Origin of the sequence: Bradyrhizobium sp. LB14.3, from assembly GCF_040547985.1 — a bacterium.
GTDB lineage: Bacteria > Pseudomonadota > Alphaproteobacteria > Rhizobiales > Xanthobacteraceae > Bradyrhizobium.
The window spans coordinates 1-56,079 of record NZ_JBEPQT010000005.1 but is presented as its reverse complement, the minus strand read 5'-3'; the positions used below and the strand labels follow the sequence as shown (position 1 = coordinate 56,079).

Genomic DNA, 56,079 nt, shown 5'->3' with positions numbered 1-56,079 from the left:
TTGCCGAGCTCCACAACACCGGCTTGGTATTGCCGAGGCCCTGGAACATGCTCGAGCAGGTGAAGATCAGGCCCTGCGCCACCATGTTGAGCGAGATGATCCGCAGGAACAGGAAAGCGACCTCCATGGTCTCGCGATCGTTCGAGAAGCCGGCGAGCAGGAGCTGCGGCTTCGACTGAGCAAGGCACATGAAGCCGAGCATCACGGCACTGGTGATCAGCGCCGCCTTGACGAAGGTTTCGCGCACGCGCTCGCCTTTTCCGGCGCCCATGTTCTGGCCGGCGATCGGCCCGGCGGCGAGCGCAATCGCAAGCGCCGGCATCTGGATCAGGCCCAGCACACGTTGTCCGATCCCGAAACCCGCCTGCGCCGCCGCGCCGAAATCGCGCAGCACGAAATAGACTACCGCCATGAGGATGAACATCATCGCGAACTCGCCGCCGGCGGGCAGACCGACATTGACAATGCGCTTCAGATGGTGCGCCTGCGGACGCCACTGCGCCGGATTGAAGGCGACATAGCGCTCGACTTTGCGGAAATACGCAAGCAGCATCACGACGCCGATCAACACCGCGATCGAACTCGCCAGCCCCGCCCCGGCAACGCCGAGCGCATGGCCCGTGCCCCAGCCCAAAATAAGGACCGGCGCCAGCGCGATATTGATGACCACCGCAAGCGCCTGCACCAGCATGGCGGGACGTACGATGCCGGTGGCCCGCAGCGCGGATCCCATCACCTGGGTCGCGAACTGCAGCGCGAGCGCCGGCATGAACCACAACAGATATTTGGTCCCCGCCTCGATCGTGGCTTGATCCGCCGCAACCGAGCGCATGTAGGCGCGCGACAGCGCGGCGCCCGCGACCAGGGTCAACAGGCCGAACAGCACCGACAGCACGATCGCCTGGTTGAAGATCAAATTGGCATCCGGCCGATCCTTGCGTCCCACCGCATGCGCGATCAGCGCCACCGAGCCGACGCCGAGCACCTGCATCAGCGCGTTGACGAGAAAGCCGGCATTGCCGGCCGCCGCTACGCCCGCAACCGCGGCATCGCCCAAGCCCGAGACGAAGTACAGATCGACCAGCTGGCAGAGCATGATCGTGATCATGCCCACCATGATCGGCGGTGCCATGGCCAGGATGTGCTTCGCGACGGAGCCGTTGGTCAGGTCTTTCATGTCATCCCACCCTTGACGACGCAGCCTCCGGATCTTCGTCCGCCGGCCGCGCGTCACTCATTCAGCTGCTGCGAGATGTCCGAGCTCCACCACCTGGCGCTCGAACAGTCCGCGATAAATGCCGTCTGGCTTGGCCGCGAGCTTGGCATGCGTGCCTTGCTCGACGATCTCGCCGCGGTCGAACACCAGGATCCGATCCATGCTCCGCACCGTCGACAGCCGGTGCGCGATCACGATCGAAGTCCGGCCCCTCATCAGCCGCTCCATCGCTTGCTGGATCAGCGCCTCCGATTCCGAATCGAGGCTCGATGTCGCCTCGTCCAGGATCAGCACCGGCGCGTCCGCCAGGAAGGCGCGCGCCAGCGCCACGCGCTGCCGCTCGCCGCCCGAGAGTTTGACGCCGCGCTCGCCGACAAGCGTGCCGTAGCCCTTCGGCAGGCGCAGGATGAAGTCGTGCGCATTCGCCAGCCTCGCCGCCTGCTCGATCGCCTCCACGCTGGCCCCGGGCCGGCCATAGGCGATGTTCTCGGCGAGCGAGCGGTGAAACAGGATCGGGTCCTGCTGCACGATCGCGATCTGGCTGCGCAGCGATTGTTGCGTGGCCAGCGCGATGTCCTGCCCGTCGATCAGCACGCGACCATCGGTGACGTCGTAGAGCCGCTGCACCAGCTTGACGAAGGTGGTCTTGCCGGAGCCGGAGCGGCCGACGAGACCGACGCGTTCGCCGGCGCGGATCGTAACCGACAGTCCGTCGTACAGCGGCGCGCTATGGCCGCCATAGTGGAACGTGACGCCGTCGAACACGATCTCGCCGCTCTCGATCGCAATCGGCCGCGCGTCCGTCGCATCCGCAATCCCGATCGGCTCGTCATGGATCGCCACCAGCTCCTCCATGTCGTTGACCGAGCGCTGGAGGTTGTTGATGTGCATTCCGACGTCGCGCAAATAGGCGTGGATGACGTAGTAGCTCGTCAGCACATAGGTGACGTCGCCGGGCGAGGCATGCCCGGACATCCACAGCAGCACCGCGCCGCCGATCACGGAGGCGCGCAAGACCAGCAGCAGCGAGAGCTGCGCCACGGCGGTGGTGTTGTAGCGAAGCCAGGTCCGCCGCACGCGTACGCGCCAGCGGTTGATGACGCGGGCGAGCCGCGCATCCTCGCGCGCTTCGGCGCCGAAGGATTTCACCACGGCGTTGCAGGTCAGCGCATCCGCCAGCGTGCCGCCGACCTTGGTGTCCCAGGCGTTGGAGGCGCGCGCGGCCGGCGCGATGTAGCGCGTCGAGAACAGCACCGTCATCGTGACATAGACCAGCGCGCCGAGCGCGATCACCCCGCCGAGCGAGACCCAGTGCACGCCGAGCAGGACCATCGACCCGATCAGCACGACCAGCGAGGGCAGCAGTGCCAGCAGGACGGTGTCGTTCAACAGGTCGAGCGCCCACATGCCGCGCGTGATCTTGCGCACGGTCGAGCCGGCGAACGAGTTGGCGTGCCAGTCGGTCGAGAAGCGCTGCACGCGCATGAACGCGTCCTGCGCGACCTCGGACATGATCTTCAGCGTGAACGGCACGATCACCTGCAGTCCTGCGAGCCGCAGCACCATCGAGGCCGCGCCGAGCGCCACGATGGCGCCGAACGCGACCAGCGCCGCGTGACGCGCATCGGAATCCGACGGACCGCGCGTCAGGGCATCGATCAGGTGCCCCGAGAATACCGGCATGAACAAGTCGGCGGCGGTCGCGCCCAGCAGGCTGCCAACGACGACAAGCGTACGCCCCGGCTGCTTCAGCCAGTGCCGGAACACGAAGGGCAGCACGACGCGTATCGCTGCGGGCTTTTTTGACAGAGCGGTCATGGCATCATCCGGCCGCTTTTGGCGCAGGCCGGCTCCATTGATGGACGCAGGCCGGCCGCGAGGGCCGAGACGGCGTCACTTGAACTTGGCTTTGACTTGGGGAGCGGAGCGATCGGAACTGGAAGCCCAATCGAAGCTGGCGGAAGAGGCCTCTAGAAGGCCGAGCACATACCGAGCCAGAACATCATCGAGCGCGGGCGTACGATCTGCGAATGCGACGAAATCATGCAAATCCTCCCGGTTCGATTGAATGAGGTGCGCTTTATAGATGTGCCATTGGTGATTTGCAACGGGGCTCGCGCGAGATCACGCACGAGTGTTGCAAATTAGTGCGCGTCGCCGCTAGCGCCGAACGGCGAGGCAGGCCTCTTCAGCAGCGTGACCGTGAGGGTGAGGCCGAGATAGAACAGCGTCAGGATGAAGAAAGCATCGCCGAAGCTCATCACCACGGCCTGGCGATGCACGATCTGGCTGAGCTGCTTCATCGCCATCAGCGTGGAGTCGCCGAGCCCCTGAAACTTCTGCATGAACATGGTCAGGGTTTCGGTCGCGGTGGCATTGCCCCAGGTCACGCGCTCCTGCAGGCGGGTGATGTGCAGGTCCGTGCGGTCGTTGAGCACGGTATTGATGACCGCAAGCCCGACCGCGCCGCCGAGGTTGCGCATCAGGTTGAACAGGCCCGAGGCATTCTTCACCCGGTCCGGCGCCAGCGTGCCGAGCGCGATGTTGTTGGTCGGCACCATCGCGAACATCATGCCGATGCCGCGCAGGATCTGCGGCACGAGAAGCTCGTAGAAATCGTAGTCGCGCGTGATCCAGGTCATCTGGTAGGAGCCGATCGCGAACACGACGAGGCCGAACGCGATCATGTACCGCATGTCGTACTTCGCCATGAGACGGCCGACCAGCGGCGCGACCAGGAACATGGTGATGCCCGAGACGAACATGGTCTCGCCGATCATCAGCGCGCTGTAGCCGCGCACCTCGGCAAGATAGCGCGGATAGATATAGGTCAGGCCGTAGAGGCCGATGCCGATGCAGAACTGAAGTACGCAGCCGATTGCGAAATTGCGGTTCGAGAACGTACGCAGATTGACGATCGGCTCGGCCGCCGTGAACACGCGCCAGAAGAAGGCGATCGCCGAGATGCCGCAGATCCAGGCGCAGATCGCAACCGAGGGGTCCTGCAGCCATTCATATTGCGGGCCTTCCTCCAGTACGTATTCCAGCGTGCCGAGGAAGCCGGCCATGAACAGCAGGCCCCACCAGTCGAAGCGGTCGAGCAATTCGAAATGCGGCTCGTCGAAATCGACCAGCGCCAGCACGCCCAGGGTGATGCCGATGCCGGGCACGATGTTGATGAAGAACAGCCAGTTCCACGACATCAGGTCGGTGATGTAGCCGCCGACGGTCGGCCCAATGGTCGGGGCCAGCGTCGCGACCAAGCCGATGATGGGACCGACGATGTGGAATTTGGAGCGCGGGAAGACAGTGTAAGCCGAGGCGAACACGGTCGGGATCATGCCGGCGCCCAGAAAGCCCTGGAGCGCACGCCAGAGGATCATCTCCTCGATGGTGGTGGCGAAGCCGCAGAGCAGACTCGAAGCGGTGAAGCCGGCGGCAGAAATCGCGAACAACAGCCGCGTGCCGAAGGCGCGCGACAAAAATCCCGACAGCGGGATCGCGATCACTTCGGCGATCAGATAGGCGGTCTGGACCCAGGAGACCTCACTGGAGCTTGCCGACAGGCCGGCCTGGATCTCGCTCAGGGACGCCGAGACGATCTGGATGTCCAGGATCGACATGAACATCCCGAACACCATGATGATGAAAGCGAACAGCCGCTTCGGCGCGATGCGCTCCGAAGCGGGGTCCGCCATCATGGCAGGTGAAGCGGTGGTGGCGTTCGCCATGGCCTGACCTCGAAGCGCCGGCGCGCTACTGCGGATGGACCGTGGTGGGATCGTCGAGATCGATTTCGCTGTCGGCGTCGACCGCGCCCTTGTTGGTGTCGACGGTCGCATAGACCGACATGCCGGCGCGGAGCAGGTTTTGCCTCGCGACCGACTTCGGCACCCGGATGCGGACCGGCACGCGCTGCACGATCTTGGTGAAGTTGCCGGTGGCGTTGTCAGGCGGGAGCAGCGTGAACACCGAGCCCGAACCCGCCGCGATGCTGTCGACGACGCCGGAGAACTTGCGCATGCCGTAGGCATCGACCTTGATCGTCACCGGCTGGCCGGGACGGATGCGCTTGAGCTGGGTTTCCTTGAAATTGGCGTCGATATAGACGTTGTCGAGCGGCACGACGTTGCCGAGCCGCTGGCCGACCGCGACGAAGTCGCCGGCACTGACGAGGCGATTCGAGAACGTGCCGTCGACCGGCGCGCGCACCGCAGTGAAGCTGAGATCACGCTCGGCCTTGGCGAGCGTGGTCTTGAGCTCGGCGAGTTGCGCCTGCGCTTCGGCTTGCTGCGCCTTGGCGACGTCGACATTGCTGACCGCGACATCATAGGCGGCCTGCGCGGCCTTGACCGCGGCGGCGCCCTGGTCACGTCCGGCTTCCGAAGTTTCGAAGGTGGCGCGTGAGGCAAAGCCCTTGCTGTTCAGCGCCTGCTGGCGCTCGTAATCAAGGTCGGCGCGCTTGAGGCCGGCTTCGGCGGACACGAACTGCGCCTTGGCCTGCGCGACCTGGCTGTCTAGCGCCGCAACCTGGCGGCCGATGCGATCGATGGTGGCCTGCTGGGTCGCGATCCTGGTCGCGGCGGCGTCGACTGCGATCTTGTAGTCGCCGTCGTCGATGCGGAAGACGATGTCGCCGGCACGCACCGTGGCGTTGTCGCCAGCAAGGATCGAGGAGATGTGACCGGCAACGCGCGCGCCCAGCATGGTGTTGTTGGCGCGGACATAGGCGTCGTCAGTGGAAACGTAGAAGCGCCCGACCAGCGTATAATAGCCGGCATAGCTCGCGGCCGCGAGCGCCAGCACCAGGCCTACTCCCATCATCACGAATTTGCGCTTGCCCGACTTCGGAGCGGCGGCGGCAGCGGTCGCCTCTGGGGCTGCGGCCGGCTTGTCGGTCACGGGTTTCTCCGGCGCATCGCTGGTGCGGCGCTTGGTTTCCTCGGTCACATGAGAGCGCAACTGCTCGGCGAGAACTGCGGACGTCTCGGTGGCGGCGTCACCGCCCGCGGGCGCCGGCGTCGCCACCGTGTCCTGGCGAAGAACGCGCGCAGACTGGTCTCTCAATACGGCCATAAAGGCTTCCCCAAAAGCGCGATGAGGGACGGCCGCCGTGCGGCCGGTTCCCTCTCGCCCATTTCGAATACCATTGACCGAACGGTTCGGTCAATATAGATAATATTCCCGGGCAGACGCTACTGGCCCGAATCCTTTATTTCGGTTTCATGGCCCTGGACCGATCCAAAAACCTTCCGAGACCCTAAACCAATGGTTGTAACCGGCCGCGAACAACTACACGTCGTCCAAGAAGAGGACAGCTCCAAGCGGCGCCAGATCCTGGACGGGGCGCGTAAGGTGTTCATGGATCTCGGTTTCGACGGTGCCAGCATGGGCGAGATCGCCCGCGCGGCGCAGGTCTCCAAGGGCACGCTTTACGTCTACTTCGCCGACAAATCCGCGCTGTTCGAAGCCATCCTCGAGCAGGAGGCGCTGCAGCACGGCCAGGTCGTGTTCAATTTCGATCCCGCCCGCGACGCCGAGACGACGCTGAAGGATTTCGGCCAGGCCTACATCCATCTGCTGTGCCGGCCCGGCGGCGGATCCGCAATCCGCACCGTGATGGCGATCGCCGAACGCATGCCCGATGTCGGCCGCCGCTATTATGCGCGGGTGCTGGACAAGACCATCAACCGCCTCTCCGACTATCTCAAAGCCCATGTCGTCCCTGGCGATCTCGATATCGACGATTGCGACCTTGCGGCGTCGCAGTTCATGGAGTTGTGCAAGGCCTCGCTCTTCCTGCCCTTCGTCTTCCAGGCCGCACCCGCACCGTCGGAAGAGCGCATGACCGAAGTCGTCGACAGCGCGACGCGGATGTTCCTGGCGGCTTATCGGGCCAAGTAGCGGCAAGCCGGGCATGCGTTGCAGGCCGTTCCGGCGGTCCTATATTCGGGCTCATGTCCCGTGATCTTCGGCCGCCGGTCGATATCCTCCATTACGAGATCGTTCAGGAACAAGCCTCCGCGCTTGGACGGATGGGCCACACGCTCGAACAGGCGCTGGCGCGCTTGCGCGAGTTCGACGCCGCCCATGCCCTCCCCGAGGGGCCGGCCTCGATGCAACCGGCCAGGCGCAAGCTGGTGATGGAAGCCGGCCACGCGCTCTGGATGTTCGTGGTGCAGCGTGAGGCATCCGGCTTGCGCGACAGCCGCCACATCATGCGGACCTACAATGTCCCGGCCGAGGTGCAGCGCTGCATGGGGCTGGTCCCAGTACCGTCGAAGTCGGCCTGAAAATGATTTTCTACGGCACCAGCCGCGAGGGCGTGCACTCATTGAGCGGCCGGCCGCCTGATGTCCGGTTTAACGCCAACACCGGCCGAAGAGCGGATGGCCTCCGAGGTCGCAGATGGGCCAATAGGCGACACTCAAGATGTAAGAGGCCGTCGACGTCAGCAAGCGAATAGCCTTGCTTCTTATTGCTCCCGGACCCCTCCCTTCCTCAGCCCATCGAGAATGTCGTCGATCTCGCGGCGAAACTGCGGATTGGTTGACATTGAGTAAACAAGATCACGGTACCAATGGATCGTGAAGTCTGGTCGCAGCTTGTTCAATTCAGTCAAGCTCCGCTGTGCCTGTTCCAATTGCCCCGTGGCTCCATAAGCCGAAGTCAGATCTACATAAGCGTACATGTGCGAGTTGTTCAGATTGACCGAGCGCCCGCATTCCTCGATGGCTTCTCCATATTGGTGCAGGTGCAAGTGTGCATGGCAGAGCCAGAAGCGCCATTGGAAAGCAAAAGGATCTCTGGGACTGAGACGGAGAGCCAACTGGACCGGCGAGAAGGCTTCGCGCGCGCGCCCGGAGGCGATGAGTGCAATGGCTTTAGTAGCGTAGGCAGCTGGATTATTTGGATCAATTTCAAGCGCCGTATCGTATTCAGCCAATGCCTCCTCAGGACGTCCAAATAGAAGAATGGTTTCCTTAGTCGTATGAGCACTCGCGCTTGCCGAGCTTTTGGACAGAACTCTGTCGATCAGGCCGATCGCTTGCTTTTTGTCTTCGACAACGGATGTAGACCATCGGTTGTTCACACCAGCCGCTAGACACCGCGCTTTGCCAATCATGGCTTCAACGTTGTCCGGATCGAGGCGCAGCGCGTCATCGAATAGGTCCTTTGCCTGACCATTTTGGATCTTCGACTGCGGCCCATAGAGCTTTGCCCAGCCGCGCATCGTGAAGTCCGTAGCGTCTGGATTTCTCGATCGGTCTACTTCGCTGCGACGGCTTTCCGCCTGGATCAATTCAATGTTAAGCGAGCGAGCCGCGCTGTGATCTGGTCCTGCAAGGCGGCGAGGTTCGTACGATCGCCGTCGAAACGATCGGACCAGACGTCCCGACCGCTCGCGATATCCGTAAGTGATACGTTGACCCGAACCTGATCCCCGTTGCGCCGCACCGCGCCCTGGACCGCCCAGCGGATGCCAAGGTCCTTGCCGAGTGTCCTGAAGTCGATCTGCTTGTTCTTGTATGTAAACGCCGTTCCGCGTCCGATAACGAACGCGCCGGGCATTTGCGCGAGGTCGGTCGTTAGGTCGGTTGTGATGCCGTCGGCGAAATAGTCCTGCTCCAGATCGTTGCTGACGTTTGCGAACGGCAGAATGACAAGTGACAAGCGGGGAGCAATGTCGGGCCGGGCCATAGCCTCCCTCTGCGTCTGTTGCTTGTCCGGAAACACGTCGGTGCGGAGCGTCTTCCACACAGTCCAATAGCCGACGAGGCCACCCGCGATCGCACCGATAGCCGCGATCGAAGCGAGCGCCCCGCCGATCAATTGCATTCGCACCCGGAAGCGGCCCTTAAAGTTGCGAGTCGATGCCGGTTGGTCCGGAGGCTCGTCATCAGATGGCGTTTTGTTCAGTGGGTCACTATCGGATGCCGGTTTATTCGGTCGGTCGCTGGAGGCTTCTGAGTCTGTCACCATTGCCTCCCCGCAGGGGCCAAACGCCCGGATGCTCGAACCTACCAGAGTTTTGTGGCTTTGCGTTGGTCAGGGTTGCTGACTAGGTTCACGGCTCTTACAAGTTGTTGCGGTGATGTTGAATGGACGTGCGGTTCGGGTCAAAAGCGTCGGTTTGGTGCTCGGACGAAAACTACCGGCCTTCCCTATGACCCGACATTTGGCGCTGGCGCGCTAACGGAAGCGATGGGCCAAACTCAGACCTGAGTTAGACACTCGTGCCGAATGAATTAGTCAACACGACCGACCTTAAATTAGTCACCAATCGCCACTCTTGCACGATCGATTGTGCAAGCTTTCCCATATAGCTTAGGTGTACGTTGCGGACGGAATCCTAGAGGTGGTGCTGGTTCTGCATATTTTGACGAAGCAATGTAAGCTGTTGACGAAAGCGACGATTTTCTTCAGTCCGCAAGGGGAAACTCATCCATGGTCCAGCAGAGCGCAATTTCCCGTCGCCGATTTGTCCAAACAACCGCCGCGAGTTCGCTGGCGCTCGCGGGAATAGGCCGAATCTGTCCCGCCGCGGCTCAATCGCGACAGCCGAACATCGTCTTCATCCTGGCGGATGACCTCGGCTACGCTGACGTAAGCTGCTATGGTCAGCGGGACTATACGACGCCGAACATAGACCGGTTGGCTGCCGAGGGGTTGAAATTCACACAGGCATACTCCAATTCGCCTGATTGCTCTTCGACGCGCACGGGGCTGATCACTGGGCGCTATCAGGCTCGCTTGCCGCTTGGGCTCGAAGAGCCACTTTCTCCTTTAAGCCCGAAAGGGATTGGCTTGGCGCCGAGCCATCCCACCTTACCATCACTGCTGAAGAAGGTGGGATATGGCACGACTCTAGTCGGAAAATGGCATCTTGGTGATCTGCCGGATTTCAGTCCGCTGAAAAGCGGCTATGACCAGTTTTTTGGGATACTCGGCTGCTGTGCCGATTATTTCAATCATGGGGCGGAGGCCTCGCAAACGTACATATTGCCGTTCCCCGGACTTGCGCATCAACTCTACGAGCAGGAGGTACCGGTTGAGCGTCACGGTTACATGACAAACCTCCTCGGCGATCGAGCGGTGCAGACTCTTGAAGGCTACGCCAAATCGAAGGAGCCGTTCCTGCTAAGTCTGCATTTCACGGCGCCGCATTGGCCATGGGAGGGGCCGGACGACGAGGCTGAGTCAAAGCGGATCAGGAACATTATTGACCGCGACGGCGGCTCCCAGAAGACATACGCGGCGATGGTGCAAAGTCTAGATGCCAATATCGGTCGGGTACTACACGCGCTTGACGCGAGCGGTCTCGCCAGCAACACCATTGTCATATTCACCAGTGACAACGGCGGCGAACGATTCTCTGATGTGTGGCCGTTCATCGGCATGAAACATGAGCTCCTCGAAGGTGGCATTCGCATTCCAGCGATCGTTCGCTGGTCCGGACGGATCGCGCCTGGAGCGGTGTCCGAACAGGTCACGATTACGATGGACTGGATGCCGACCTTGCTGGCTGCCGCCGGCACGTCGCCGGACGCGGCATATCCATCCGATGGTGAGGACCTCGGACAGATCTTGGCCGGCGGTGCGGGATCGCATCCCCGGAAGTTGTGCTGGCGCTATAAAGCGGGATCGCAGCGCGCCATCCGCGACGGCGATCGGAAATATCTGCGGATAGGGGGAAACGAATTTCTCTTCGATGTCGTGCGAGACCCGCGGGAGCGAGCGAACCTCATGGACCGGGAGAAAGACGTATTCGAACGGCTGAAAAGCGAATGGGCGGTTTGGGACGCTTCGATGCTGCCAGAACGGTCGCGACCCGCGTCTTATGTCCACCCGGGTAACTTCCTGGCTGACCACTACGGCGTCACCAACCCGCCGCCGGCGACCGCGACAATCAATGCTCCCACGAAGTGACTGTTGAGTTGGAAAAGACCTACCGCATTTGCCACTGTCGTCGAGGCGCTTCTCGTCGGTGTCGGCCTAGGACACTGATGTCTGCTTTGGGTCAAAGGACTAAGCCGCTCGCGCGGTAGGGCGCCGCGGCCGGCGGCACAGCAAACAGGATAGCGCTGTGGGGCGTCCTGTCTTGAAGATGAGGAGTTGGCAAACCTCACTCAAGACAGGAGCATCCCCATGACCGACGAGGCAATGAGCCCGTTGCGCCGGCGCATGATCGAAGACATGACGATCCGGACGTTATCGCCGAAGACCCAGCAAGGCTACATCCGCACGATCAAGAACTCGGCAGCTTTCCTTTGCCGGTCGCCGGACAAGGCGAGCTTCGAGGACGTCCGACGCTTTCAGCTGCATGTGGCCCAGAGCGGCGTCGGCACGGGAGCCCTCAATGCGACCGTGGCGGCGTTGCGTTTCTTCTTCAGGGTCACGCTTAAGCGATCCGCCATCAGGCTTGTCAACAAATCGCCGCTCAACGCCGGTTCTGCCCATCCGATCAAACCCGCCAACCTTCCCGATCGCGTCCGCAAAACGCGTTCAACGAACCTGGCACACACACCGCCAGCGACGAAATCCCCATAGCACCTGACGTGCCACCTCGCCCGACGTCCCGCGGTTTCCTCCTTTGGAGGTTTTCGTACGCCGGCCCCAGAGCGCGTGGCGCCATCATCGTGGGCCGGCATCCGAAAACCTTCACCAGGCTTTGCTGCGGCCATTGAAACCACGCTACTGACTTGGTAGTCCGTCGCAGCTATTGGACGGGTTCGACCTGGGGCAGCTCATATTTTCCCGACAGCACTTCGTCCGTGGGTTGATAGAGTCTCAGGATCACATAGAACGGGCCCTTAGGGGTCGGCAACCAGTTGGCGGCGTCGCCTGACGGCGGCGCGTTCTGCATTCGCACCTCGACGGAGCCATCTGCGCGAACGTTCAGGCCCTTGGTGCCTGAGCCGAGTTTGTAGCGGTGGATTGGATTTTCGACCAACAGCTTGTCGGTTGCGTCGTAGACGGTGAGCGACCAGAACGCATTGACTGGCGGCGCTTTGACGAAACGTATCATGTAGTTCTTCCCTCCGGCCAACTGATTGCCCTGGGCATCGGTCGACCGGAGCGGGTACATCGCTTCCTTCTCGCCGTTACCGCCGAGGTATGGCCCTGCTACCAGCGCCCTCAATGGGTAGTCATAGCCGAAGTTGTCGAGCCCTGTGGACCAACTCCAGCCGTTGCGGTCGACAGTCGAAGTGGCAAGGGCTGAGACGGCGACCTTCGGGCCGTCTGCCAGTGCCCGCAACAAACCCTTCCGCTGCGGTGGCGTCAGCTTCGACCTGTCGAAGCCGTTCTTTGTCAGGCCGATCCGGGCGAACTGACCGAAAAGAGCGGCGTCTTGGGCTGGCACTGCATTGGACTTGAGGGCAGCGGCCAAGTGCGTGAAGAAGCCGAATTCGTCACCTTCAATTGCGGGGAGAGGCGGGAGAGCTGCCGCAACCGGCGCATAGTTGGTATCCTTCCAGTGACTTAGCGGGCGCAGCGTGAACTGCTTCTGCAAGGCGTGCATCGGCGCAAGATCCTCGCCCTCTATCGCGCGCATTCGCCCCCAGAGCCATACCTTGTTGGTGGACACATCGAGTCGCTTGACGCCTTCGGGCAATTGACCATTCCATTCCGGCGGCACCAGCGCGTAGTCGCCTGGCTTGGTGCCGGTGGCGCGACGGCCCACGTAATGCTGCAGATTCTGCCACATATCGAAAACGTCGACCACGTAGTAGCGGTCATTTGTATCAGGTACGTGCAGGATAAACGGCTCGTCCAGCTTCACCACCGCGCTCATGTAGGCCGTGTCGTTGTTCGGTGTCGGCATGTCCTTGGCGTCCGCCGTCGCCACCGTCGCCGCCCAGCCGATCTGGTTGAGTGGCGCACGATAACTGGTGGGGGACTGCGGCCCCGACACATCGCTGTACTCCCGCGCAACGCGTTCCATCCTGACCAGCGGGTATCCCCAGATGTAGGCTAATAGACCTGTTTGATAGGCGTCGAGTTCCAGACCAGCGTTAATGTTTTCGGTGGTGGTCGGTATCGTCTCGAGCGCGTCGGGATAATGAGGCGTGGCGGCCCGGATATGGCTGACCAGTAGCGAGGCCGCGCATGCAATTGCAATTTTCTTGTACACGTCGATCTCCTTTCAAAGTGCCGCCAACCCTCTCTCTACTTGTGCAGTGCACAGCTTGCGCGCCAAGGTCGCTCGCTTCCGCCGGTCTGAGCCGCCGCGCCGGGCATCGACGCTTTCGGGCAACAAAGTTGCGACTGAAACGAGGAATCCTAAAGCCAAAATTGATGCTCGAGTGGTTTGATTGCATCCTCCGAGGCTCAGCTCAGTACCCCTAATAGTCCAGGTTGCAAGTGACTTCCTAATCACGCGACTGCGGTTTAGTTCCGCAAGCGCCGCCGCTATCGTGGCTACCTCGCTACGGTTTGGGTAAGACACACTTGATCAGCCATGGCGGATGACAACGGACGGTTCCAAGGTTGGCGGCCGCGCCGAAAACCTTCACGCAAGCCGCCCATCATGCTCAAGGCGGGAGACTTCCGTTTGCGTCGGTAAGCTGACCTTTATGAGTACACGCCTAGTCGGTAACCTGCCTCCTCAGCGCGGCGAGATCGTTGACGACCATCTTGGTCGGGCCGGTCGAGATGATGCCGTCGTCCTGGAGGCGGCTGAGGATCAGGCTGATCGACTGGCGCGTCGCGCCGATCATGCGCGCCAGATTGGCCTGCGTGATGCGGCCGAGCGAGATCGGGCCGCTCTCGTCCTGGGCTGCGTTCTCGCACAGCTTGACCAGGAGCAGGACCAACCGTTCCGCCGCCTTCTGTCCCGCCAGCGTCTGCGCCAGCATCGAATAGGTCTCGCCCTTGAAGCCGAGGCACTCGATCAGCGCGACTGCGAATGACGGCGACTGCACGATCAACCGGCGGACCGCATCCTGGTCGAGATGCAGTGCTTCGACCCGCCCAAGCGCGCGGGCTGACCAGCTGTGGCGATGATCGCCGAGGATATAGGGCGCGCCGACGAAGTCACCTGCCTCCCAGGTCGACAGCATCAGTTCGCGCCCTTGCGTGCCGGCATGGGTGCTTTCGACGATCCCGGTCAGGATGATGTGGATGCCATTCGCGGGCTCGCCCTCCCGCAGCAGATATTCGCGGTTCTGGTAGGTCGCGAGCCTGCCGGTTCGCATCACCAGGTCCAGATCGGGCTTGTCCAACGCCTTCAGCACATAACGTCCGGTCCCGGGCCGTGACAGTTCAGCGCGCGGCTCAGCTGGATCGGCCACCTCATGCGCATCGCTGCGCTCCACGATCAGTCTCCCTTCGAGTGACGGCTCGAAGGCTAGGAGGTCTCCGCTCCGATTGCAACGCGGCGCAGATGTTGAGGTTCGGCTGCCGCCTCCATGAAGGCGCAAGCCAGATCGGTGAGCAGGCGCTCCCGGCCGGCCGGCGCCAGAAACGTGACGCCATAGGGCACGCCCGCTGCGGTGACGGCGTTCGGAACGGCGATGGCGGTCAGGCCCAGCGGGTTGGCGTAATTGGTGTAATAGCCGTTGTTGAAGTTGGCCGTCAGCGGATCGCGCGCGACGTCGTCGATGCTCAGCACGGTACCGACCGTCGGCACGACCAGCGCATCGTGAACTTGCCAGAAATCGCGCAGCGATCGCTGGACCTCCTTGACCTTGTAGAGCGCACGATAGGTGTCGGCCGCCGTGAACTTCCGGCTGCCGATGACGAGGTCGCGCACGATCTTCACCCCCGCGTCCGGGTTGGCGTCGAGGAATGCGCCGACCGAGACGTCCCGCTCGGCGAGGAAAGGCCCGAAAAACATCAGGTCGTTGACCGAAATGAACGGCGAGAAATCGATCGATGCGACCGACAGATCGAGCTGCCGCAGCTTGCGGATCCCATCGCCGAACAGCGCCTCCGTCTCTGAATTGCCGAAGAACCTGAGCTGATCCGGACGCGGCGTTGCGATGTTGAGCGGCCGCGCTGGGGATGCCTGCTCCGTCCATCCGGCGAAATCTACCGGTGAAAAGCAGTCCTCGGCATCGCGCCTCGCCAAGACGCGATAGACGTCGTGGCCATCGCGGGGATCGCGCGTGTAGAGCGAGATGGTATCAAAACTTCGGCACGCGTAGACCATGCCGCGCTGACTGAGGGCGCCGGGCGCCGGCTTGAAGCCGGTAACGCCACAATAGGACGCCGGCACCCTGCCCGATCCGCCGGTATCGGTGCCGAAGGCAAAGGACGAGGTGCCTGTCGCGACCGATACCGCGGCGCCCGAGCTGGAGCCGCCCGGGATGTAGTCGGGGTTATGCGGGTTGCGAGCGATGCCATAGGGCGAACGCACGCCGACCAGGCCGGTCGCGAACTGATCCATATTGGTTTTGCCGAGATAGATCGCGCCGGCGGCGATGGCGTCGGCGACAACCGGGCTCGAGTCTTTCGCGGTGTAGGCGAATTCCGGGCAGGCCGAGGTGGTCTGCTCGCCGGCCACATCGATACAATCCTTGACCGAGAACACGAGGCCGTAGAGCGGCAGTTCGCCGATCTCGCCTATGCGAGCATCGAGCGCGCGCGCCTTTGCCATGACGCTTTCGGGATTTGCCGTCGAGATCCAGACGCCGCTCTGGTCGGCGTCGTCAAGGCGCGAAAGCGCATGCGCGGCGACATCGGACGGCTTGAGCTCACCGCTGCGATAGGCGGCACGGAGGTGGCGAGGTGCGAGATTCATGTCGGCCACGTGCTTGCAGGAATGGGCAATGCGCCGGCGAGACAAGCCCGCCGGCACCGACCTTAGCGGCCGATCACCTTCTCCAGATATGCGGGCTGGATGAAGGCTTCGAAGTCGGCGCGCGGCAGCAGCTTCGGCAGGCGCTCCTGCTTCACCAGGAAGTCGGCGGTCGAGACCAGCGTGTCGACGAACTTGCCCTTTTTCGCGGATGTGCCGAGATACTCCTCCGTGAGCTGCCTGTTGCAGGGGACCATCCCGGTGCCCTCCATCATCCGCTGCGCGTCCTCGATGGGCAGCGAAAGCTCTTCCGCGATGATCTCCGCGGTCTTTTCCGGGTTCTTCAGCCAGAATTCGATTCCTTCGCATTCGGCCCTGATGAACTTATCGACGTAGGACGGATACTTCTCCGCGAACGCGTTCATGACGACGCCGATGTCCCAGGTCGGGTAACCGCGCTTGGCCATGTCGCCCGAGGTGACGAGGATCTTGCCGCCGTTCTTCACGGCCTTGCCGAGATTCGGCTCCCAGAACCAGGCAGCGTCGATGTCGCCGCGAAGCCAGGCCGCCGCGATATCCGACGGCGCGAGGTCCAAGATCTTCATCGAGGCGGGATCGACACCCTCGTCCTTGAGCGCCTGGAGCAGGAGGTAGTGTGTCGTGGAGCCGAACGGCGCCGCCACCGTCTTGCCCTTGAGATCCTTGAGCGAGGTGATGTTCTTGTCGGTGCGAACCACCATCGACTCGACGTAGTCGAGCATGTTGATCACCAGGATGCCCTTGATTGGCAGGGCGCGCGTCGCGCCGATCGCGGTCGGCGGGTTGCCGAGACCGCCGAAGTCGACGTCGTTGCCGGCGATCGCGCGCAGCATGTCGCCGCCGCCGCCGATCTTGACGTACTTGATGTCGACGCCCGGCATCTCCTTGGCGAGCAGGCCAAGATGCTTGGTGACCAGCTGCGCGTTCACGGGGTTCAGATAGCCGACGGTCACCTTCGCCGGCTTGTCCTCGGCGCGTACCGCGGCCGTGAGCGCCAACGTGGCAACTGCGAGCGTCGCAATCAGTCTCTTCATCATGGAGGTCTCCCCTTCGATCAGGATTGGATTCAGGCCCACGGCATCAGCAGTTTCGCGATGCCGCGCATAATGAGGTCGAGCACGACGCCGGTGAGACCGAGCACGATCAGCCCCATGATCACGATGTCGGAGAGCAGAAATTTTGCGGCGTCCCAGATCATCCAGCCGATGCCGGCGGATGCCGCGACGATTTCGGCGGCGACGAGAACGGTGTAGGTAAATCCGAGCGAGATGCGCATGCCGGCGAGAATCAGCGGTCCCGCCGCCGGCAGGTAGACGTGAAAGAGCAGGTGGCGCCGGGTCGCACCGAGCGACTGTGCGGCGCGCACATAGACCGGGTCCACGCTGGTGACGGCCTGGATCGTCGAGATGACGGTGCCCGGCAAGCCGGCAAGAAACAGCAGCGACAGCTTCGAGCTCTCACCGATGCCGAGCCACATCACCAGTAGCGTATAAAGACCGAGCGGCGGCAGTGGCCGGTAGAACTCGATCAACGGATTGAGCAGCGCGCGTGCGTTGCGCGACACACCCATGATGACACCGAGCGGAATGCCGATCAGGCAGGCCAGTGTGAACGCCGTGAGGATACGATAGAGGCTTGCGCCGAGATGCTGAAGCAGTGTCGCGCCCTGATATCCCTTCGTCATCGTCTTGACGAACGCGGCCCAAACCGCCTGCGGCTTCGGCAGGAACAGCTCGTTGGCCCAGCCCATCTCCGTGACGATGGCCCAGCCAGCCAGCAGCACCGCGACGGTAAGCGTCGAGAGCAGCACCGATCGCGAGACCTTCGGAAGCCGCAGCCGCAGGCTGCCGCGTCGCGTGCGATCGGCCGAGATCGGAATGGCCATGGGGCTCGCCTCGACGCTCATGTCCGCACTCCCAGGATCTGCATGATGGTCAGCGCGTAGATCCGCGTCGCCATCACCGACTTGGTGATCGAGATGTTCTCGTTGTCGACGGCCCAGCCGTCTTCTCCGGGACCGAACGTCACTGCATTGATGCCGGCTTCGCGGAAGCGGATCGTGTCGTTGAAGGCATTCTTGCGGTTGACCCCGGGCTCGCGGCCCATCAGACGCCGGTAAACCGTGCGCAAGGAGCGGCAGGGCTCCTCCTCGACCGGCACCGGTTCGGTCGCGTTGACGAGTAGCGATCCAGGCACCTGGCGCACCTCCACCTTGACGTCGTTCACGCCCGCAAAAGTGTCCCGTCCGAGACGCTCGATGTCCGAGATCACGCTCGACAGCGTCATGCCGGGCACGATGCCGACCACGGCGAGCGTAATGGTGCAGGCATCCGGCGAGAACTGCATCTCGCCAGGCAGGCCGGCCCGAATGCGCACCACGGCGCAGCAGGGCGGCGTATGGCCCATGAACTTGCTCGGCACATGCGTGAACGCCATGTCCTTCAACTTCGGCAACAGCTTTGCCGCTTCCATGATGGCGTTGACGCTGATGTCCGGCCGCCAGATGTGCGACTTGATCCCGTGAACGGTGAGCTCGATCAGGCAGTGGCCGGAATTGGCCACCGACAGGTTCATGCCCCAGTCCTTGTTGACGTCACCCCACGCTGTCGGCTCGGCGGTGATCTCGTAGTCGGCGGTAAGGCCGACCTTGTTCAGCATGTAGATGGAGCCCTCGGTGCCGTTCCGCTCCTCATCGACGGTGTAGCAGCACATCAAGGTGCCATCGAACTTCACACCCGCTTCGATCAGGGCCTGCACTGCGAGCAGCGATGCTGCGAGGTTCCCGCGCGTGTCGGACGTGCCGCGTGCATAAAGCAGATCGCCGTGGCGCGTCGCCTTGAACGGATCGAAATCCGTCATGTGCCATTTCTCGGGCTCGACGACCGGATAGGTGTCGAGGTGATCGTTGAGAATGAGCGAGGGCGCGCCGGCCCGTCCCTTGAGCACGCCGAGCACGTTCGGCCGGTGCGGCTGCGCGCTGTGCTTGGTGACCTCCATGCCGAGCGCTTCGAGCTTGCCCGCGACCAGCATCGAGATCGCCTCTTCCTCGGCAGGCGGCAAATCGGGATCCAGCGGATTGCCGGAACGGGGCTGGCCGGTGCGGATCAGTTCGGATGCGAGTTCAAGCCAGCGCTCCTCCGTGATGTGCGACAGCACGCGCCGTTCGATATCCGAGTAAGGAGGGGCGACAGGCATCTGCATGACGGGGTCCGCTGGCTCACGGCGCCGGCAGCGCCGTTTCGTGGCAGCCTCCCCATTGCAGCGATTGTGCCAACTTCCGGCAAAGCTCGCCGCGACACAATTGTCGTTTTGATTTCAACGATTTAGACAAGAATTGCGAGTGCGCAAATTTTTGCGCCCGAGATGTGCTCTGCCGAAGACGCGGCGTCGGCTGAGCAGGCAGGGCTCAGCGCGAGGCCGGCCGGTCCAGATATTCCATGCGGCGCCACGCGTGCAGGACTCGGCGCTCGTTGCGCGAATGCAAAACAATGACCGCCGCCGGCGGAGCGGCCTGCAATGATCTCGGCGGTCTCGATCGCCTTGCGCTCGCCGCTGGAGACGATCTGCGTGGTGCTTGAGAGCCAGCTCGCATTCGCAAGCCCCTCGGTGCGCGTTCGGCCGAGCGGACTGAGGCTTCATTGCGGCACCGGCACCGCGGGGTCAATTTGCACCTGCGGGTGGGTGAGATAGCGGACGATATCAGCGGACATTTTAATCGTCTGCGTACTCGTCTTCTTCGCGCTTGTGCGCGGCGCTCTTGCGCGCACCGAGCGAGCCGGTCACGGAGGGATCGCGCGCATTCGCATAGGGATTGCGCCCGCCCGCTCGCGCGGCAACCTCTTCGCCGGAGACGGCGGCGGGCTGGCAGATCAGGCGACGGCTGGCACGGCGCATCAGATCGACGTGGATGTGATCGTAGTGATAGACGTTCGATCCCGGCGCCAACACCGTGGTGAAATGCGCGCACGCGCCGGACTGCACGTCACGCAAAAATCCCTGCTCTTCCGGCATCCCGCGCCAACCATCCTTCACGGTGACGCGGCGGCCGTCGGCGAGCACGAACGCTGCGATGTCGAGCGCATTGCCGAACGCGTGCTCGGAGATGTGGGCGTGCGAATTGCCGTTCATGCCGCGGCAGGAATAGGCGGAGATCTGCTTGATCTCGGCGACGCGAGCGCCAAACCAGCGCATTGCCGAGGGCTGCACGGTATCGGCAAGCCAACGGTCGAGCTCGGAGACGATCGGACAGGCCAGCGTCGCGGTCGGCTTCACGGCGACGGGGCCGACGGCGGTGACGGGATTGCCCTGCGCCGGACCAAGACGCGGCAGCGGCTGCTGCGCGGGCGCCTGCGAATACGGCGCCGGCCGCGCCGGATAGCTTGGTGCATTCATGTAGCGCGCGGCGCCCGATGCATCGGTGCCCTCGGGCGGCAGGTCGATCTCGTCCTCCTGCTGCGCCACGCCGGGTGCATTCAGAGGCATTGGACCAGGCGAGGCGCCATAGCCGGAAGGCTGCCGCGCCGCGCTCTCGGGATAGTTTGAGCGTTGCGGATAGTTCTGGCCTTGCGGGTAATTCGATCGCGGCTGCGTCACCGGCCAGCGCGGCTGGTTGCCGACGCTCCCGGGCGGACGCAGTTCCTCATCGGCAAAGCCGTAGCTGCTCGAGCCTTCGCCGAGGGCGGCGACCTTGAGCGGAAACTCCGCGCCGCACATCCCCGGCCCGGAGATCGGGTCGATGCGGACGAGATCCGGCCCCTCTTTCACCGCGCCTGATTTCAGGCATGCGGCTTCGGCCTCGGCCCGCCACGGTTCACGTTCGGCCTGGAAGAAGCCGCGTCCGCAACCCGCTAGCGAAACAAGGACGATGGAGCCGACGAGATACAAACGAACTCCGCGCGTCATGCACGCACGTTCGGTGAATTTACTTAAAGACTCTTCAACGTGTTGATTTCAGTCTTCTTTAACCATGCCGGCCCGCGCTCGCAGGCGCGCCTGCCGGTGACGAGCGACAGCAAGGCTGGCTTTTTCGGAAAGAGACTCTCTGTTAACCATGACGCTCTCGCGCAGGGCGGCGCGACAGCGGGAGCGACCTCATGACGTTCGCCGGGAGACTGAGCGTTATCACCGCGTACCTCGCCATCGCCTTCGTCGGCGCCATCGTGCTCGGCATGATCTAGCGGCTCATCAAGACGCTCCCACGCCATACTACGACCGCGCACTCCACTGCCGCGATGTCGTGATCAGCTTCTCCGACTGCTCTTCGGCTCGCGTCCAGTCGTTTCCGGAACACCAGAAGTGGCCGAGTGCGCAGGCTTCGACGTGGAGCTTGCCGGAGTTCTTCACCGTCATCGTCGCATAATAGGTGCTGCCGCTGGAGCGGTGTCCCGAGACGTTACGCAGATGGAATCGCGGCTGAATGTGCGCTGCCTCACCCAGCGGCGGCGAGCCGTTGTGACATCTATCACAGAACGCGCGATCGGCCCGGCGTAGGGTCGAACCACGCTTCATCCACGGGTGACTTCAGTCCTGTCGGGACCACACATTTTTCGGAGGTTGTCATGAACAAGCTCACCATCGCCGCCGCTGCCCTCTTCCTCGCTTCGACCGCCGCCGCGCATGCCGGCAATTCGCTCTCGTTCCAGATCGAAGGCCAGCACATCCGCATCGAGACGCCGCGCAACTGCGCCTCGCTCAACTGCGTGACCATAGTCGCACCGGGCCTGTCGGACAAGCCGATCAAGCTGAACAACATCAATCTCAAGGGCCTTGGCTCCAAAGACTTTGGCTCCAAGGACGATGACATCGACACCACGCCGGCTCCGGCCACGACCGCGCAGCCCGCGCCGGCTCCAGTGCAGCAACAGGCCCCGGTGCAGTCGACCGCGCCGGCAGCGCCCGCTATCGCGGCTCCGGCAACGACGGTTGCCGCTGCCCCGGCCGCCGGCTACGACACCACGACGCAGACTGCGCCCGTTGCGACTCCTGCTCCCGCTGCCGCCCCCGCGCCGGTCGCGGTTGCGCCGGCTCCGGTTGCCGCCGCGCCTGCGCTTGCCGCCAACACGCCGATCGGCGTCTGGGCCACCGAAGAGAACAAGGGCAATGTCCGCGTCGAACAGTGCGGCGCCAATCTCTGCGGCTACGCCGCGAAGACCAACGAGCGCATCCTGATCAACATGAAGCCCGAGGGCGCGAAGTGGAGCGGCCGCATCCACGACCCCGACTCCGGCAAGAACTACGATTCGACCATCGCGATGAAGGGCCCGAATGCAATGCGCGTGCAGGGTTGCGCCTTCGGCGGCATGTTCTGCGGCGGCCAGACCTGGAAGCGCGTGAGCTGACGCACCACCGTCGTCCTATACTATCGTCATCCCGGGCGATGCAAAGCATCGACCCGGGATCTCGCGCGACAGCTTCACTTTATCCCCTCACCCTGAGGAGCCTGCGAAGCAGGCGTCTCGAAGGGCGAGGCCCGGGATCGAGAGCCGGGCCGGCATGGTTCGAGACGCGCGCAAGAGCGCGCTCCTCACCATGAGGGGAAAGAGTTGCATTTGAACGTTCACCGCTCCCGTGCGATAGACATTCATCCGCCGTTCAGCTGTATCAGGCTGATATCGGTCGATCTCGCCTCGCGTTTCTCACCGGGACCTCTTCGTGACTTTTATCGTGGCTTGGCGCCGCCTCGTGTTCGCGCTTGTGCTGCTGGCGTTGCCACCGGCCTGTGCAAGTGTTGCGTTCGCATCCGATGCGATCGAGCTTGCGCAGGCGCAGCCGCAAGCACAACCGACGCCCGCCCCCTCTCCGACGCCCTCAGCTTCACCCGCTCCCGCGACGGATGCGCAGTCCGCCGCCGTCGAGCCGATCGGCAACGTCGCGACGGTGACAGGCATCGCGACCGTGATCCGCGACAGGAATTCCTACCCGCTGCGGGTGCGAGACGACATCTATCTCAACGACGTCGTGCAGACTTCGTCCAACTCCTCGCTCGGCATTACCTTCAACGACGCGACCACATTCAATCTGTCGGCCAGCGCCAAGATCACCATCGACACTTACGTCTATGAGGACGGCGGCAAGCAGAACGCAGGCGCCTTCGACATCGGCAAGGGCACCGTCGCGTTCGTCGCTGCGGCGGTGGCAAAGACCGGCGACATGAAGATCACGACGCCGACGGCGACGCTCGGCATCCGCGGCACCACCGGCGTCATCGACGTGCCGGAAGGCGCGGCCGCGAACAACGCCAACAATGTCAACATCAAGCTCTATCCCGACGCCGACGGCCGGGTCGGACACATCGATGTCGACGACCGCACGAGCGGGACGCGGCTCGGCGCACTGACGCAAGGATCGAGCGGTTTTGCGATCCGACCGGGCACAGCCGCTGCTGGCGTCATGCGCTTTGCCGCGGTGCCGATCACGATCGCGCCACAGCAGATCGCGCGCGACCGCGGCTTCGTCAGCCAGGTGCATCTGGCGCAGACCACGGGCCGGCAGATCGTCATCGAGCAGCGCGACTTCCGCCGCGCCAATCCGACCGCGAGCCCGCGCATCCCGCGTCCGTTCCAGCCGCCGCAACAGCAGCAATTGCGGCCGAACACGGCGCCCGGACAACAGCCGCAGCGGCCGAACGGCCAGCCCGGTCAGAACAACCGTCCAGGCCAGCAGCAGCCGGGCGCACCGAACCGTCAAGGCGCCCAGCCACCGCAGCGGCAGGGCCAAGGGCAAGGCCAAGGGCAAGGCCAAGGTGGCGCCGTGCAGCCGGGCACGCCGCGCGCGGGTCAGGGTCAGCAACAGCAAGGCCAGAAGCAAGGCGCGGGACGTCCGGTAGGTGCGCCACGCAGCGGGCAAGGCACGCAGCCTAACGGCGCGCCGCAAACCCAGCCGCAGCGCGGTGGACAAATTCAAACTCAGCCCGGAGGAGTCGCGCCGCCGCCGGGCGGGACACAGCAGCAGCCCGGCCAGCAGCTGCAACTGCCACGCACCGGCATGCAGCCGGGGCAGCCGCCCGCCGGTCAACAGCCAGGCCTGCAGCGCCCGGGCGGATTCCAGCAACGCCTGCCGGGCGCACAACGACCCGGAGCGCCACGCAAACCGGCGCCCGCTCCGAAGGAGAAGGAGCGGCGGTGATTGTGCCGCCCCTCACCCTGAGGTGCTTGCGAAGCAAGCGTCTCGAAGGGCGAGGCCACAGTTGGGCCTCGTGGTTCGAGACGCGCGCGATGCGCGCTCCTCACCATGAGGATTGACGTCGAGCGCAATCAGCCTCCCTCCTCTCCGTCAGAGAGCTGGTGCGCTCTCCCCAACCGTATCAGCCCGCGGATGCTTACGCGCCCGCAAGCGCGGCACGATGAGAACTCATGCCTCGCCGCGCAACCACGCTCGTACCTTCTGCAACAGGCCATGACGCAGTCCGGCGATGGAGGCGGCTTCTACCGGTGTCCGGGTCTGCATCGCGGCGTCGACATCGCCGTTTGCCAACGGCGGCGTCGGCTCCGCATCGGCCGGCGCAAGCCCGGCCGATGCGAGTGCGATCGGGCCGACTTGTACCAGGAACGCGCGCTCATATTCGCGCGACAGGCGCGCAAGCGCGTCTTCCAGCGTCAGCCAATCGATCGCCTTGATGTCGTTCATCAGCTTGCGGACGGGACCGCCCTCGACCTCCATGCGCCAGAAATGCACGACCTTGGAGCGACCACCGGACTGGTAGACGAGCGTGCCCAAAAACTCGCGGATAGCGACGTCGTGGCCGGTCTCTTCCAGGACCTCGCGATGCGCGGCTTGCTTCGGCGTCTCGCCGTCGTCGAGCTTGCCCTTGGGCAGAACCCATTCGTTGCGCTTGCGCTGGCGCACGACGGCAATCAGCGGCGGCGCACCACGCCGCAGCACAATACCCCCCGCCGCCATGACCGGCGCCCGTGCCATCACCGAATCCGTAGTCGTAGAAACCTCCCCGCGAACGATATAGGCGGCCGACGCGGCGGATTGAAGGCTAGTTTTTTCTCAGCAGCGCTTGACCCGCCCGGATGCGCGTACCTTCGGCGATGTCGTCGCAGAACGTGAAATCGCCGGGCGCAAGCATGATGATGGTCGAACCGTGTTCGAACCAGCCGAGTTCCTCGCCCTTGCTCACGTTGACGTCGCAGGGAAAATTGACCGGCCCTCTGGTCTGCGCATTCAGCACCATGTCGAGGAAATGCAGACGGATGCTCGCGACCAGGATCGCGGCAACCGGCACCAGCGTCACGGCTTCGCCGGTTGGCAAATGCGTGCGGATCACCGCGCGCTCATTCTTGCAGAACAGGCGCTCGACGCGCTTGAGCGCGATCGGGTTGACGTTCCAGACGTCGCCATGGATCAGCGTGACGCGCTCGATATATGCGTCACAAGGCGCGTGGAAGCGGTGATACATGCTCGAGGTCAGCCGCAGCGTGACGAACGAGCCGTTGCGGTGCTGGTCCACCAGCGCGGAATCGCCGAGCAGATCGAGCAGCGAGTAAGGCGCGCCCTTGACCTGGAACAGCTCGGTGTCGGCGATCCGGCCATGGGCGCCGACGATGCCGTCGGACGGGCTGGCGACGATCGCAGGATCGGGATCGAACGGCCGCAAGCCGGGCTTGAGCTCCCGGGTAAAGCAATCGTGCAGGCTCCTGAAATGGGTCTTGCGCGCCTCCGACAGATCGAGGTCGGAGAACAGCTTCCACAGTGCGATCGAGAAGTCCCGGACAAGCGGACTCTCGATCTTGGAGAACCAGCCCATGAAGCGGGTCAGGGCCGCGCGGGGGATGCGGTTGGTCAACAGGAAGTTGAGGTCTTCCTGCTGGGTGAATGAAGCGATGAGGGCTTTAACTGTCATGAATCTGTCAGCTCGCAGTATTAGCGCTTGTTGTCATGGAAACGACACTCCCGATTCTCTCTTTGTCCGTGGCCGCCGCAGCGTCCGCTGCCGCCGCCTTCCCGACGCTTAAAGCGCGCCTGGAGCTGTCCCGCGCCAAGCATCGCTCGCTCTCCGGGCATTCCAAGATGTCGCGCCGGGTGGCGAAGCTGGTCCCGTTCTACGAATTCGAAGGCGATGCGTACTTCGCCTGCGATGGCGCGCCGGCAAACGTCGCAACGCAGCGCAAGGACGCCTTCTTCCGTCTCGCCGCCCTCTACGCGGAGCGCTACCCCAAGGGCCGCGCGATGACAAAGGAAGCGGCGGAGACAATCTCCGACCTGCACTTCACCGAGACCTACCGCGTGCCGTTCCCCTTCTCGCGTCTCGTCCGCGAGCATCTGGGCACCTCGACCTTCTTGGAGTCCTCGAGCGGCGTCACCGTTACGGATGTCGATGGCAACACCTCCTACGACCTCACGGGGTCCTACGGCGTCAACATCTTCGGCAACGACTTCTACAAGGAGTGCATCGAGGGCTCCGAGAAGCGCGCGCATGCGCTCGGCCCGGTGCTCGGCCCCTACCATCCCGTCATCCTCGAGAACGTGCAGCGGCTCTGCCAGATCTCCGGCCTCGACGAAGTCTCGTTCCACATGTCCGGCACCGAAGCCGTGATGCAGGCGGTCCGGCTTGCGCGCTACCACACCAAGCGCACGCATCTGGTTCGTTTCGCCGGCGCCTATCACGGCTGGTGGGGCGACGTGCAGCCCGGCGTCGGCAATCCGATCGCCGCGCACGAGACCTACACCCTCGCCGAGATGTCGGAGAAGACGCTGCACGTATTGCGGTCGCGCAAAGACATTGCCTGCGTGCTGGTCAACCCGCTGCAGGGGCTGCATCCAAATGCCAGCGCGCCCGGCGATTCCGCGCTGGTGGACTCGTCCCGCGGCGGCAGTTTCGATCGCGCCGCCTACACCGAATGGCTGAAGAAGCTGCGCGAGGTCTGCACCGAACGCGGCATCGTTCTGATCCTCGACGAGGTCTTCGTCGGTTTCCGTCTCGCCGCAGGCGGCGCCCAGGAGTATTTCGGCGTGCGTGCCGACATGGTGACCTACGGCAAGAGCCTTGCCGGCGGCCTGCCGGTCGGCGTCGTCTGCGGCAAGAAGGAATTGATGCGCCGCTTCCGTGACGATCGTCCCGCCGACGTCTGCTTCGCCCGCGGCACCTTCAACTCCCACCCCTACGTCATGACGGCGATGGACGAGTTTCTGAGCCGGCTCGCCAGCCCGAACTTCCGCGCCGTCTATGACGGATTGGAAGAGACCTGGAACGGCCGCGCGCAAAAGCTCAACCGGACGATGACCGATGCTGACCTTCCGGTACGGTTCGCAAACTTCTCGTCGATCTGGACGGTGAAGTACACCACGCCGTCCCGCTACAATTGGATGCTGCAATACTACCTGCGCGCGGAAGGCCTGTCCTTGAGCTGGGTCGGCACCGGACGGCTGATCTTCAGCCTGAACTACACCGACGCCGACTTCACCGAAGTCGCCGAGCGCTTCGTCCGCGCCGCCGAAAAGATGAGAGCCGATGGCTTCTGGTGGCACGATGGTGTGCTCACCAACAAAAGCATCAAGCGACAGATCCTGAAAGAGATGCTGGCCAAGCGCCTCGGGCGCTGAGGCCGACGCAAACACCGCTGTCGCCTCCCCCCAGACGTGGATGCCCGGGACAAGCCCAGGCATGACGCAACCATCAGACATCGGAATGCTGGATCTGCGCGGCGTGCTCAGGCGCGCTGCTCTTCGAGCGTGGTCTCGCCGATGAGGCCCAGCGTGTGCTCGGGGTTGAGATGCAGGCCGGGGTCCATCAACTCGCCGCGCAGCAGCGCCAGCGGCGCGTTGCGGTAGAGCATCAAATCGTGGAAGGGGTCGGTCAGGATCTTGGTCATCCAGACGAGGCCGGTCTCGACGTCGCGGATGAAGAACAGGTGCACGGTGCGGAACATGAGACCGCCGCCGCCGACCACGAGCCAGATCTTGGCCACCTGCCGCATGAAGTCGGTCGCGCCTGCCCAGGGCGTGAACAGTCCGAACAGCGTGGGATCGACCAACAACACCGCCGGCGACAGCGCCCAGATCGACATCAGCACCACCTTGCGCCGAAGGTTGTAGCCGACCTTGATCTCTTCCTTGTGCTCGTGCGTCGCCTGGTTGAGCTGGTCGTAGCCGTGCGGCTCGAAGAAGAAGTGACCGGCCTGGCGCGAGGTCATCGACACCAGCCAGCCGACCAGCGCGGAGATCATGGGGTCGACGAACAGCCAGACATAGGCGAACAGAAAGCTCAGCGCGCTGACGAAGTGCAGGCTCTGATTGATGCGGCTGTGGTGATAGTAGCGATGGTCGTCCCAGCGCTGGATCCGCAGCTGCTCGAGATAATTCTTGATCATGCTCTCCCCCAAAATGCTTTCGGGTTCAGGATTTACAGGGATTCGGTGTAGGCGGTGTGACATCATCATTTTGTCATGTGACGATGTGCAGCGGCGCGATGACGCACTTTCTCCCCTCATCCTGAGGAGCGCGGAACGCGCGTCTCGAAGGATGAAGGCCCGAGTGCAGCAGCGTGGGCCTTCATGGTTCGAGACGGCGCTTGCGCGCCTCCTCACCATGAGGAGCGGCAGTCAAGCCGCCTTGGCGACGTCGATCTTGCGGAAGCGCACCAGCGAGAAATGACCGAGCGGCGGAATCAGGCGGCGCTCGGCAAGCTCGATGCCGTCGGCACCGGCCAGCCACTTGGCGTAGCGCGACCAGGCGAATTCGGCGGTGCGGAAGCCGAGCGGACGCGCCACCGGCTGGAGCTTCTGCTCGATGAAGCGGCGCATGCCGGTATCGGCGCTGACGCGGGTGAGGATGATCAGCTCGCCGCCCGGACGCAGCACGCGGGCGAATTCGTCGAGCGCGACTTCCGGATTCGGCACGGCCGTGACGACATACTGGGCCATCACGACGTCGAAGGAATTGTCGGGGAATTCGAGCTTCTCGGCATCCATCACCGCGAGGCCTTCGACGTTCCCCAGCTTGCCCTCGACGACGCGCTGGCGCGCCTTGTCGAGCATCGCTTCCGAAATGTCGGTGCCGAAGATGCGCAGATGCGGCGCGTAGAGCGGCAGCGAGATTCCGGTGCCGACGCCGACCTCGAGCACGCGGCCGCCGATCTTGTTGGTGGCCGCGATCGCGGCCTGCCGACCCTTGGCGAACACGCCTCCGAACACGAGGTCGTAGACCGGCGCCCAGCGGTCATACGCCTGCTCGACCGTACCACGGGTGAGGTCGAGCTGCTGGGTGCCGTCAAGGTTCATGATCTTAGCCATCGATGGGGTTCTCGCTGTGGTCGAACGGTTGAGATCAGCCGCGCACCGGCCGCCGCGCCATGACCGGCGAGGCCCGCAAGGCACGGCTGGGCTGAAGTGAAGTGAGGTTGCCGACGAACTGGCGCGCGCTGTTTTCCCAGGAACGCTCCAGCGCGAAATGACGACAGGTCTGGCGCGACATGGTGAGCGCGCGCAGGCACGCGGTACGCAGATCGTGATCGATCGCGCCGATCGGATGATCGGCGATGACATCCTTCGGACCCGTCACCGGAAACGCCGCAACCGGCGTGCCGCAGGCGAGCGCTTCGAGCTGCACCACGCCGAACGTATCGGTCAGGCTCGGAAACACGAACACGTCGGCGGCGGCAAGATGCGCGCTGAGATCGGCGCCCTTCTTCTCGCCGAGGAAGACGACATCGGGGTACTTCTTTTCAAGTGCGGCCTTCTGCGGGCCGTCGCCGACGACGACCTTGGTGCCGGGCAGGTCGAGCGAGAGGAAAGCCTCGAGATTCTTCTCCACCGCCACGCGGCCCATCGTCATGAAGATCGGTCCGGGCAGATCGAGCTTTGCCGGCGAGTCGGGATGAAACAGCTTGGTGTTGACGCCGCGCGTCCAGAAGCCGAGCCGCTTGAAGCCGCGCTCGGAGAGCTCCTGCCGCAGCGAGGGCGTCGCCACCATGGTCATGGCGGCGGCATCGTGGAAGTGGCGCAGAACGGCATAGCCGACGGCGGCGGGGATGCCGGTCCGCACCGAGACGTATTCCGGAAAACGCGTGGTGTAGGAGGTCGTGAAGGCGAGCCGGTTGCGACGGCAATAGGCCCGCGTCGCCCAGCCGATCGGCCCTTCGGTCGCGATGTGCAGCGCCTCGGGCGCCGCCTTCTCGATCCGCCGCGCGATCTCTTTGCCGCTCGGCAGGGCAATGCGCAGCCCCGGATAGGTCGGCAGCGGCCACGATCGAAAGCCGTCCGGCGTGACGAAGTCGATCTCGACATCCAGTGCCTTGGCGGCACCAGCCAGCGAGGTCAGCGTCCGGACCACACCGTTAACCTGCGGATGCCAGGCGTCAGTCGCGATTAATACCCGCATGGGGAAATCCCGAGAGTTTGATGATTCTCGGCTTAGGACCATCAACCACGGATATTTCAGGCGTGTGACGTCATAGAAATGTCGGCCCGCTGTTTTGTTCGTTAACGGGTCCGCGCAGCCACGAAACCGTCATGAAACAATCCTTTCCGCCATGAAACCGTTTTCGGTTTTCCGCGCAAACGTCCCGAAACTTCTTGCCGTTAGTGATCTACGCAACAGAGCACCGAAACGGTGCCGGGGTGACTAAGAACACCGCGCAAACAGGGGCGACCAATGATCAATCTGGACATGTTGAAGACTTATTCGCGCGCCGTTGCTTTTGGCGCGGTGGCTGTGACCGCGATCGCGTTCGCCGGCCCGGCCAAGGCCGCGCCCGTGCAGCTCTTCCCCTTCTTCCAGCCGTTGCCGACGATCGCAGCGCCGCAGCCATACCAGCCTTATCAAGCCACGCCCTATCAGGCCGCGCCGTCCGAAGATCGGGACGCTGTCGAAACGCCGGCGCGGTTCCGTCGCCAGACGGTCTCCTATGCGACGCGTGAGGCGCCGGGCACCATCATCATCGATACGCCCAACACCTATCTCTATCTCGTGCTCGGCAACGGGCAGGCGATGCGCTACGGCATCGGCGTCGGCCGTGACGGCTTCACCTGGTCCGGCACCCAGTCGGTGACCAAGAAGGCCGAGTGGCCGGATTGGACCCCGCCGCCGGAGATGATCGCCCGCCAGCCCTATCTGCCGCGCCACATGGCCGGCGGCCCCGGCAATCCGCTCGGCGCCCGCGCCATGTATCTCGGCGGCACCATCTACCGCATCCACGGCACCAACGCGCCCGAGACCATCGGCAAGCACGTCTCCTCCGGCTGCATCCGCCTGACCAATGACGACGTCGCGGATCTCTACTCCCGCGTCAATGTCGGCACCAAGGTGATCGTGCTGCCGATGACGGAACGCCGCGCCGACCTCGGAGCCGCGACACGGTAAGCGGCAGGACATTGTGACGCAAACGGCCCCGGAACCCACCGGGGCCGCTTTCGTTTGCCCTCGGCATCCCGATGCGCGCGCGTGCTGCGGCGCGATCCCCGATGGAGGCGCAAATGCAATCACGCCCGCAAACGACGCCGGGCACATGGCTGCGCACGATGAGCGGCGCCGGCGCATTGACGCTGCTGCTGACCGCGCCCGCCTCGCTGGCACAGCAGCCGGCCAGCGACGACGCAGCCCGGCAGGCCTTCAACAATTCCTGCCGCACCTGCCACTCGGTGAAAGAGGGCGACAATCGTCTGGGTCCCAACCTCAATAAAATCGTCGGACGCAAGGCCGGCTCGCTGCCGAACTACAACTATTCTCCGTCGATGAAAGAAGCCGGCTTCGTCTGGGACCAGGACAAACTCACACGCTTCATGGTCAAGCCGGACGAGATCGTGTCCGGCAACAAGATGCAGCCTTATGGCGGCGTCTCGGCGGAGGAAGCGGCGAAGGTGGTTGGTTATTTGCAGGCGGCGGGGTCGCAATAACAACGCCAACAATGCCAGGCCGTTTTCGTTGGGCGTCGGTGATCGTGGCCATCCTTCGAGACGCCCGCCTTCGGCGGGCTCCTCAGGATGAGGGCTGTACTTGCGGCTCAGCCGGGTCAACCACCACTCGTCCTTGCACCATGTCACGGATGCCAGTTAGCCTCATCCTGAGGAGACCGCGAAGCGGTCGTCTCGAAGGATGGGGCGGGCACGATGACAGAAGGTGCGTACCTCTACATTCTCAGATGTGCCGATGGCAGTTACTACATCGGAACGACGCGAACCGAACTTGAAATCAGGATCGCCCAGCACAACGCAGGGACATTCGCCGGCTATACGAAGTCGCGTAGGCCGGTGACGCTGGTCTTCTCTGAATGGTTCGATCGCATCACTGATGCGATCGAATGTGAGAGGAAGCTCAAGAAATGGAGCCGCGCCAAGAAGGAAGCTTTCATGCGCGGCGATTTTGCCGAGCTGCATGAGCTAGCGAAGCGCGGATCTCATCATCCTTCGAGACGCCCGCCTGCGGCGGGCTCCTCAGGATGAGGTCGGAGCGTGCGGCCCGCAGGATAGTAGTTGAGCCTCATCCTGAGGAGCCGCGCTACTAGCGGCGTCTCGAAGGACGAGGCTTTCACTCTGCCGGGAGCCCCTCAAGTCTGCCCGCGCCGCCGCTCCGAGATCAGCCTCAGCCATGCCGCCGAATGAAACGCGCTCATCAGCAGATACATCGGCACCATCCCGCCCAGCAAAGATTCGTGTCCGGCGGCGCACAGCATGTCCGCCGAGCCGCCGCCGAGCACGGCCGTCAGCACGGCCATGATCGCGAAGGTGGGCGTGGCCGCCAGCCCCAGCCATCTGGCGAGGTGACGCGCGGCCACGACGCGGTCACGGCTTGCACTGGGGACCGCGCTGACGGGATGGGTCATTTCCTTTCGCCTGCGGCCTCCTCGCGAAAAGCCTTCTCGCCGGCGGCCGAGATCTCGACCCATTTCTTGTCGGGCGCCGCACCTTCGGTGTAGCTGTCATGCCAGTTCCACCATTTGTAGGTCGGCGTCTGGGGATAGCCTTTCGGCGAATCCTCCCAGACCTCCTGCCGTCCCAGCGGCGTGATGTCGAGATAGTTCCAGGTGCCGCCCATCTGCTCGTCGCCACGGCTCTTGACGAAGTAGGTGCGGAAGATGCGGTCGCCGTCGCGGTAGAACACGTTCGTGCCGTGCCATTCGTCCACGCCGAAATCGGCATCGAAACTGTCGGTGATGGTGACCCATGGCATGGTCCAGCCCATCCGCTTCTTCAGCCGTGCGATATCGGCCTGCGGCGCGGGCGAGGCGAACACCAGCGTGGTGTCGCGGGCGTTCAGATGCGCGACATGGGCGACCTGGTCGGCCACCATGGAGCAGCCGCGGCAGGCATGATCGGGCCAGCCGAACACGCCAGGTTCGAAGAAGGCGCGGTAGACGATCAGCTGCCGCCGGCCCTGGAAAAGGTCGGGCAGACTGACCTTGCCGCCGGGCCCCTCGAACGCATAGGTATTGGTGACTTCCATCCACGGCATGCGCCGGCGTTCGGCGGCCAGGGCGTCGCGGGCACGGGTATGCGCCTTTTCCTTCACGAGCAGTTGCTGACGGGCGGCCTCCCAGTCCTGCGGCGACACCACCGGCGGTGTTTGCATGGCAGCCTGTCTGTTAGTTCCTGCGTTTTCTGCTGATGTCATCATGGCTCTCCTGTTTCCGCACATTGTCGGCCGTCAACGATTTCTCGCACCGGACAGTTGCGGAGTGGGAGTAACAAGTGTGGCGGGATTCGAATGGAGTCGCTGATCACGGCCGCGGCGCGCGCGCTCGAAGCCGGCGATCCGCTCGGCGCCTTGAACCGCGTTGCGCTGCGCAACGATGCACCTTCGCTGGCGCTGCGCGGCATCGCGATGGCGCAGCTCGGCGATCTCGCGAAGGCGAAGACGCTGCTGCGGAGTGCCGCACGCGCCTTCGGGCCGAAAGAGGCGGTCGCGCGCGCAAGATGCGTGGTCGCGGAAGCCGAGATCGCGCTCGTCTCGCGCGACCTGAACTGGCCGGCGAAGACGCTCGCGGCCGCGCGGGCGACGCTCGCAAGCCACGGTGACCTCGCCAACGCGGCCCATGCGGGTCACATCGAGGCGCGCCGTCTTCTCCTCGTCGGGCGCCTCGAGGAGGCCGAACGCACGCTGGCGGAGATCAAGACCACGCCGCTCCCCCCGGCTTCGCAGGTCGTCCGCGAGCTTGTGATCGCCGGCATCGCCCTCAGGCGGCTCAGAACGAAAGACGCGCGCGTGGCGCTCGGTCGCGCGGTGCGCGCAGCACGGCAGGCCGGCATTCCCGCGCTTGCGGCCGAGGTCGAGATCACGACCTTCGTGCTCGACACGCCCGCAGCGCGCCTGATCACGCGCGGGCACGAACGGCCATTGCTGCCCGAGGAGGTCGAGGACCTCGCGACATCAGAGGCGCTCGTGGTGGATATGTTCCATCACGCGGTTCGCAGGCGCGGCATCGTCGTGCCGCTCGGAAGGCGGCCGGTGCTGTTCGCGCTCGCCCGCGTCCTGGCGCAGGCCTGGCCCGCGGATGTCTCGCGGGAGGCTTTGATCACAGCAGCTTTTCAGGCGAGGCACGTCGACGAATCGCATCGCGCCCGGCTTCGCGTCGAAATCGGGCGGCTCCGCACCAAGCTCAAGCCGCTCGCCGATGTCAGCGCGACCAGGCACGGTTTTGCGCTGACACCGCGCAAGACGCGGCAAGTTCTGGTGTTGGCACGGCCCGTCGAGGAAAAGCACGCCACTGTGCTCGCCTTCCTCTCCGACGGCGAGCCCTGGGCGAGTTCGGCCCTCGCGCTGGCGCTGGGAACGAGCGCGCGCACCGTGCAGCGTGCCCTCGAAGAGCTGGCGCGGTCGAACAAGGTGCAGTCCTTCGGACACGGCCGGGCGCGGCGCTGGATGACGCCGCCCGTCCCGGGTTTCCCGACAGGCTTGTTACTCCCCGGACCGCTCCTGAAGACGTAAGGTGGGGTCACACCACAGGGACCGAGCAACATGAAGCGTTCAGCCGCCGAGATCGTCAGGGAATACGGGCCCTTTGCGGGCGTCGATGCCGTGCACGGCGTCACCTATGACGGCGCCCATGTGTGGTTCGCGTCCGGCGACAGGTTGAACGCAGTCGATCCGGCCGATGGCAAGATCGCCCGCTCCATCGATGTCGCCGCACATGCGGGAACGGCGTTCGACGGCCGGCACCTGTTCCAGATCGCCGAGGACCGCATCCAGAAGATTGACGCTGCGACCGGCAAGGTGCTCGCCACCATCCCAGCACCTGGCGGCGGCGGCGATTCCGGCTTGGCCTGGGCCGAGGGCTCGCTCTGGGTCGGACAGTATCGGGAACGCAAGATCCATCAGGTCGATCCCCAGACTGGAAAGGTTCTCCGCACCATCGAAAGCAAGCGCTTCGTCACCGGGGTTACCTGGGTGGACGGCGAATTCTGGCACGGCACCTGGGAAGGCGAGGACAGCGACATCAGACGGATCGACCCCGAGACCGGCAAGGTGCTGGAGCAGCTCGACCTGCCCGCCGGGACCATGGTGTCAGGACTGGAGTCCGACGGCGGCGACCGCTTCTTCTGCGGCGGCGGCAGTCGCGGCAATGTGAGAGCGGTCCGCCGTCCCAAGCGCAGCTAGGTGCGCACGAACGAATGCGCGGCAACGGCGCATCGCGGCCGTTAACCTGTTCGCCCCAATTCCACCCCATCGGTGCGCTCTAGCGCCCTCCTCGCCTGCCCTGTAGACTTCTGCCCCGGGGCGGCCTGGGGGATTGATGCGACTAACGCTGAACTTGAAGACTGTCCTGATCGCCGTCGTGGTGCTCGCGGCGTCGTTTTTCGTCAGCCTGAAGGCGATGGACTGGCTGTCGCCGCGGGCGACGAATTCCGCACCACCGGTCGCGCAATTGCCGCCGCTGCCGCCGGTCGCGAAGAGCTCGATCGTGGTGGCGCCGGTCGCCATCGCGCTGTCGGCGATCCGCGAGCAGGCCGAGAAGGCCGCGCCGCGCAATTTCGCCGGCAAGGCCGAGAACCCGATCTCACAGATCCTGCAGGACGCCGACATCGGCTGGTCCGCCGTGCGCGGACCGATGTCGGCTGCCGGCGACAAGGACGTGCTGACAATCTCGACGCCGCTCAACGGCAAGCTGAACGTGACGGGCTCGCTGTCGTCGAAGGCGACCGGCGCGCTCGGCGAAGCACTCGGCAGCGTGCTCGGCGGTGACGCGGCGAAACGGATCGGCGCGGTCAACATCAAGAATCTGAACGCCAGCGCCGAGATCAAGGGCAATGTGGTCGTCACCTCGCGACCGAAGCTCGCGGCCAACTGGCACCTCGAGCCCAATCTCGGCGCCCAGGTCAATCTCGGCGACACCAACCTCAACGTCGCCGGCGCCAAGGTCAACGTGCCGGCGCAGGTGAAGCCGCTGATCGACAAGAATGTCGGCGAGCAGATCAACATCGTCTCCGAGCACATCCGCAACGATCCTTCGCTGCGGGAGAACGCGAAAGTGCAATGGGCCAAGGCCTGCCGCTCGATCGCGCTGCAAGGCTCGGGCTCCTCGGCAGCGCTGCCGTCGCTCTGGCTGGAGATGAAGCCGATCCGCGCCATCGCGGCGCAGCCGCGCGTCGACGCGCAGGCCGTGACCCTGCTGATGGGCCTCGAGCTTGAGACGCGCGTCACCGCTACCCCGACCAAGCCCGACTGCCCGTTCCCCGACAAGATCTCGATCGTGCCGCCGACCGGCACCGGCGTGAACATCGGTGTTCCCATCGACGTGCCCTTCACCGAGATCAACAAGCTGGTCGCGGCGCAGATGGTCGGCCACACTTATCCCGAGGACGGCTCCGGCCCGGTGGACGTCACCGTCAAGAGCGTCAACGTGATCCCGTCGGGCGAGCGCCTGCTGATCTCGCTGCTGGTACGCGCCAAGGAGAAGAAGAGCTGGCTCGGTCTCGGCGCCGAAGCGACCGTGCACATCTGGGGCCGGCCGATGCTCGACCAGGCACAGCAGACGCTGCGGCTCGCCGACATCCAGCTCGCGGTGGAGTCCGAGGCGGCCTTCGGTCTGCTGGGGGCCGCGGCGCGCGCGGTGGTGCCGCAGATGCAACAGGCGCTGGTGCAGAAGGCGACGATTGATCTGAAGCCGATCGCCGCCAATGCGCGCGAGAAGGTCGCGGCCGTGATTGCCGACTTCCAGAAGAGCGAGGACGGCGTCAAGGTCGACGCGAAGATCGACAGCCTGACCCTCGCCGACATCGCCTTCGATTCCAAGACGCTGCGCATCATCGCGGAAGCCGGCGGCACGCTGAATGTGTCCGTGACGAAACTGTCGGGGATGTAGCGAACCTTCACTCACGGGTCTCGCCCGCCACTTGGTCGCTTGCGCCGCTGGCATTCTCGTCGGAGGATGCTAAGCTGTTCTTCGCAATCTCGAACGAGGTGCCGACGGCACTGTAGAGGACACCGCGAGGACACATGGAAGCCGGCATGGTCACGCCCGCGCCGGCGCTGGTGCGCTTTTCCGGCATTCAGAAGACCTACGATGGCGAGTTCCTCGTGGTGAAGAACCTCGATCTCGACATCAGGAAGGGCGAGTTCATCACCCTGCTCGGCCCGTCGGGCTCGGGCAAGACGACCACGCTGATGATGCTGGCTGGCTTCGAGGTTCCGACCCATGGCGAGATCTACCTCGCGGACAGGCCGATCAAGAACGTGCCGCCACATAAGCGCGACATCGGCATGGTGTTCCAGAACTATGCCTTGTTTCCGCACCTGACGATCGCGGAGAATATCGCCTTCCCGCTATCCGTCCGCAACACGAACAAGGCGGAAACGCAGGAGCGCGTAAAGGCGGCGTTGCGCATGATCAAGATGGAAACCCTGGCGCAGCGCCGGCCCGGGCAGCTGTCCGGCGGTCAGCAGCAGCGTGTGGCGCTCGCCCGCGCGCTGGTTTTCAATCCGCAACTCGTGCTGATGGACGAGCCCCTGGGCGCCCTGGACAAGCGCCTGCGGGAGCAGATGCAACTGGAGATCAAGCAACTGCACGAGACCATGGGCATCACCGTCGTCTACGTCACCCACGATCAGAGCGAAGCGCTCACCATGTCGGACCGCATCGCCGTGTTCAACGACGGCATTGTGCAGCAAATCGACAGGCCCGACGCGCTGTATGAGCATCCGGTGAACAGCTTCGTCGCCCACTTCATCGGCGAGAACAATGTGCTGGCCGGCACTGTCGAGACAATCGAAAAGGAATATTGCCGCGTCGCGCTTGCTGGTGGCGGCGTCGTGACCGCACGGGCGATCAATGTATCAGGCGCTGGCGCATCGACCTCCCTGTCGGTGCGGCCGGAGCGAATCGCCATTGTCTCGGATGGCACCTCCAGCGAGGGGCCGAACCGGCTGCCCGCCAAGGTGCAGAACACGATATATCTCGGCGACCACGCGCTGGCCGTGCTCGAGGTCGCCGGCAACCGCGAGTTCATGGTCAAGCTTCAACCGGGGGCGCGTGACGACTTAAGACCTGGCGAAAGCGTGTTCGTCACCTTCCGCCCCGAGGACTGCCTGGCCCTGGATCCCGTCTGATCCAACCCTGCAGCTCCAAGTGGACCGGCATCGATCAACCCCAACGCAACTCTCATGAAGAAGGAACAAGACCATGCTGAAGCGCAAGATTGCTCTGGGTTTCGCCGCGGCGCTCAGCGCCAGCGCTGCGCTGGCAACGGCCGCGCAGGCGCGTGACCTCACCGTCGTTTCGTGGGGCGGCGCGTATCAGGATGCCCAGAAGAAGGTCTATTTCGAGCCGTTCAAGAAGGCAGCGGGTGTTCCGATGAACGACGAGTCCTGGGACGGCGGCGTCGGCGTGTTGCGCGCCAAGGTACAGGGTGGCGCCGCGACCTGGGACCTCGTCCAGGTCGAGAGCGACGAACTCGCGGTCGGCTGCGAGGAAGGCCTGTTCGAGAAGATGGACTATTCCAGAATCGGCGGCGAGGCCGCCTATATCCCGCCGTCGGTCAATCCCTGCGGTGTCGGCGCCATCCTCTACGATTTCGTTCTCGGCTACGACAGGGACAAGCTGAAGGAGGCCCCCAAAAGCTGGGCCGACTTCTTCGACACCAAGAAGATTCCAGGCAAGCGCAGCTTGCGTCAGGGTCCGAAGACCACGCTGGAGATCGCGCTCATCGCCGACGGCGTCGCACCGAAGGACGTGTACAAGGTGCTGGCGACCGACGATGGCGTCGAGCGTGCGTTCAAGAAACTGGATACCATCAAGAACGACATCGTCTGGTGGAAGGCCGGCGCCCAGCCGCCGCAATTGCTCGCCTCCGGCGAGGTAGCGATGACCTCAGTCTACAATGGACGCATCGACACCGCGAACAAGAACGACAAGAAGAATTTCGGCATGGTGTGGGACGGAGCGCTTTTCACCCTCGACAGTTGGGTTATCCTGAAGGGCAGCCCGAACAAGGACGCGGCCTACAAGTTCCTGGACTTCGCCGGCAAGGCGGAGAACCAGTCAAAACTGTCGGAGAACATTGCTTACGGCACCTCGAACAAGGACGCCGCCGCTCTGCTCGCGCCCGCCGTTCTGAAGGACCTGCCGACGGCGCCGGACAACATCAAGAACGCGGTCGAGATCAACGTTGCCTTCTGGCTCGAGAACATCGACCGCCTGACCGAGCGCTTCAACAAATGGGCAGCGAAATAGGCCGCGACAGCACCGGCGTGCGGCGCGCATTGAAAGCAGTTTCGTCGCGGCCATCCTTCGAGACGCCCGCCTTAGGCGGGCTCCTCAGGATGAGGACGGAGTGCGCGGCAGCGACTTCAGAGAGCCTCATCCCGAGGAGACCGCGAAGCGGTCGTCTCGAAGGACGAGGCGCTTGCTCAGGTTGCTCCGAAAGGCCACACGCCATTGCCACAGCCAAAATGGCGAGAGATGTCCGGTCACAGTGGGGCTCCCGGTGACGTCAGCCTCCTCAACCGGCGCCGATGCGTTGGCCACGGTGCCGCTCAAGCGCCGCCTGAAGCGGGCGGAGCGCGCGCGCCAGATCAGGGCGTTGGCACTGATTCTGCCGCTTCTGCTGTTTCTGCTCTTCACCTTCGCGGGCCCGATCGCCGGCATGCTGTGGCGCTCGGTCGATGACAGGGAGGTGCGCCGGGTTCTGCCTCAAACGGTCGCTGCTCTCGCCAACTGGGACGGCAAGGACCTGCCGGACGAAAAGGCCTACGCGGCATTGGCGAACGACATCCTGGCGGCGCGCGCCTCCGGCACCATCGCCATTGCGGCCAAGCGGCTCAACTACGCACTGAACGGCTTCCGCACGATCCTGACCAGCACAGCACGCAATCTGAAGGCGGAGCCGGAGCCCGGAACGGCCAGGGAGGCGCTGGGCAAGATCAACCCGGCCTGGCGCGAACGCACCACCTGGACGACGATCAAGGACGCCAGTGGCCCGACGACCGGCTTCTACCTTCTGTCGGCCCTCGACCTGACGCGGAACGTGGACGGCGCGATCGTCGCCGCCCCACCGGATCAGGCCATCTACCGCAACGTTTTCGCCCGCACCTTCATCATCAGCCTTAGCGTCACGGCGCTTTGCCTGATCCTTGGCTTCCCGGTCGCCTACCTGTTGGCGACGCTGCCGCCGGGCCGGTCCAATCTGCTGATGATCTTCGTCCTGCTGCCGTTCTGGACGTCGCTTCTGGTTCGCACCTGTGCCTGGATCGTCTTGTTGCAGAGCAAAGGCGTCGTGAACGACGGCCTGCTCTGGCTTGGCATCATCGACGCGCCGTTGCGCCTGATCTACAACCGCTTCGGTGTCTGCGTGGCAATGACCCACGTTCTCTTGCCGTTCATGATCCTGCCGCTGTACAGCAGCATGAAGGCGATCTCGCCTGCTTACATGCGTGCCGCCGCCTCGCTCGGTGCGCCACCGGCCACAGCCTTCCTGCGGATCTATCTGCCTCAAACCCTGCCCGGCATCGGCGCGGGAAGCCTGCTCGTCTTCATCCTGGCGCTCGGCTACTACATCACGCCGGCACTCGTCGGGGGCGCCGCCGATCAAATGATCAGCTACTTCATCGCGCTCTACACGACCGAGACCGCCAATTGGGGCCTTGCTTCGGCGTTGGGTGCGGTTCTGCTGCTCGCCACTGTTCTGCTCGCTCTCGTCTACGGAAAGCTGGTGCAGGGCCAGCAGGTCACGGGAGGGATGAAGAATTGAGCAATAGTCCCTCCCTCCGCACGCCCGGCCAGCGCATCGCGTGGACCACGACCATCGTGATCTCCACGCTGGTGTTCATCTTCCTGATCGCGCCGATCCTGGCGATCATGCCGCTGTCCTTCAGCTCGGGTTCCTACCTGACCTATCCGCTGCCGGGCCTCTCCTTGCGCTGGTATGACGACTTCATCAATTCGCCGCGTTGGATGAATTCGCTGAAGAACAGCATGATCATCGGTGTCGCCTCGACCCTGCTGTCCATGGCGCTTGGCACGCTGGCCGCGCTGGGCCTGGCGCAGTGGAACAGCCGGTTCAAACCGCTCGTGCTGGCGTTCGTGTTGTCGCCGGTCGTCGTGCCCGGTGTCATCACCGCGGTCGGCCTGTATTTCTTCTTCGCACCGATCGGACTGACCGGTACTTATCTCGGCCTGATCCTGGCCCACACCGCGCTGGCGACGCCCTTCGTGGTGATCACGGTCGGCGCGACGCTGCAAAGCTTCGACACCAATTTGGCGCGCGCCGCCGCCTCGCTTGGCGCCTCGCCGCTTTACGCGTTCCGCCGCGTGATCCTGCCGCTGATCCTGCCCGGCCTGGCGTCGGGGGCGTTGTTCGCATTCGCGACCAGCTTCGATGAGGTGGTGATCGTGCTGTTCATGGCAGGTCCCGAGCAGCGCACCCTGCCGCGCGAGATGTTCAGCGGCATCCGCGAGAACATCAGCCCGACCATCACGGCAGCGGCGGTGATTCTGACGACGGTATCGGTCATCCTCCTCGCCACACTGGAAGGCTTGCGCCGACGCAACGACCGGCTCAAGGGCAGCAGCGTTTGATCGGCGGGGTTCTCTTCCTGCCCCCCTTGTGGGAGAAGGTAAACACCGCAGCCCCCTACTTTTTCTCAACCCTCCTCACACATCCCTGGCTTTGCCCCCGCGACGGTTTGTCGGTAGAACAATCCCCGCAACAAAGCCCAAACAACAAGACTGAGGGAGAAAACGATATGCAGAAACTCATCGCCGCCGTCGCGGCCGGCTTCGCCATCGCCGCGACCTGCGGCGCGGCGCAGGCGCAGATTTCCGACGACGTCGTCAAGATCGGCGTGCTCACGGACATGTCGAGCCTCTATGCGGACGCGACCGGCAAGGGCTCGCTTGCCGCCGTCGAGATGGCGGTCGCCGATTATGGCGCCAAGGTCGCCGGCAAGCCCGTGCAGGTGGTCGCCGCCGATCACCAGAACAAGCCTGATGTCGGCGTCAACATCGCCCGCAACTGGTACGACAACGACAAGGTCGACGCGATCTTCGATGTGCCGACGTCCTCGGTGGCGCTGCCGATCTCGGCGCTGACGCGCGAGAAGAACAAGATCCACATCAATTCCGGCGGCGGCTCGTCCGATATCACGGGCGTCGCCTGCTCGCCCAACACCGTGCACTGGACCTACGACACCTACGCGCTGTCGAACGTCGCCGGCAAGGCGATGGTGAAGCGCGGCGAGGACACCTGGTTCTTCGTCACCGCCGACTACGCCTTCGGCATGGCGCTGCAACGCGACGCCGCCAACGTGGTCAAGGAGAGCGGCGGCAAGGTGCTCGGCGAGGTCCGCCACCCGCTCAACTCGTCGGACTTCTCCTCCTTCCTGCTCCAGGCCCAGGCCTCCAAGGCCAAGGTGGTCGCGCTGGCCAACGCCGGCGGCGACACCACCAATGCGCTGAAACAGGCGGCCGAGTTCGGCCTGACGCAGGGCGGCCAGAAGATGATCGCCTTGCTCATGGAGATCACCGACGTTCATTCGCTCGGCATCAAGTCGACGCAAGGCCTGATCATCACCGACGCGTTCTACTGGGACACAAACGAGGAGACGCGCGCCTTCTCGAAGCGCTTCAACGAGAAGGTCGGTCACATGCCGACCATGATCCAGGCCGGCCTCTATTCGGCGACGATGCATTATCTGAAGGCGATCGAGGCCATCAAGACCGACGAGGCGCCGAAGGTGATGGAACAGATGCGTGCCACGCCGGTCAACGACTTCTTCGCCAAGAACGGCAAGATCCGCATCGACGGCCGCATGGTCCACGATATGTATCTGTTCGAGGTCAAGAAGCCCGAGGAGTCCAAGGGCGAGTGGGACCTCTACAAGCTGATCGCCACCGTGCCCGGCGACGAAGCCTTCCGCCCGCTCGACAAGGGCGGCTGCCCGCTGGTGAAGGGGAACTAGGGACAGCTAACCGGCCGGCGTCAATTCCTCATCCTGAAGGAGCGCGTCTTCGTGCGTCTCGGAGGATGAAGGCCCGGCCGGTGGCCTCGCCCTTCGAGACGCGCGCAAAAAGCGCGCTCCTCAGGATGAGGGTCAACAGCTCGCAATGACGCAAAAAGACACGACAGCGCGCCCGGTGAAAACCGGGCGCGCTTCGTTACTCCGAGTACTTGAACTCGGGCATCTTCTTCAGATCGTCCTTGCTCGCATTGAACACGGCGTGGTCCGGATACCACTTCGAGCCTGACGACGCCGTCGCAGTCTTGTCGGTGCCGGTCGCAGCGCCCGTGGTGGTGGTCGACTTGCTCATCGTGCCGGGTCCGCCCGGAGCCGTACCGGCGCCGGAATAGGCCACCGCCTCATTGACGAATTTCAGCTTCTCGTACGGAACGGCGACGAGATGCTCGCCCATGCCGAGAAAGCCGCCGACGCCGATCACGGCGATCTTGATCGCACCCCCTTTGTCCATCAGCAGGTCGTTGATCGAGCCGATGTTCTCGTTGGCGTCGTTGTAGATCTTCAGGCCCGCCATCTTCGATGCGCGCCACTCACCCGACGCCGTCGTACTTGTCGTCGTCGCGGTGCTTGCCGCGGTTGGCGACTTGTCGGTGGTAGTCGGGTTTTGCGCAAATGCAACGGTCGCAAACAGTGCCGTGCCGGCAAGGCCGGCGGCGATCGATTTCATCAACATGGTGTCCTCTCCTTCAGCAGAAACTTGTGCGGAGAGAACAAATACGATCACCGGCAGTTCCTGAGCTACGGCAATTTCGTTGCGCAATTGCGCTGCGTTGCGACGAAAGTTCCTGCGTCGCACAGGAACGTTGCGCGGTTCCCACCGACGATCTTGCGCCCTGGGATGTAGCACAATCGCGGCGAAGAACGCGCCGACCTGCGTCGCTCAGGTCAGCTCTTGTAATCGATCAGCAGCGCAGAAAAATCCGAACTGCTCGGCGAGCTCGTCGTGCTGCCATTGGTGCCGTAAGACGAACTCGATGACGATTGCGACTGCTGCAGCGCCTCGAGGAACTGCTTGAGGATATCGGCCGTGGTGGAAGTGGTCGACGTGCTGCTGGTCGAGTCCGCCGACGACGAATCCGAAGAGCTGTCATCCGGCGGCGGACCGGGCGGCGGCCCTCCGGCACCACCGGGACCGCCGGCACCGCCGGGGCCATTGGCGAAGGCGGACTGAAACACGTTCTTCAGCTCGTCGGCCTGGTCCGAGGTCAGCGTCCCGTTCGACACCTCGTTCGAGATGAGGTCGTCGATCTTCGACTTCATGTCGTCCTTGGAGGGACGCGTGCCGCTCGACTGGTCGCTCGATCGGCTCTGCTGGAGCGCTGTGTCGATGTCGGTCAGCGCCGTCGAGAGCGCCGACTGATCCGACGACGAGACCGCGCCGGCGGAAACTTCAGATTGCAGCTCTTGCTGCAGCTTTTGCAGGGGAGACTGGTGGGTACCGGCGGAGGCCGCCGAAATCGAGGTCATGATGGCTCCGGGCTTTTTGCGGGGTTTCTTGAGTGACTCCGCCACGGTATGGTTAACGGCCTTAACGAGACCTTGCCGCTCCACTGCCGGGTGATGTCGTGGTGTTGCGGCAAAGGCCGTGGAAACAAACTGAAACAAAAATCTTCGCCTTTTGGCCCGAATCTTGGACAAACAAAGCGCATGGCCATTCCCAATCCCAACATCCTGGTCGTCGAAGACGACCGCGAAACCCGGACGTTGATTGCGAAATACCTGCGCAACAACGCCTGCAACGTCACCGCCGTGAGCGACGGCCGCGAGATGTCGCGCGCCATGGCCGATCTCCGCGTCGACCTCATCATCCTCGACGTCATGCTGCCCGGCGAGGACGGCCTCAGCCTGTGCCGCAAGGTGCGCGCGAAGGCGCAGACGCCGATCATCATGCTGACCGCACGCGGCGAGGACATCGACCGCATCGTCGGCCTCGAGATGGGCGCGGACGACTATCTGGCGAAACCGTTCAACCCCCGCGAGCTGCTCGCCCGCATCAACGCGGTGCTGCGTCGCCAGGCGTCCGCACAAGCCGCAAGCTCGATCGAAGGCGCCAGCACGCTCGACTTCGAGGGCTGGCGCATCGATCTGCGCTTGCGCGAGCTGCGCAATCCCGAAGGCGCGCGCGTCGCGGTGACCAGCGCCGAGTTCGATCTGCTGCGGACGTTCTGCGAGCGGCCCGGTCGCGTGCTGTCGCGCGACAGCCTGCTCGACCTCACGCAGGGGCGCAACGCCGGCTCGTTCGAACGCTCGATCGACGTGCTGGTCAGCCGCATTCGCCGCAAGATCGAGCCCAACCCAGCCGATCCGACCATCATCAAGACGGTGCGCTCCGGCGGCTATCTGTTCACGCCAAGAACTGAAGCGGTGAGAACGGAAGCGGCCGCGGCAGCCTTGAGCATCTGACATGCGGCTTTTGGGATTTTTCCATCTCAGGAGCATCAGCGGCCAGATCGCCGCGCTCGTCGTGGTGTCCATCGTCGCGCTTCATCTCATCATCACGGCGGGTTTTCTGATTACGCGGCCGGACCGCGCGGTAGCGCCGCCGGACAGCGAGCATGAACTGGCGAATGCCGCGCTGCTGCTGTCCGCGGCCGACGCGAGCGAGCGGCCGCGCCTTCTCGCCGACATCGCGCGCGCCTTTCCGGATCTGCGGGTCGAAGCGATCGCGCCCGGCTCCGTGACGCCCAACGGCGACAGCGAAGGCCCGCATTTGCACGGCATGCGCGGCCATCTCGGTGAGGGCTACAAGATCGTCACGCTGGCTCCGAACAACGGCTCGTCCCGGATCGGCATCCAGCTGCCTGACGGCACAACCATCGCTGGCCATATTGAGCGGGGACGGCCGGGCTGGTTCTGGGGCAATCCCTGGATTTCGACGCTGCTATCTGCCGTGATCAGCGTGACGCTGCTTGGCGTATGGGCCGCCCATGCGCTCGCCGCGCCGCTGTCGTCGTTTGCAAAGGCGGCCGAAAGCTTCAGCCTGGACGGGGCGGCCGACCCGCTGCCCGAGCGCGGCCCGGAGGAGATCCGCTCGGTCGCGCGCGCGCTGAACCGCATGCACGAGCGGATCGCGCGGCTGATGTCGGACCGCACCAGGATGCTCGCGGCGATCAGCCACGATCTGCGCACACCGATCACGCGGCTGCGCCTGCGCGCCGAGTTCATCGAGGACGAAGGCAACCGCAAGCGCATGCTGATCGATCTCGACCAGATGCGCTCGATGCTGGAATCCGTGCTGTCGCTCCTGCGCAACGACCGCAAGGTCGAGGCGGTGACGCTGGTCGACATCGCGAGCACGCTGCAGCTCATCGCCGACCAGTTCGGCGACATGGGCCATGTCGTGCACTATGACGGCCCGCTATCTGCGACCGCCGCGGCGCGGCCCGATGATCTGCATCGCGGCGTCACCAATCTCGTCGAGAACGCCGTGCGCTTCGGCGCCGAAGTGACGATCCGCCTCGACATATCGGGCACCAAACTCGTCATCGACATCGAGGACGACGGTCCCGGCATTTCGGACGCGCGCAAGCAGGAGATGCTGGAGCCGTTCGTGCGCGGCGATGATGCGCGCACCATGGACGATTCCACCGGCTTCGGGCTCGGCCTGTCGATCGCCCGGGCGATCGCGGTCGCCCATGGCGGCGAGCTGTCGCTGCACGACCGCGAACCGCACGGGCTGATCGTGCGGATGCAATTGCCGGTGTGGCAACAGCCGCGGCTGGCCGCCTAACCTTACGCCGCGAGCGGCGGGTGCTCGACTTCCATCTCCTCAAAGATTGCCATCGCCTCGAAACGATAGCCGCAGGCGCTGCAATTCCAGAGATATGAGATGCGCCCCTCGCCCGGCTCGATCCAGTCGGGCTGCGCGATCGGCGTGCCGCATTGGGCACAGGGATTATGTCTGGGGATGTCTCCGATGTGTGCCTTCACCACGTTTGCTTTTGTCATGGCACCTCTCCCGATTTGCGCCGCTCTCATACTCGCTTTCGCGCCCGCACGCGAATAGACAGGCCCGCTGTCGCGAATGGCGGCTTCATCTGCCTGTAACCCCTACGCCGGTCTTGCGTCGGAATGACGGCTCTGCGCTGCAAAATGGGTAATCGGCGGCGTTTCGCCACATCATCGCCGCGTTCAAGCGTCCTAACGGTTCCAGTGCAGGTTACCCAAGGACCCCGGGGGATATCTGATGAAAATTTTACGTATTGCCGCCCTGCTTGCGGCCGGACTGACGTTGCAGCAGGCCGCATTCGCGGGCGAAGCGGAGTACGCCGAGATGGTCGCGGCCCATGCGCGCGCCAACGGCGTGCCGGAAGCGCTGGTGCACCGCGTGATCATGCGCGAGAGCCGCTATCAGCCCGGCCTGGTCGGTCATGGCGGCACCATCGGGCTGATGCAGATCAAGCTCGCGACCGCCCGCGGTGTCGGCTACACCGGCGATGCCGCAGGCCTGCGCGATCCCAACACCAACCTCACCTATGCCGTCAAATACCTCGCCGGCGCCTATCACGCCGCCAATGGCGATCACGCCCGAGCCGTGCGTTATTTCGCGGGCGGCTATTACTATGTCGCAAAGCGGCAGCGGCAGGAGGTCGTCCAGGTCGCCAATACGGGCGACCCTTGGCTCGAGCCGAACGGCAATCCGCAGCCGATGTTCGGCACCGTGCCGCACCGAAAGCTCGCCCAGCGCGTCGGCAACGCCCGGGCGCAGGCGCCCAGGTAGCTCTCCGTGTCCCGGACGCGCTGCAGCGTGCAACGCTGCTGCGCAAAGCCGGGACCCAGCCTACTCCCACAGCAATGGGCCCCGGCTCAGCAGCGCATCACTGCGTGCTGCGCCGCGTTCGGAGCACGAGGAGTTCCCGCCAAACGCGTTGACACAGCCCGTCACTGGCATACATTAGAGCCGTTCCGAGGGGTGCTCCGAGGAGGAGCTGAGATACCGCTAAATGGGCCAAACGGCCCAGGACCGCGGTGACCCTTTGAACCTGATCCGGGTCATGCCGGCGAAGGGACAGGGATGTTGCAGACGACCAAACGACCGGATTCTTCGATATCCATCATCGGCGCAGGCATTGCGGGCGCGTGGCAGGCCTTGTTGTTCGCGCAGGCCGGCCACGCCGTCACCTTGCACGAGCGCGGTGACGCCGAAATGACCGATGCCACCAGCCATTGGGCCGGCGGCATGCTCGCGCCTTATTGCGAGGCGGAAGTTTCCGAGCCGATCATCTCCAGGCTCGGCCTGCGCTCGCTCGACATCTGGCGGCGCGAGCTGCCTGATACCCCCTTCAACGGCTCGCTGGTCGTCGCCCATCCGCGCGAGCGCAACGATTTTGAGCGCTTTGCCCGGATGACCGAGGGCCATCGCCGGCTCGATGCCGCCAGTCTTGCCCAGCTCGAGCCGTCGCTCGAAGGCCGCTTCCGCGACGCGCTGTTTTTTCCGACCGAAGGCCATGTCGAGCCGCGCCGCGTGCTGCCGAAACTGCACGAGCGCATCCGCGCCGCCGGCGGCACCATCAAGTTCGACAGCGACGTTTCCGCCGGGGATCTCGACGGCATCGTGATCGACTGCCGCGGCCTTTCTGCGCGCGACGATCAGCCTGACTTGCGCGGCGTCAAGGGCGAGATGATCCTGATCGAAACGGACGAGGTGCAGCTTGCGCGCCCCGTGCGGCTGATCCATCCGCGCTGGCCGCTCTACGTGATCCCGCGCGAGGACAATCTGTTCATGCTGGGCGCGACCTCGATCGAGGCCGAGGACACCGGCGTCAGCGTGCGCTCGGCGCTGGAGCTGCTCGGCGCGGCCTATGCCGTGCATCCCGCCTTCGGCGAGGCCCGCATCGTCGAATTCGGCTCCGGCCTTCGTCCGGCTTTCCCCGACAATCTGCCGCGGATCGGCATTCGCGGCGGCAAGATCAGTGTGAACGGGCTCTACCGCCACGGATTCCTGATCGCACCTGTTCTGGCCGAACTGACGCTCGCCTATATCGAGCGCGGCCAGATCGACAATGAGGTGATGCAATGCGCGTGATCGTCCAATGCTTGTGATCGTTAACGGCGAGCATCGCGAGATAAACTCGGCCAGCGTCGACGCGCTGCTGAGCGAGCTCGACTACGAGGGCACCCATTTCGCGATCGCGCTGAACTACGACGTCGTGCCGAAGAGCCGCTGGGCCGAGACCCACCTTAAAGCCGGCGACGAGATCGAGATCATCACGCCGCGGCAGGGAGGATGAGGATGGTGGCGAAATCTGCATCCACAAATTCCACCGTCATCCTGAGGCGCGAGCCGTCTTCGGCTCGCCTCGAAGGATTGCCGCACCCCGTGGCTATCATCCTTCGAGGCGCGCAAGTGCGCGCACCTCAGGATGACGGTCTGTGCAAGTCGCCTGCAAGGAAATTGAAACCATGGTGACCTTCTACGGCAAAACCTTCGCCTCCCGCCTGCTGATCGGCAGCGCGCTCTATCCTTCGCCTGCGATCATGCAGTCGGCGATCCGCGCCTCGGGCTCGAGCATCGTCACGGTGTCGCTGCGGCGCGAATCCGCCGGCGGCAAGAGCGGCGATGCGTTCTGGAAGCTGATCCGCGAGCTCGACGTGACAGTGCTGCCGAACACCGCCGGCTGCCGCAGCGTGCGCGAAGCGGTGACGACGGCAAAGCTCGCGCGCGAATTGTTTGCGACGTCCTGGATCAAGCTCGAAGTGATCGCCGACAACGACACGCTGCAGCCCGACGTCGTCGGCCTGGTCGAGGCCGCCGCCATCCTGATCAAGGACGGCTTCGAGGTGTTCCCCTATTGCACCGAAGATCTTTCGGTTGCGAACCGGCTGGTCGATGCCGGCTGCCAGGTGGTGATGCCGTGGGCCGCCCCGATCGGCAGCGCAAAAGGCATCACCAACCGCGACGCGCTAAAACTGATGCGCGAGCGGCTGCCCGATATCACGCTGGTGGTCGACGCCGGCATCGGCGCGCCGTCGCACGCGGCCGAGGCGCTCGAGCTCGGCTACGACGCCGTGCTGCTCAACACCGCCATTGCAAAAGCCGCCGATCCCGTCGCCATGGCCAACGCCTTCCGCCTCGGCGTCGAGGCCGGCCGCACCGCATACGAAGCCGGGCTGATGAACGCCCGCGATTTCGCCTCCCCCTCCACCCCTGTCGTTGGGACCCCGTTCTGGCATGCCGAATCCTGATCCGTTCTATCCCGTCGTCGACAGCCTCGCCTGGGTCGAGCGCCTGACCAAGCTCGGCGTCGGCACCATCCAGCTGCGCGCGAAAGATCTCGACGATTCGCAGGCGCTGCAAATCGTCAGCGACGCGCTGGCGATCACGAACGGCACGCAAGCCAAGCTGGTCGTGAACGATTACTGGCGCGCGGCGATCGTCGCTGGTGCAAAATACCTGCATCTCGGCCAGGAGGACCTTGCGGACGCCGACCTCAAATCCATCCGCGAGGCCGGCCTGTCGCTCGGCGTCTCCACCCATGACGAGGACGAGCTTGCGACCGCGCTTGCCGCCGAGCCCGACTATGTCGCGCTGGGCCCGATCTTCTTCACCACGCTGAAGTCGATGCGCTTCGAACCGCAGGGCATTCCAAAGATCACGGAGTGGAAAAGGCGCATCGGCCCCATCCCGCTGGTCGCGATCGGCGGCATCAAATTCGAGCATGCCGCGGAGATTTTTGCCGCAGGCGCCGATTCCATCGCCGTCGTCAGCGACGTCACCCAGAATGCCGACCCGGATGCGCGGGTGCGGCAATGGCTCGGCCTGTCCGCGGAGGCGGCGTGATGCACGCCCTCTCTCCACACCGTCATTGCGAGGAGCACTTGCGACAAAGCAATCCAGACTGTCTCTGCAGAGAGATTCTGGATTGCTTCGCTGCGCTCGCAATGACGGAGCAAGAATTCACCGCCGTCGCCCAGACGCAAACACATACGAATTAAACCGGAGGATCCCATGAACATCCGCTCCAACCCCGACAAGACCGTCCCCGCCGTCACCACTGGCCCGCTGCCGTCGTCGCGAAAAATCTTCGCGTCCCCGGACGCCGCGCCTGATATCCGCGTGCCCCTGCGCGAGATCATCCTCTCTGAGGGCGCCGGCGAGCCGAACCTGCCGGTCTACGACACCTCGGGCCCCTACACCGATCCGTCCGTGACCATCGACGTCAACGCGGGCCTCGCGCGCGGCCGCAAGGCCTGGGTGCTGGAGCGCGGCGGCGTCGAGGAATATCAGGGCCGGCAGATCAAGCCGGAGGACAACGGCAGCGTCTCCACCGACAAGGCCGCGCGTGCCTTCAGCGCCTATCACCAACCCCTGCGCGGCCTCGACGGCAACATGATCACGCAGCTCGAATTCGCCCGCGCCGGCATCATCACCAAGGAGATGATCTACGTCGCCGCGCGCGAAAATCTCGGCCGCAAGGAGCAGCTCGAGCGCGCGGAAGCAGCGCTCGCCGATGGCGAAAGCTTTGGCGCGGAAGTCCCCGCCTTCATCACCCCGGAGTTCGTGCGAGCTGAGATCGCGCGCGGCCGCGCCATCATCCCCTGCAACATCAATCACTCCGAGCTCGAGCCGATGATCATCGGCCGCAACTTCCTCACCAAGATCAACGCCAATATCGGCAACTCGGCGGTGACGTCATCGGTCGAGGAAGAGGTCGAGAAGATGGTGTGGGCGATCCGCTGGGGCGCCGACACCGTGATGGACCTCTCGACGGGCCGCAACATCCACACCACCCGCGAATGGATTTTGCGCAACGCACCGGTGCCGATCGGCACCGTTCCCATTTATCAGGCGCTGGAGAAGTGCGACGGCGATCCGGTCAAGCTGACCTGGGAGCTCTACAAGGACACGCTGATCGAGCAGTGTGAGCAGGGCGTCGACTATTTCACCATCCACGCCGGCGTCCGCCTCCCCTACATCCACCTCACCGCCAACCGCGTCACCGGCATCGTGTCGCGCGGCGGCTCGATCATGGCGAAGTGGTGCCTCGCGCATCACAAGGAGAGCTTCCTCTACACCCATTTCGACGAGATCTGCGACCTCATGCGCAAATATGACGTCTCGTTCTCGCTCGGCGACGGCCTGCGTCCAGGCTCGATCGCGGACGCCAACGACCGCGCGCAATTCGCCGAACTCGAAACGCTCGGCGAGCTAACGAAGATCGCGTGGGACAAGGGCTGCCAGGTCATGATCGAAGGTCCCGGCCACGTGCCGATGCACAAGATCAAGATCAACATGGACAAGCAGCTCAAGGAATGCGGCGAGGCGCCGTTCTACACCCTCGGGCCCCTGACCACCGACATCGCGCCGGGCTACGACCACATCACCTCGGGCATCGGTGCGGCCATGATCGGCTGGTTCGGCTGCGCCATGCTCTGCTATGTCACGCCGAAGGAGCATCTCGGCCTGCCCGATCGTAACGACGTCAAGGTCGGCGTCATCACCTACAAGATCGCCGCCCACGCCAGCGATCTCGCCAAGGGCCACCCCGCAGCCCAGCTGCGCGACGATGCGCTGTCCCGCGCCCGTTTCGATTTCCGCTGGAGCGACCAGTTCAACCTCGGCCTCGATCCCGACACCGCGAAAAACTTCCACGACGAGACCCTGCCGAAGGAAGCCCACAAGGTCGCCCATTTCTGCTCGATGTGCGGACCGAAGTTCTGCTCGATGAAGATAACGCAGGACGTGCGCGACTACGCCGCGACGCTGAACGATCCGAACGGCGTGGGGATGTCGATGAGCGGAACCGCCGAGGACGGCATGGCCAAGATGAGCGCGAAGTTCAAGGAAATGGGCGAGAACTTGTATCTGGATGCGGAGAAGGTGAAGGAGAGCAATCGGGTGCTCTAGGTTCATGCCAGACCTAATAATTATTGCCGGTCCCAATGGGGCCGGCAAAACGTCGTTTGCGCGTGAATACCTCTCGCAATACGGACTACGCTTCGAATTTATCAACGCTGATGAGATAGCTCGCCGACTGGCTCTGGAGGGAAGAGTACTGGAGAAATCGGATATTCAGGCAGGTAGAGTGATGCTCAAGCGGCTTGACGATCTGGTTAGCCAGAAGCAGGATTTTGCGATCGAAACTACCCTTGCAACTTTGATCTACGCCCCGAAAATCGCGAATTGGCGCAAGCAGGGATACCATGTGGCGCTGGTGTACTTGCGTCTGGGATCCGCAGCAGAGGCGCTTGAGCGCGTCAGGAGGCGCGTTGCTGCGGGCGGCCACGACATTCCCGCTGACGTGATTACAAGGCGATTTGGGAAGAGCAGCAGCTATTTCGAACAAGTATATAAACCAATAGTCGATCAGTGGTACGTGTATGAGAGCCGCGAGGGAGACTTTTCTCCTTCCGAATCTTCGGAATAGCGATGGCCGAAAAGTTAGATACCTCGAAAATCGAAGCCGCACTCGAAAGAGCGGCTCAAAAATCAATGCAAGGTGGACGAGAGGATCGGTCCGGCCGCTTCATGGCGCCTAGGGCATTCATTTCGTATTCTCACGATTCAAATCAACACAAGCAGTGGGTTCTGAAACTCGCATCAGACTTGCGAAGCATGGGCGTTGACGTCGTGCTCGACCAATGGGACCTAGTTCCTGGTCAAGATGTTAGCATGTTTATGCAAAAGGGAATCACGGAAGCCGACTGCGTGGTTCTAGTCTGCTCGGCTCCATACACGTCAAAATCCGAGAAAGGAACGGGAGGCGTCGGCTACGAGCGACTCATTGTTACGGCGGAAGTTGTTCAAGCAATCGATACAATAAAGTTCATTCCGGTCTTGCGCGAGTCCGGCACTACAAAAAGGATCCCATCCTTTTTGGGACCGCGGCTGTACATCGATTTCGAGGACGACAGCGAGTACGAGGTTAAGCTCGTCGAGCTCGCCAGACGAATTCATGGCGCTCCGGCGGTTTCGAAGCCCCCGCTTGGAAAAAATCCGTTCTCGATCGAGGCTAGAGCTGCCCCTTTGCTAGAACCATCCGAAGCGCGAGGAGCAGCGATTCCGACCCTTGATAGCGAATGGTTCACGTTGCAGGAATCCGCCGCGCGAAGCGGCATTCAAAAGCTCAAGCTCGAAGCGAGTATGGAGCTTCGCGCAAGCATTTCATGTCTCTTGGCGAAATCCCAAATTGAGCTACTAAACGCTGTTAAGCACTCCGAAATTCGCACATTCGGCTGGCCAATTGGAGTCACCCTCGAGAACCGTGAAGAATATCGGCCGCGGCCATACGGTGATGGCATCAGAGCAGAAGTTTCAATCGGCCATGAGGAAGAAGAAGGAAGAAAGTCCTACGACTACTGGGCTCTTCGATCGAGCGGTGATTTTTTTCTCCTTCAAAGTCTCTTCGAAGATAGCCGGAGACCGACCGAGATTTTCTTTGATACTCGGATAGTGCGGGTGACTGAAAGCCTGATGTTCATTGAGCGCCTATACACCAAACTAGGGGCTCCTTCCGAATCGCGAGTGAAGGTCCGAGTAACTCACAAAGGTTTCAAAGGACGAACCCTTAGCAGCGCTTCACCCAACCGAAGCCTATTTCGACCTCGAAAGACCGACGAAGAAACTTCTTCCTTTGAATTTTCCGTTACACTTGGAGACATGGAACGCACAAGGGTGGATGACGTCAAGAATATTCTAGCGCCTATGTTTATGCTGTTTGACTACATGGAAATCAACAGCGACGTTTACGCAGACATCGTAAGAAAATTCGAGGCCGGACACGTGAGCTAGCAATCGGCATGTGAGAACTAGTGCGCTGGTGGCTTCCTGAAGGGCTAAAGGGGCAGCCAATGCGAATGCCAGCCATTCCCCATCCCCAAGCTACGGACGTTGATTGATTGCATCTCACCGCCTCCCCGACCAGCTCCGTCCCAACCTCCGCCTCGTCTTCGTCGGCACCGCCGCCAGCACCCGCTCGGCCGAACTCGGGCACTACTACGGCCATCCCGGCAATCGCTTCTGGCGTGCGATCCATGAGGCCGGCATCACGCCGCGGCGCTATCAGCCGGGCGAGTTCGCCGCGCTGCTTGAGCTCGGGATCGGCTTCACCGATCTCTCCAAGTCGGGCGCCGGAATGGATCATCAGATCGAGGCCGCATCGATCGACGTGCCGGCGTTCAGGGCCAAGATCGAGAAATATCGGCCGATGACCATCGCGTTCACGAGCAAGAAGGCTGCGAGCTTGTTTTATGGCAGGCCGTCCAGCGTGATTTCGCTGGGGCGGCAGCAGCGGGATGTGTTTCCGGCGGAGGTGTTCGTGCTGCCCTCGCCGTCCGGCGCCGCGTCCGGGCATTGGACGCTGGAGCCTTGGCGGGAGCTTGCGGCGTGGATCGGTTCGTCGGACGCTCAACACCCACCGACCTCATCCTGAGGAGCCTGCGAAGCAGGCGTCTCGAAGGATGGCCACGGGCGAGGTGCGGGCCTGCATGGTTCGAGACGGCGCTGCGCGCCTCCTCACCATGAGGGTCTGGTTTCGTATCGCGCGAGAAAAATGAGATAACCTGTCGGAATCCGCCCCAGTCGTTCGTCCTCTGGAAGCAAAACCTAAACCAAGCGGCGCACCGCCGCACCATCGTCATTGCGAGGAGCTCTTGCGACGAAGATTCCATGGGGAGTGGATAGCGACCAGGTCTGAGGCCAGACTGAGGTTGCTGAATCACTCAACCTGGAGACAATGATGTTGCTCAATCATCC

At 63.6% G+C, this 56,079-nt stretch carries 53 protein-coding genes, 1 pseudogene and 1 riboswitch (1 of these 55 only partly in view); of the genes and pseudogenes, 29 read left to right on the top strand and 25 right to left on the bottom strand.

All coding sequences use genetic code 11. The features are described 5' to 3' along the window. From ABIB00_RS12865 to ABIB00_RS12850, 4 genes are all read right to left on the bottom strand, one after another. Nucleotides 1-1,177, bottom strand: partial view of an MATE family efflux transporter gene (locus ABIB00_RS12865; RefSeq protein ID WP_354104591.1) — the 5' portion only. The gene continues 224 nt to the left of window position 1, outside the view; only the first 1,177 of its 1,401 coding nucleotides appear in the window; its start codon is at nt 1,175-1,177; its stop codon lies beyond the left edge, outside the window. 57 nt (nt 1,178-1,234) lie between these two features. Further along, nucleotides 1,235-3,034, bottom strand: a complete 1,800-nt coding sequence (locus ABIB00_RS12860; RefSeq protein WP_354104590.1) for an ABC transporter ATP-binding protein — start codon at nt 3,032-3,034, stop codon at nt 1,235-1,237. A gap of 326 nt (nt 3,035-3,360) precedes the next feature. Then, the gene (locus ABIB00_RS12855) at nt 3,361-4,947 is read right to left on the bottom strand and encodes a DHA2 family efflux MFS transporter permease subunit (RefSeq protein WP_247442588.1); all 1,587 of its coding nucleotides are present in this window, start codon (nt 4,945-4,947) and stop codon (nt 3,361-3,363) included. A 25-nt stretch (nt 4,948-4,972) separates the two neighbouring features. Next, on the bottom strand, nt 4,973-6,292 hold the full coding sequence (locus tag ABIB00_RS12850) for an HlyD family secretion protein (protein ID WP_354104589.1): 1,320 nt from the start codon (nt 6,290-6,292) through the stop codon (nt 4,973-4,975). A gap of 192 nt (nt 6,293-6,484) precedes the next feature. Between ABIB00_RS12850 and ABIB00_RS12845 the strand changes: the two genes are divergently transcribed. Both ABIB00_RS12845 and ABIB00_RS12840 read left to right on the top strand, forming a co-directional pair. Then, nucleotides 6,485-7,120 carry a TetR/AcrR family transcriptional regulator gene (locus ABIB00_RS12845; protein WP_354104588.1) on the top strand — a complete coding sequence of 212 codons (636 nt, stop codon included), beginning with the start codon at nt 6,485-6,487 and terminating at the stop codon, nt 7,118-7,120. A gap of 53 nt (nt 7,121-7,173) precedes the next feature. Then, nucleotides 7,174-7,509, top strand: coding sequence for a DUF6665 family protein (locus ABIB00_RS12840; RefSeq protein ID WP_354104587.1), 336 nt, complete (start codon nt 7,174-7,176; stop codon nt 7,507-7,509). 182 nt (nt 7,510-7,691) lie between these two features. Here the strand turns inward: ABIB00_RS12840 and ABIB00_RS12835 are convergent, their stop codons facing one another. Further along, nucleotides 7,692-8,450 (bottom strand): tetratricopeptide repeat protein, encoded by a 759-nt coding sequence (locus ABIB00_RS12835; protein ID WP_354104586.1) that lies wholly within the window; start codon nt 8,448-8,450, stop codon nt 7,692-7,694. A 65-nt stretch (nt 8,451-8,515) separates the two neighbouring features. Continuing rightward, nucleotides 8,516-9,199: a hypothetical protein gene (locus ABIB00_RS12830; protein WP_354104585.1), complete on the bottom strand. Its 684-nt coding sequence runs from the start codon at nt 9,197-9,199 to the stop codon at nt 8,516-8,518. Between the two features lie 465 nt (nt 9,200-9,664). Here ABIB00_RS12830 and ABIB00_RS12825 point away from each other — a divergent pair, with 465 nt between their 5' ends. Both ABIB00_RS12825 and ABIB00_RS12820 read left to right on the top strand, forming a co-directional pair. Then, complete coding sequence (locus tag ABIB00_RS12825; protein WP_354104584.1) at nt 9,665-11,146, top strand: sulfatase family protein; 1,482 nt, start codon at nt 9,665-9,667, stop codon at nt 11,144-11,146. A 219-nt stretch (nt 11,147-11,365) separates the two neighbouring features. Further along, nucleotides 11,366-11,767, top strand: coding sequence for a phage integrase N-terminal SAM-like domain-containing protein (locus ABIB00_RS12820; RefSeq protein ID WP_354104583.1), 402 nt, complete (start codon nt 11,366-11,368; stop codon nt 11,765-11,767). A 169-nt stretch (nt 11,768-11,936) separates the two neighbouring features. Here the strand turns inward: ABIB00_RS12820 and ABIB00_RS12815 are convergent, their stop codons facing one another. From ABIB00_RS12815 to ABIB00_RS12775, 9 genes and pseudogenes are all read right to left on the bottom strand, one after another. After that, nucleotides 11,937-13,352 carry a DUF1254 domain-containing protein gene (locus tag ABIB00_RS12815; RefSeq protein WP_354104582.1) on the bottom strand — a complete coding sequence of 472 codons (1,416 nt, stop codon included), beginning with the start codon at nt 13,350-13,352 and terminating at the stop codon, nt 11,937-11,939. Nucleotides 13,353-13,806: 454 nt separating this feature from the next. Continuing rightward, on the bottom strand, nt 13,807-14,535 hold the full coding sequence (locus ABIB00_RS12810; protein ID WP_354104581.1) for a Crp/Fnr family transcriptional regulator: 729 nt from the start codon (nt 14,533-14,535) through the stop codon (nt 13,807-13,809). A 32-nt stretch (nt 14,536-14,567) separates the two neighbouring features. Further along, nucleotides 14,568-15,962: an amidase family protein gene (locus ABIB00_RS12805; RefSeq protein WP_354104580.1), complete on the bottom strand. Its 1,395-nt coding sequence runs from the start codon at nt 15,960-15,962 to the stop codon at nt 14,568-14,570. 62 nt (nt 15,963-16,024) lie between these two features. Further along, nucleotides 16,025-17,035: a taurine ABC transporter substrate-binding protein gene (locus tag ABIB00_RS12800; protein WP_354104579.1), complete on the bottom strand. Its 1,011-nt coding sequence runs from the start codon at nt 17,033-17,035 to the stop codon at nt 16,025-16,027. A 29-nt stretch (nt 17,036-17,064) separates the two neighbouring features. Then, complete coding sequence (locus ABIB00_RS12795; RefSeq protein ID WP_354104578.1) at nt 17,065-17,904, bottom strand: ABC transporter permease; 840 nt, start codon at nt 17,902-17,904, stop codon at nt 17,065-17,067. Further along, nucleotides 17,901-19,199 (bottom strand): M20 family metallopeptidase, encoded by a 1,299-nt coding sequence (locus ABIB00_RS12790; protein WP_354104577.1) that lies wholly within the window; start codon nt 19,197-19,199, stop codon nt 17,901-17,903. The genes ABIB00_RS12795 and ABIB00_RS12790 overlap by 4 nt, the downstream gene beginning before the upstream one ends. A gap of 510 nt (nt 19,200-19,709) precedes the next feature. Then, entirely contained in the window at nt 19,710-20,900 is a 1,191-nt protein-coding gene (locus tag ABIB00_RS12785; protein WP_354104576.1) for an extensin-like domain-containing protein, read from the bottom strand. A gap of 23 nt (nt 20,901-20,923) precedes the next feature. Then, nucleotides 20,924-21,202: a hypothetical protein gene (locus ABIB00_RS12780; protein WP_354104575.1), complete on the bottom strand. Its 279-nt coding sequence runs from the start codon at nt 21,200-21,202 to the stop codon at nt 20,924-20,926. A gap of 1 nt (nt 21,203) precedes the next feature. Next, nucleotides 21,204-21,377: pseudogene (locus ABIB00_RS12775) on the bottom strand (DUF2147 domain-containing protein); the annotation flags it as partial. A gap of 179 nt (nt 21,378-21,556) precedes the next feature. Between ABIB00_RS12775 and ABIB00_RS12770 the strand changes: the two are divergent. Both ABIB00_RS12770 and ABIB00_RS12765 read left to right on the top strand, forming a co-directional pair. Next, entirely contained in the window at nt 21,557-22,336 is a 780-nt protein-coding gene (locus tag ABIB00_RS12770) for a DUF2147 domain-containing protein (RefSeq protein WP_354104574.1), read from the top strand. A gap of 322 nt (nt 22,337-22,658) precedes the next feature. Further along, on the top strand, nt 22,659-24,122 hold the full coding sequence (locus ABIB00_RS12765) for a FecR domain-containing protein (RefSeq protein WP_354104766.1): 1,464 nt from the start codon (nt 22,659-22,661) through the stop codon (nt 24,120-24,122). A 225-nt stretch (nt 24,123-24,347) separates the two neighbouring features. Here the strand turns inward: ABIB00_RS12765 and ABIB00_RS12760 are convergent, their stop codons facing one another. Together ABIB00_RS12760 and asd are read right to left on the bottom strand one after the other, a co-directional pair. Beyond that, nucleotides 24,348-24,914, bottom strand: coding sequence for an NUDIX hydrolase (locus ABIB00_RS12760; RefSeq protein WP_247347775.1), 567 nt, complete (start codon nt 24,912-24,914; stop codon nt 24,348-24,350). A gap of 67 nt (nt 24,915-24,981) precedes the next feature. Beyond that, nucleotides 24,982-25,845, bottom strand: coding sequence for an archaetidylserine decarboxylase (asd, locus tag ABIB00_RS12755; protein WP_247347776.1), 864 nt, complete (start codon nt 25,843-25,845; stop codon nt 24,982-24,984). A 35-nt stretch (nt 25,846-25,880) separates the two neighbouring features. On the opposite strand from asd, the gene ABIB00_RS12750 reads away from it, so the two are divergent. Then, the gene (locus ABIB00_RS12750) at nt 25,881-27,545 is read left to right on the top strand and encodes an aminotransferase class III-fold pyridoxal phosphate-dependent enzyme (protein ID WP_354104573.1); all 1,665 of its coding nucleotides are present in this window, start codon (nt 25,881-25,883) and stop codon (nt 27,543-27,545) included. A gap of 107 nt (nt 27,546-27,652) precedes the next feature. On the opposite strand, the gene ABIB00_RS12745 is transcribed toward ABIB00_RS12750, so the two are convergent. The 3 genes from ABIB00_RS12745 to ABIB00_RS12735 all read right to left on the bottom strand — a co-directional run bounded on the left by ABIB00_RS12745 (nt 27,653) and on the right by ABIB00_RS12735 (nt 30,320). Beyond that, nucleotides 27,653-28,312, bottom strand: coding sequence for a hypothetical protein (locus ABIB00_RS12745; RefSeq protein ID WP_247347778.1), 660 nt, complete (start codon nt 28,310-28,312; stop codon nt 27,653-27,655). A gap of 231 nt (nt 28,313-28,543) precedes the next feature. Continuing rightward, nucleotides 28,544-29,233 (bottom strand): class I SAM-dependent methyltransferase, encoded by a 690-nt coding sequence (locus ABIB00_RS12740; protein WP_354104572.1) that lies wholly within the window; start codon nt 29,231-29,233, stop codon nt 28,544-28,546. A gap of 34 nt (nt 29,234-29,267) precedes the next feature. Beyond that, entirely contained in the window at nt 29,268-30,320 is a 1,053-nt protein-coding gene (locus tag ABIB00_RS12735) for a glycosyltransferase family 4 protein (RefSeq protein ID WP_247347780.1), read from the bottom strand. Between the two features lie 273 nt (nt 30,321-30,593). Between ABIB00_RS12735 and ABIB00_RS12730 the strand changes: the two genes are divergently transcribed. The 3 genes from ABIB00_RS12730 (at nt 30,594) to ABIB00_RS12720 (ending at nt 32,380) form a co-directional block, all read left to right on the top strand. Next, complete coding sequence (locus tag ABIB00_RS12730) at nt 30,594-31,301, top strand: L,D-transpeptidase (protein ID WP_354049224.1); 708 nt, start codon at nt 30,594-30,596, stop codon at nt 31,299-31,301. Between the two features lie 101 nt (nt 31,302-31,402). Beyond that, nucleotides 31,403-31,834, top strand: coding sequence for a c-type cytochrome (locus ABIB00_RS12725; RefSeq protein WP_354104571.1), 432 nt, complete (start codon nt 31,403-31,405; stop codon nt 31,832-31,834). A gap of 213 nt (nt 31,835-32,047) precedes the next feature. Further along, nucleotides 32,048-32,380, top strand: coding sequence for a GIY-YIG nuclease family protein (locus ABIB00_RS12720; RefSeq protein WP_354104570.1), 333 nt, complete (start codon nt 32,048-32,050; stop codon nt 32,378-32,380). Nucleotides 32,381-32,484: 104 nt separating this feature from the next. Here ABIB00_RS12720 and ABIB00_RS12715 read toward each other — a convergent pair whose 3' ends face one another. Both ABIB00_RS12715 and ABIB00_RS12710 read right to left on the bottom strand, forming a co-directional pair. After that, complete coding sequence (locus ABIB00_RS12715; RefSeq protein WP_354104569.1) at nt 32,485-32,760, bottom strand: hypothetical protein; 276 nt, start codon at nt 32,758-32,760, stop codon at nt 32,485-32,487. Beyond that, on the bottom strand, nt 32,757-33,551 hold the full coding sequence (locus ABIB00_RS12710) for a DUF899 domain-containing protein (protein ID WP_354104568.1): 795 nt from the start codon (nt 33,549-33,551) through the stop codon (nt 32,757-32,759). The genes ABIB00_RS12715 and ABIB00_RS12710 overlap by 4 nt, the downstream gene beginning before the upstream one ends. 90 nt (nt 33,552-33,641) lie before the next feature. Between ABIB00_RS12710 and ABIB00_RS12705 the strand changes: the two genes are divergently transcribed. The 8 genes from ABIB00_RS12705 to ABIB00_RS12670 all read left to right on the top strand — a co-directional run bounded on the left by ABIB00_RS12705 (nt 33,642) and on the right by ABIB00_RS12670 (nt 43,328). Further along, nucleotides 33,642-34,862: a winged helix-turn-helix domain-containing protein gene (locus ABIB00_RS12705; RefSeq protein ID WP_247442640.1), complete on the top strand. Its 1,221-nt coding sequence runs from the start codon at nt 33,642-33,644 to the stop codon at nt 34,860-34,862. Between the two features lie 30 nt (nt 34,863-34,892). Next, a complete protein-coding gene (locus ABIB00_RS12700; protein WP_354104567.1) occupies nt 34,893-35,531 on the top strand; it encodes a Vgb family protein in 639 nt (212 codons plus the stop codon). A 136-nt stretch (nt 35,532-35,667) separates the two neighbouring features. Then, nucleotides 35,668-37,236 carry a DUF4403 family protein gene (locus ABIB00_RS12695; RefSeq protein WP_247442644.1) on the top strand — a complete coding sequence of 523 codons (1,569 nt, stop codon included), beginning with the start codon at nt 35,668-35,670 and terminating at the stop codon, nt 37,234-37,236. Nucleotides 37,237-37,370: 134 nt separating this feature from the next. Then, nucleotides 37,371-38,480 carry an ABC transporter ATP-binding protein gene (locus ABIB00_RS12690; protein WP_354104566.1) on the top strand — a complete coding sequence of 370 codons (1,110 nt, stop codon included), beginning with the start codon at nt 37,371-37,373 and terminating at the stop codon, nt 38,478-38,480. 73 nt (nt 38,481-38,553) lie between these two features. Beyond that, on the top strand, nt 38,554-39,603 hold the full coding sequence (locus ABIB00_RS12685) for an ABC transporter substrate-binding protein (protein ID WP_354104565.1): 1,050 nt from the start codon (nt 38,554-38,556) through the stop codon (nt 39,601-39,603). A 253-nt stretch (nt 39,604-39,856) separates the two neighbouring features. Beyond that, complete coding sequence (locus tag ABIB00_RS12680; RefSeq protein WP_247442647.1) at nt 39,857-41,119, top strand: ABC transporter permease; 1,263 nt, start codon at nt 39,857-39,859, stop codon at nt 41,117-41,119. Then, on the top strand, nt 41,116-41,946 hold the full coding sequence (locus tag ABIB00_RS12675) for an ABC transporter permease (protein ID WP_354104564.1): 831 nt from the start codon (nt 41,116-41,118) through the stop codon (nt 41,944-41,946). The genes ABIB00_RS12680 and ABIB00_RS12675 overlap by 4 nt, the downstream gene beginning before the upstream one ends. A gap of 167 nt (nt 41,947-42,113) precedes the next feature. After that, nucleotides 42,114-43,328 (top strand): ABC transporter substrate-binding protein, encoded by a 1,215-nt coding sequence (locus tag ABIB00_RS12670; protein WP_247442650.1) that lies wholly within the window; start codon nt 42,114-42,116, stop codon nt 43,326-43,328. 196 nt (nt 43,329-43,524) lie between these two features. Here ABIB00_RS12670 and ABIB00_RS12665 read toward each other — a convergent pair whose 3' ends face one another. Further along, complete coding sequence (locus ABIB00_RS12665) at nt 43,525-44,058, bottom strand: PRC-barrel domain-containing protein (protein ID WP_354104563.1); 534 nt, start codon at nt 44,056-44,058, stop codon at nt 43,525-43,527. A 212-nt stretch (nt 44,059-44,270) separates the two neighbouring features. Next, nucleotides 44,271-44,852, bottom strand: a complete 582-nt coding sequence (locus tag ABIB00_RS12660) for a hypothetical protein (RefSeq protein ID WP_247347793.1) — start codon at nt 44,850-44,852, stop codon at nt 44,271-44,273. Between the two features lie 180 nt (nt 44,853-45,032). On the opposite strand from ABIB00_RS12660, the gene ABIB00_RS12655 reads away from it, so the two are divergent. Together ABIB00_RS12655 and ABIB00_RS12650 are read left to right on the top strand one after the other, a co-directional pair. Continuing rightward, nucleotides 45,033-45,788: a response regulator gene (locus ABIB00_RS12655; protein WP_354104562.1), complete on the top strand. Its 756-nt coding sequence runs from the start codon at nt 45,033-45,035 to the stop codon at nt 45,786-45,788. A 1-nt stretch (nt 45,789) separates the two neighbouring features. Then, on the top strand, nt 45,790-47,115 hold the full coding sequence (locus ABIB00_RS12650) for an ATP-binding protein (RefSeq protein WP_354104561.1): 1,326 nt from the start codon (nt 45,790-45,792) through the stop codon (nt 47,113-47,115). A gap of 2 nt (nt 47,116-47,117) precedes the next feature. On the opposite strand, the gene ABIB00_RS12645 is transcribed toward ABIB00_RS12650, so the two are convergent. After that, on the bottom strand, nt 47,118-47,333 hold the full coding sequence (locus ABIB00_RS12645) for a hypothetical protein (protein ID WP_354104560.1): 216 nt from the start codon (nt 47,331-47,333) through the stop codon (nt 47,118-47,120). Nucleotides 47,334-47,571: 238 nt separating this feature from the next. On the opposite strand from ABIB00_RS12645, the gene ABIB00_RS12640 reads away from it, so the two are divergent. The 9 genes from ABIB00_RS12640 to ABIB00_RS12600 all read left to right on the top strand — a co-directional run bounded on the left by ABIB00_RS12640 (nt 47,572) and on the right by ABIB00_RS12600 (nt 55,756). Next, nucleotides 47,572-48,105, top strand: coding sequence for a transglycosylase SLT domain-containing protein (locus ABIB00_RS12640; RefSeq protein ID WP_354104559.1), 534 nt, complete (start codon nt 47,572-47,574; stop codon nt 48,103-48,105). Nucleotides 48,106-48,283: 178 nt separating this feature from the next. Continuing rightward, a riboswitch (TPP riboswitch) is annotated at nt 48,284-48,412 on the top strand. Next, the gene (locus ABIB00_RS12635) at nt 48,400-49,410 is read left to right on the top strand and encodes an FAD-dependent oxidoreductase (RefSeq protein WP_354104558.1); all 1,011 of its coding nucleotides are present in this window, start codon (nt 48,400-48,402) and stop codon (nt 49,408-49,410) included. (Overlaps the previous riboswitch by 13 nt.) A gap of 7 nt (nt 49,411-49,417) precedes the next feature. After that, complete coding sequence (gene thiS, locus ABIB00_RS12630; RefSeq protein ID WP_247442660.1) at nt 49,418-49,615, top strand: sulfur carrier protein ThiS; 198 nt, start codon at nt 49,418-49,420, stop codon at nt 49,613-49,615. A 172-nt stretch (nt 49,616-49,787) separates the two neighbouring features. Then, a complete protein-coding gene (locus ABIB00_RS12625; protein ID WP_354104557.1) occupies nt 49,788-50,570 on the top strand; it encodes a thiazole synthase in 783 nt (260 codons plus the stop codon). Then, nucleotides 50,557-51,165, top strand: a complete 609-nt coding sequence (locus tag ABIB00_RS12620) for a thiamine phosphate synthase (RefSeq protein ID WP_354104556.1) — start codon at nt 50,557-50,559, stop codon at nt 51,163-51,165. The genes ABIB00_RS12625 and ABIB00_RS12620 overlap by 14 nt, the downstream gene beginning before the upstream one ends. A 168-nt stretch (nt 51,166-51,333) precedes the next feature. Next, on the top strand, nt 51,334-53,232 hold the full coding sequence (gene thiC / locus ABIB00_RS12615; protein ID WP_354104555.1) for a phosphomethylpyrimidine synthase ThiC: 1,899 nt from the start codon (nt 51,334-51,336) through the stop codon (nt 53,230-53,232). Between the two features lie 4 nt (nt 53,233-53,236). Beyond that, nucleotides 53,237-53,752 carry an ATPase gene (locus ABIB00_RS12610; protein ID WP_354104554.1) on the top strand — a complete coding sequence of 172 codons (516 nt, stop codon included), beginning with the start codon at nt 53,237-53,239 and terminating at the stop codon, nt 53,750-53,752. Nucleotides 53,753-53,754: 2 nt separating this feature from the next. Continuing rightward, nucleotides 53,755-55,116 (top strand): toll/interleukin-1 receptor domain-containing protein, encoded by a 1,362-nt coding sequence (locus ABIB00_RS12605; protein ID WP_354104553.1) that lies wholly within the window; start codon nt 53,755-53,757, stop codon nt 55,114-55,116. Nucleotides 55,117-55,219: 103 nt separating this feature from the next. Beyond that, nucleotides 55,220-55,756, top strand: a complete 537-nt coding sequence (locus ABIB00_RS12600; protein ID WP_354104552.1) for a mismatch-specific DNA-glycosylase — start codon at nt 55,220-55,222, stop codon at nt 55,754-55,756. Nucleotides 55,757-56,079: the final 323 nt, after the last annotated feature.

What these genes read in the sequence shown, in the direction of transcription:
- ABIB00_RS12860 (WP_354104590.1), bottom strand. Translation starts at nt 3,034, where the DNA reads ATGACCGCTCTGTCAAAAAAGCCCGCAGCGATACGCGTCGTGCTGCCC.
- ABIB00_RS12855 (WP_247442588.1), bottom strand. Translation starts at nt 4,947, where the DNA reads ATGGCGAACGCCACCACCGCTTCACCTGCCATGATGGCGGACCCCGCT.
- ABIB00_RS12850 (WP_354104589.1), bottom strand. Translation starts at nt 6,292, where the DNA reads ATGGCCGTATTGAGAGACCAGTCTGCGCGCGTTCTTCGCCAGGACACG.
- ABIB00_RS12845 (WP_354104588.1), top strand. Translation starts at nt 6,485, where the DNA reads ATGGTTGTAACCGGCCGCGAACAACTACACGTCGTCCAAGAAGAGGAC.
- ABIB00_RS12840 (WP_354104587.1), top strand. Translation starts at nt 7,174, where the DNA reads ATGTCCCGTGATCTTCGGCCGCCGGTCGATATCCTCCATTACGAGATC.
- ABIB00_RS12835 (WP_354104586.1), bottom strand. Translation starts at nt 8,450, where the DNA reads ATGCGCGGCTGGGCAAAGCTCTATGGGCCGCAGTCGAAGATCCAAAAT.
- ABIB00_RS12830 (WP_354104585.1), bottom strand. Translation starts at nt 9,199, where the DNA reads ATGGTGACAGACTCAGAAGCCTCCAGCGACCGACCGAATAAACCGGCA.
- ABIB00_RS12825 (WP_354104584.1), top strand. Translation starts at nt 9,665, where the DNA reads ATGGTCCAGCAGAGCGCAATTTCCCGTCGCCGATTTGTCCAAACAACC.
- ABIB00_RS12820 (WP_354104583.1), top strand. Translation starts at nt 11,366, where the DNA reads ATGACCGACGAGGCAATGAGCCCGTTGCGCCGGCGCATGATCGAAGAC.
- ABIB00_RS12805 (WP_354104580.1), bottom strand. Translation starts at nt 15,962, where the DNA reads ATGAATCTCGCACCTCGCCACCTCCGTGCCGCCTATCGCAGCGGTGAG.
- ABIB00_RS12800 (WP_354104579.1), bottom strand. Translation starts at nt 17,035, where the DNA reads ATGATGAAGAGACTGATTGCGACGCTCGCAGTTGCCACGTTGGCGCTC.
- ABIB00_RS12795 (WP_354104578.1), bottom strand. Translation starts at nt 17,904, where the DNA reads ATGAGCGTCGAGGCGAGCCCCATGGCCATTCCGATCTCGGCCGATCGC.
- ABIB00_RS12790 (WP_354104577.1), bottom strand. Translation starts at nt 19,199, where the DNA reads ATGCAGATGCCTGTCGCCCCTCCTTACTCGGATATCGAACGGCGCGTG.
- ABIB00_RS12785 (WP_354104576.1), bottom strand. Translation starts at nt 20,900, where the DNA reads ATGACGCGCGGAGTTCGTTTGTATCTCGTCGGCTCCATCGTCCTTGTT.
- ABIB00_RS12780 (WP_354104575.1), bottom strand. Translation starts at nt 21,202, where the DNA reads ATGGCGTGGGAGCGTCTTGATGAGCCGCTAGATCATGCCGAGCACGAT.
- ABIB00_RS12770 (WP_354104574.1), top strand. Translation starts at nt 21,557, where the DNA reads ATGAACAAGCTCACCATCGCCGCCGCTGCCCTCTTCCTCGCTTCGACC.
- ABIB00_RS12760 (WP_247347775.1), bottom strand. Translation starts at nt 24,914, where the DNA reads ATGGCACGGGCGCCGGTCATGGCGGCGGGGGGTATTGTGCTGCGGCGT.
- asd (WP_247347776.1), bottom strand. Translation starts at nt 25,845, where the DNA reads ATGACAGTTAAAGCCCTCATCGCTTCATTCACCCAGCAGGAAGACCTC.
- ABIB00_RS12750 (WP_354104573.1), top strand. Translation starts at nt 25,881, where the DNA reads ATGGAAACGACACTCCCGATTCTCTCTTTGTCCGTGGCCGCCGCAGCG.
- ABIB00_RS12745 (WP_247347778.1), bottom strand. Translation starts at nt 28,312, where the DNA reads ATGATCAAGAATTATCTCGAGCAGCTGCGGATCCAGCGCTGGGACGAC.
- ABIB00_RS12740 (WP_354104572.1), bottom strand. Translation starts at nt 29,233, where the DNA reads ATGGCTAAGATCATGAACCTTGACGGCACCCAGCAGCTCGACCTCACC.
- ABIB00_RS12735 (WP_247347780.1), bottom strand. Translation starts at nt 30,320, where the DNA reads ATGCGGGTATTAATCGCGACTGACGCCTGGCATCCGCAGGTTAACGGT.
- ABIB00_RS12730 (WP_354049224.1), top strand. Translation starts at nt 30,594, where the DNA reads ATGATCAATCTGGACATGTTGAAGACTTATTCGCGCGCCGTTGCTTTT.
- ABIB00_RS12725 (WP_354104571.1), top strand. Translation starts at nt 31,403, where the DNA reads ATGGAGGCGCAAATGCAATCACGCCCGCAAACGACGCCGGGCACATGG.
- ABIB00_RS12720 (WP_354104570.1), top strand. Translation starts at nt 32,048, where the DNA reads ATGACAGAAGGTGCGTACCTCTACATTCTCAGATGTGCCGATGGCAGT.
- ABIB00_RS12715 (WP_354104569.1), bottom strand. Translation starts at nt 32,760, where the DNA reads ATGACCCATCCCGTCAGCGCGGTCCCCAGTGCAAGCCGTGACCGCGTC.
- ABIB00_RS12710 (WP_354104568.1), bottom strand. Translation starts at nt 33,551, where the DNA reads ATGATGACATCAGCAGAAAACGCAGGAACTAACAGACAGGCTGCCATG.
- ABIB00_RS12705 (WP_247442640.1), top strand. Translation starts at nt 33,642, where the DNA reads ATGGAGTCGCTGATCACGGCCGCGGCGCGCGCGCTCGAAGCCGGCGAT.
- ABIB00_RS12700 (WP_354104567.1), top strand. Translation starts at nt 34,893, where the DNA reads ATGAAGCGTTCAGCCGCCGAGATCGTCAGGGAATACGGGCCCTTTGCG.
- ABIB00_RS12695 (WP_247442644.1), top strand. Translation starts at nt 35,668, where the DNA reads ATGCGACTAACGCTGAACTTGAAGACTGTCCTGATCGCCGTCGTGGTG.
- ABIB00_RS12690 (WP_354104566.1), top strand. Translation starts at nt 37,371, where the DNA reads ATGGAAGCCGGCATGGTCACGCCCGCGCCGGCGCTGGTGCGCTTTTCC.
- ABIB00_RS12685 (WP_354104565.1), top strand. Translation starts at nt 38,554, where the DNA reads ATGCTGAAGCGCAAGATTGCTCTGGGTTTCGCCGCGGCGCTCAGCGCC.
- ABIB00_RS12670 (WP_247442650.1), top strand. Translation starts at nt 42,114, where the DNA reads ATGCAGAAACTCATCGCCGCCGTCGCGGCCGGCTTCGCCATCGCCGCG.
- ABIB00_RS12665 (WP_354104563.1), bottom strand. Translation starts at nt 44,058, where the DNA reads ATGTTGATGAAATCGATCGCCGCCGGCCTTGCCGGCACGGCACTGTTT.
- ABIB00_RS12660 (WP_247347793.1), bottom strand. Translation starts at nt 44,852, where the DNA reads ATGACCTCGATTTCGGCGGCCTCCGCCGGTACCCACCAGTCTCCCCTG.
- ABIB00_RS12655 (WP_354104562.1), top strand. Translation starts at nt 45,033, where the DNA reads ATGGCCATTCCCAATCCCAACATCCTGGTCGTCGAAGACGACCGCGAA.
- ABIB00_RS12650 (WP_354104561.1), top strand. Translation starts at nt 45,790, where the DNA reads ATGCGGCTTTTGGGATTTTTCCATCTCAGGAGCATCAGCGGCCAGATC.
- ABIB00_RS12645 (WP_354104560.1), bottom strand. Translation starts at nt 47,333, where the DNA reads ATGACAAAAGCAAACGTGGTGAAGGCACACATCGGAGACATCCCCAGA.
- ABIB00_RS12640 (WP_354104559.1), top strand. Translation starts at nt 47,572, where the DNA reads ATGAAAATTTTACGTATTGCCGCCCTGCTTGCGGCCGGACTGACGTTG.
- ABIB00_RS12635 (WP_354104558.1), top strand. Translation starts at nt 48,400, where the DNA reads ATGTTGCAGACGACCAAACGACCGGATTCTTCGATATCCATCATCGGC.
- thiS (WP_247442660.1), top strand. Translation starts at nt 49,418, where the DNA reads ATGCTTGTGATCGTTAACGGCGAGCATCGCGAGATAAACTCGGCCAGC.
- ABIB00_RS12625 (WP_354104557.1), top strand. Translation starts at nt 49,788, where the DNA reads ATGGTGACCTTCTACGGCAAAACCTTCGCCTCCCGCCTGCTGATCGGC.
- ABIB00_RS12620 (WP_354104556.1), top strand. Translation starts at nt 50,557, where the DNA reads ATGCCGAATCCTGATCCGTTCTATCCCGTCGTCGACAGCCTCGCCTGG.
- thiC (WP_354104555.1), top strand. Translation starts at nt 51,334, where the DNA reads ATGAACATCCGCTCCAACCCCGACAAGACCGTCCCCGCCGTCACCACT.
- ABIB00_RS12610 (WP_354104554.1), top strand. Translation starts at nt 53,237, where the DNA reads ATGCCAGACCTAATAATTATTGCCGGTCCCAATGGGGCCGGCAAAACG.
- ABIB00_RS12605 (WP_354104553.1), top strand. Translation starts at nt 53,755, where the DNA reads ATGGCCGAAAAGTTAGATACCTCGAAAATCGAAGCCGCACTCGAAAGA.